Here is a 57,671-nt window from a genome sequence, read left to right as displayed (position 1 = left end):
AAGCTTTAAGCTTTGAACAATAAAAAAACATAAATCACTTAGTTATGCATTTAAAATAAGTTTTAATCTATTGAACTCCTAGAATGAATTTCATAATATTTAAGTTGAGTTAGACATTGTGGAGAAAATATATGATTATTTCTGGTTTAAACTATGAAGAAATTTCTGAATTAGAAAGCTCAAACATTAGTGGAGGTGTTAGAGCACCGGGGTGTGTTGACATAAATACCAGTACTAGCACATTCCGTACAAATGCCAGAATAACTAACAACTGCGGTTATACATTAAATGCAAGAGCAATTTGGAATTTTGCCGTTGATGACTCATGTGAAACGCTTAGTTCTGGCGAAGTACTTAAATCATCGAGAGGTAGACAAGCAACTGTTGAACGAGTTGATCTCTGCTAACTTTGCAGTGATTATTTTACGTCTGTAATAAATATTCATTGCTGTACTTAATAAATTTGCCGAAAACTCCCTGCCCTCAATAAAGCAGGGCGGGGTAGTTCTTTAGTGATTCAAATTCATAGATGGGTTGCCCTTGTTTTAGCGTTCCTTTAGAGCTAATTGGGTTATGTCTATAGGAATGTTTTAGACGTAACCTAATTATCATTTATGGTTTCATACGGGATAGGAAAATAAATGTAATGTCTACCGCTTGAAAAAATGGCGATGGTGATTATTTCATTTCCGATACTCATAAAAGCCTTATTGGGAAAAAAATTGATGCTTTAGAGTTTAATTTATCCGAGATTAATGGACGAGGAGTATATGAAAATTAAGCTAGTTAAATCAGGTTTCTTGGCATTCTGCCTGGTCTGCACGATCACCATAACTTTAGTATTCGGAAATATGCCTGGGAGTTCTCATGAATCTTCCTCACAACCGAGTACCGCGTCAACTTCTAGTTCAATGATGAATTCCATACGAGAGTGGAAGGGCTTAATCGAACCTTTCTTAGTAATGACACTTGAATCACCGTTGCCAAGCTTGTACCCTGGCACAATACTACCAGGAATACGTTTCCCAGACTTGGGGCAACAACACGTGGAAATAGGTACTTCGATCACTTATAATTCAAACCCACCAACCTCCGGGCCGCACTACTCGTACCCAGCAGCGTGGGGTATATACAAAGATCCACCCGCCGATGGATTTTTAGTACATAATTTGGAGCATGGTGGGGTGATCATTAGCTATAACCCTAAGCAAATTAAAGATCAAGAGTTGACCCAGCTACGGCAGCAGGCGCGATCTTTGAGCAACTTTAACGCACGTATTATCCTGACACCACGGTTGAACCTCGACACATCAATTGCACTCACCGCTTGGAATTACTTGCAGGAGCTTGACCGTTACAACTCTACAGCAGTAAAGGTCTTTTATGATACGCATATTGTTCGAGGCCCTGAATGCCAGGAAGGGCTATGTCCGGGCTAATGCTTTGTTCCATGAATGAGGAAGATGCCTTGTTTCAATAGAGTTGATGCTTAATCTGCTAACAATGTGCTGATTTGATTTTTAATTATCCGAGCGTGGTTTTACTTTTTCTGCCACCTTTTCTAGTTTTGCCTAAAGGCATCTTATTATCAATTATCCCTATTGCTTTTTGAAGTCCCTAGAAAATAGCGCTACTAAACTAGTGAACCCACGCTGCTAACGATCAAGCCTGACAACATACGCCGCTTACGCAAATTTTGAGGATAGGGAGTAGCCAATTATCTAGAAATTCCATATCCCTTTGTGATAATTCCCTGTAGCGATCGCTGGACTAAAATCACCACGCGATTTCCAATAACAGCGTTCGTTAACCTACTTGGTATACAGATATAGGGCATTACTTGTGTGGATAGGGAGTTGCTTGAGTGGGAGGGGTAGCAATCACAGTGGTTTAAAAAATTATATGTAAACTTTTGTAATAAATTTGAAACTTCTGCGAAAAATTTGAGTTTTGGGCTGATATCAGAATGTAAGCAGTTCAAGAGGTAAATATGGCAAGCTTATCTAATCCCACACTGCAAATAGATCTTCTTACAGGTTCAGATCCTAATGTTACTGCAACGGTCAATGTCACACTCACTCCGTTTGAAAACTTTGTTGTTAGCCAGGGGCTGGTTAATTTACAACTCGCAGTTAAACTAGTTGGAGAAGATGGCAATTTCTTCAACGGAGGAAATGATGACTTGTACTTCTTTCCAACTAAAAATTTTACCAATGCAGGGATTAACACTTTTCAAGCATTAGTCAGCCTTGGAACGCTGGATGAGGATATTGGAAACGACGAGATATTCGCCAATTTTACCCTCCAAAGCACAGAACAAGCTTTTCCAGTGAATACATCGATTAACAGCAATGTCATTGTAATTTAAACCATAATTTCTCCTAATTTCGTTGGGAGCTTTGGTTAACTGACAAAACTCAAAGAACATAGAACATATAGCAATCCGAATTAAACTGTAAGAAAATCAGATGAGTAAAAGTACGTATTTATAAGCTTTTTAGCCTTTTGATTTCTCACAAATTATTTAGGATTGCTATAGAAAACAGCGCTAACGAGCCTACACCCTAACGGTCAAGCCTAATAACATACGCCAATTACGGCAATTGATGAATAATTATGAGGACTGTTCACAGGATAACGATTAGCCTATTACTCCCAAGCAGCACCAAAATTGCATATTCGTTCTTGAAAATTATTTATGGTGATCGCCTTGGGAGAAATAGGTTTGGAAAAGTACAGTTTCCATAACCCATTTTTCAACCCCATCGTCTACTATGCACAAACTACAGAAGTACGGCAAAAGGATCGACGGTAAGGGAGCGAAAGCGATCGCCAAAAATAACCTTCTTCAGGATGTCGTTTTAGCTGTGTAGTATGGTCTTAATCCTTACTGTGAGACTGTTTAACCCGGATGTAGCAAAAGGCATACTTTCCGACACTTTAGCTTATAGGATAATAAGAAAGGCTCTCTTCCAAACAATTTAAATCTATGGCTAGAGCCTTTCGTATTTAGATGTGAGGTATGCTTGCTTGTTATATTGCTTACAGAGAACGGTAATTACCTATCACTTTACATGCAATTCTACCAGGCGCACCTCCTATTCCCGCTTCACTACGAGCATTCATACTAACTATAACTCTTACGGGTATACCAACTGTTACATTTGATCCTATCTCAGGGAGAAATACAGAGCGCTGTTCGTACTCGAATCTGGGAGAGAAGCAACCTGAACCAGTTCCACGTTCATCTAATGTTACAACTTGAACTGACTCAGGAATAATAGCCCAAGGTACATTAGGTCTTTCTGAAGGGTCATCAGGCCATATAGCATCCTTATAGCATGAATCACGTTCCCCTAACCCTGTACCACTAGTAGTACACGTATTTTGAGCACTAAAAGGTCTTTCTATCTGTTGTGCAAAGACAGGAGAGATGACCATAGTACAAAGAATAGAAATAATGGAAAAAGGAAAGAAAATTCTTTTCATGGTTAATCAGATTCCATTAGCTAACAAAACGGTTCTATTGCATGAAACAATACCTTTTGTTAAAAAGAGGGTTAATCCAACTTTTCCCAAAACAGCCTAAAACAAGTGCAGGCTTAAATATGAAGCAAAATTTTGAACGTGCCCCAGGCTTACAGTAAAGTAAAAATTACTCCTACAAAAACTATACAAAATTTTATCGGCTCAACTTTTTTACCTCATAGCAAAAGCAAGCGGATAAAATTTTATATTTCTCTCTAGATCAATACTTGAGATTGGTAGAGGTATTGATGAAATAGAAAAAGTATATAAGTAATAATATATAGTTGAATATACTAAAAAAGCTAAACAAGATATAAATCTAAATACTTAGAAACCTTTAAAAAATGGAGGTTGAGGTAATCTTCGTTAACTATTCCTTTTTAAATATTGATAAAGCAGTATAGGGATAAACAGACGCGGCGTTGGTGATTGGGTGCGATATGAGTATTGAAAAAATCGTAGAACAAGCTCTCCAAGATGGTTATCTAACACAAGTAATGAAAGCCGAAATAGAGCAAATTTGTGATAATACCTCGCTATTCTCAAATGAAGAGTATATAGCGCTGGATCGGCTGATGGGTGCGCTATTAACTGGTGAGGTCTTGGACGATGATAATACTGGTGGTTCATCCCCAACTCCCAGCCCACGGCGACCAGGCCCAACTCCTGGAAGTTATGATTCAGCAGAATTACTTATTGTGACGGCGGTAGTGAGGAGCGCTATTCCTTGAAACTAGGATGGAAAAGCCAAGGGGGAAGTAGGGGTTAATTGGGTTTGAGAAGTTGGTGATATTCCTTGCGATCGCCTCTCCTCCCCTCTTCCCCAATACCCAATGCCCCATTAAAATCACAAGTAGGGTTAAATTCTTGATGGTTAATGGGATTGTATAATTTAGTTTCTAACTGGTACACTACTACATCAGTATTTTTATGAGCCAGCAAGGGCAACCGAAGTTAAAGCACGTAATGGCAGAACTTGAAAAGAAACGAGAAGGAACAAAAGTGAGAAGGCAAAGATGAATAAATTTCTCAAATGCGTCCTTTTTGGTTCCATAACCGCAGGTTTAGTATTCGCTGGGTTGCCAGGGCTATCATCGCAATCCCCAAAAGAGGCAAAAACGCCAAAAAAACAAACCGAAATTCATCAAATTAATGCCCTGAATAATTCTTCAGAAGCGTTTCTTATTTCTGAACAATATCCAGATGTTTTAATAGAGGTTTTAAGGGCAAGTAATAAACTCAAACTTACACCTTGGGTACAGGAAAGAAGCGATACTCAAATACTAACTATCGCAACTTTACAGCAAGCAGTTTACTTAAGGTCAAACGAGAAGAAACAGTATCGCGCCACAGAGGAGAATAATTTAGCAGGTTATGACGGTGCGATTAATAACATCGCCTACAGCCCGAATGGACAACAGTTAGCTGCTGTTACTGGAGATAACACCATCAAAATCTGGGATGTCAGTAGTGGTAAACTCCTCAAGTCCTTGACTGGTTATAGCAATGGAGTTTTTAGCATCGCTTATAGCCCTAATGGACAACAGTTAGCTGGTGCTAGTGGAGATAGCACCATCAAAATCTGGGATGTCAGCAGTGGTAAACTCCTCAAATCCCTGACTGGTCATAGTAGTGGAGTTTTGAGCGTCGCCTACAGATCGAATGGACAACAGTTAGCTTCTGCTAGTGCCGACAAGACGATCAAAATCTGGGATGTCAGCAGTGGTAAACTCCTCAAATCTCTGACTGGTCATAGCGATCAACTCATAACCATCGTCTACAGCCCGGATGGACAACAGTTAGCTTCTGCTAGTGTTGATAACACCATCAAAATCTGGGATGTTAGCAGTGGTAAACTTCTCAAATCCCTGACTGGTAATGGTTATAGCATGATCTACAGCCCGAATGGACAACAGTTAGCTTTTGTTGGTGCCGACAAGACGATCAAAATCTGGGATGTCAGCAGTGGTAAACTCCTCAAGTCCCTGATCGATTATTGCGATTCTCATCGTAGCATTGCCTACAGCCCGAATGGACAACAGTTAGCTTCTGCTGATTTGAACATCATATTCTGGGATGTCAACAGTGGTCAACCCCTCAAAGCTATATGGAATAAGGAAGGAAGGCAATTTTGTGAGCGGATGAGGCGGAGGAAGCAGAGGAGGCAGCTTTCAAGGGTAGATATTTTAGAATCAAGCAGTTAAGAGGGTGATTTGAGTTTTATCAGTGTCAGTAGACCGAAAAGTGTTGCGAGTCTAAGGGTGCGTATGGTGATGGCTGTGGGATTCTACCCGAAAATTGGTGTAGGCGATTGTGGCGGGGGTGAGAGGTGTATAGCTTGCCGCCGAATTCGTAGCGTCTCGTAGAGAAGGCATCGCCCAATACCCAATGCCTAATAATTGATGCCTAACGTAGTACAAAGGTCTGGTTTTTTGGGGTGAAGCTATCTAAGTATAAAAAGCCAGTAATGTATAGGATTTGCATCACCCCCCTCTTAAATTTAAGTATTCAGGATATATTTAGGGGGGGGATTCGCAATTAGCAACTTTTTTTCGCATTAAGCAAAATGCGGTTTTTGTAGCATAAATGTATTACAAGGGTGAGGATTTATAGCCAGAGAGACGTGGCAGGGGTGGTAAGTGCGATCGCAGGTTTGAGGAGTTAACAAAAGAGTAGGTTTTTGGGTGGCATGAACCACCCGTTTACTTATAAGAAGGTGGTTTCTTATAAGCAAGATTCTGATAAATGAAGAGCAGCGCGTCGCGATAATCATCTTTCCCCCGAATCTTGATACCCTTGTGCTGCTAGTCTTATAGAATATACTGCTGTTTTTCTTTATATTACGAGTAGCTAGCGAGGATCAAATTTTAAATATGGCTTTTGAGCAAATCGAAGCATTTTTAAAGAAAATGCAGTCTGAACCTGAACTTAAAAACGAGGTGCTTGCAGCATCAACCGCAGATGATGTTGCGCGAATAGCACTAAAGCTTGGTTTTGAATTTTCAGGTGATGAATTATTGAGAATGTCAGGTAAGAAAGTTGGCAGCATTACTGTTAGAAAAACTGATCTTCCTGGAGAGTACAACTAGGGGTCACGCGAGAATTTTTGAAAAAGGCAGTTCTTGCTGAGGGCAGAGGGATGAATAGCGATCGCTTTTAACTTCCTCCCAAGATGAGAAATAAGCCGCGTAAATGCGGTGAATGGGCAAATAGCCAAGTTAGGAGATTAAAGGGACTATAGGGGATTGTGGCGGCGGTGGAGAGGAGCGATCGCCCAATGCTCATAAAATAGATTGGAGGTTTTGGGGTTTTGGTAGTCATGTCCTGTAGTCACGAGGATTTTGGTAGTCACGATGATTAATATCTACTTATATAGAGGTCATGACTACGGTATCAAATTCTGATACAAAACGTGGATATTTTCAGTGGTGACTACCAAACTTGTATAAAACTTGGCATTGATAAAGCAGTATAGGGATGAGGAGACGCGGCGGGGGCCGTGGTTGGTGGGGTGATTTTACTCCCGGTCGGAAATTAAATTTTCAAAAGTCACGCTAATTTTTATGGTATTAAAACTGGAGTTGGTAGGCGATCGCTATCTTTGCCAATGTGGTGAAAAATCCATTTCCCGACATCTACCACAGTTACAAGCCTTATGAGAAACTGATTCAACATAAAATATTTTGTGTTGAATGATTACGAGATATAGAGCAACAAATAATTTGTCACTCTATATTTGTATATTCTCAATTTTAGGGCATTTCTATCCTTGAAATTCCAGGACCTTCGGCAGGCTTGTTCAAGTCACCCATGGCGTTACCTTGACGGGTGTCCGCCGAGATACCTGCAAAAAGAGACACGTTGTAAATAAATATTGCAAACAACACCTTGTTAATTTACTAACTTGCCCAAAAATGATAAATAGCGAATCAAACTTTTGCACGGTAAAACCAAGCTTTCACCTCTTTTTGTCCCTTACACTTGCCCATAAATGACCCTTTTAGGGAATGTCTTCATTTGAATAGTCAGGTTTCGGTTGAGGCTGAAACGACGGTAACTCAAGGTTTTTGACAATTGACTTTACAAAACTTTACAACGTGTCCCAATTTGCACGTATCTCGGCGGATACCCTTAAGGTGTTTAATAAAGTTATTACCAAAAGTTTAGTAGAAGCAAAAACATGAAAGGTTTCAAGAAGTTATCTTCAATAGCGCTATTGCTATGTGCCTTTGTGTATCCGCCCTCCTTAGCTGAAGCGAAGGATATTTCTCTAAGTAATGCTCGCAATGAACAGAGCGCTGCACCAGAGGCTAATTTAGTAGGAGATAAAACCGGAGAGCTTTTAATTGCTCAACGGCGACCAGGACGATACCGAATTATTCGACGACGGCAGTTTCTCCGACGTCGGCAGCACTTTGGACGATACCAAAATATTCGACCACGGCGGTCTTTTGGACGATACCAAAATATTCGACCACGGCGGTCTTTTGGACGATACCAAAATATTCGACGTCGGCAGCAGTTTAGACAACGGCAGATTATCCAACGACGGCAGCCTTACGGGCGATACCAGATTATCCGCCGTCGTTATTAATGAGGACTGATGCAACTAACTAATGGTTAGTGGTTGGTGATTCAACCACTAACCACTAACTATCGTTATGTTTTAATGAGCTGCTACTACCTCTGCTTCAAGGCGAACTAGTCGGTCTGCTAAAAGTTTCTCAAGGTCTTCTAGTGCCTTGGTGAAACCTTTGATGCCCTCATCTAGTTTGTCGGTTGCCATGCGGTCTGCGGCGTGCATCTTGTCATAGGTAGCTTTGTCAACGGATATCTTTTCGATTTCCAAGTTTGCTGCCTTGGCGGGATCAAGCTTACGTGGCAGTTCTCCAACAGTTGCTTGCAATTCAGCCAAAAGTGATGGCGAAATAGTTAGCAAATCACTACCTGCGAGTTCAGTAATTTCACCCAGGTTACGGAAGCTAGCTCCCATAACTTCGGTTTTATAGCCGAATTTCTTGTAGTAGTTGTAGATTTTGGTGACTGACAAAACTCCTGGATCTTCGGCTGCTGGGTAGCTATCGCGTCCGGTATCTTTTTTGTACCAGTCAAGAATCCGACCGACGAAGGGAGAAATTAGGGTAATGCCAGCTTCTGCACAGGCGATCGCTTGGTGAAGACCAAACAACAAGGTAAGGTTACAGTGAATACCTTCTTTTTCAAGAATTTCCGCAGCGCGAATACCTTCCCAAGTGCTAGCGATTTTAATTAAAACGCGATCGCAACCAATTCCAGCTGCTTTATACTGAGCAATTAAATCCCGTGCCTTAGTTAGGGTAGCTTCGGTATCGTAGGACAAACGAGCATCGACTTCCGTAGATACGCGACCGGGAATGATTTGCAAAATCTTTAATCCAAAGGCAACTGCCAAACGGTCAAAAGCTAGAGAAACTATCTGTGCTTGGGTGGCTCCGGCTCCAGCATCTTTCTTCGCTTGGAGTAAAGTTTGATCGACAATTCCCTGATATTCTGGCATCTGCGCCGCAGCAGTAATCAGCGAAGGATTGGTGGTAGCGTCTCGGGGTTTGAACTTTTCAATTGCCTGGATATCCCCTGTATCTGCGACCACAACAGTCACTTGTCGCAATTGTTCCAGTAAATTCTTAGACATAAAATACTCCGTGATGAATGTTACAGGATTTACTTATTCCCCAGTTCTTTACACTCTTTACTCTTCCTTCAATTCTGATTCTGGCAATTTTTCTTAAACATTGCCTAATTTTGCTTACTATCTTCAGCCACAGCCCTATTTTAAGTGCCTTATGCAGAAACTGGCTGTCCAATGGAATGCACTTTGATTAAGCTAGTTGTTCCTGATTTACCAATTGGAACACCAGAGGTAATTACTACTTTATCGCCCTTATTCGCTAAACCCATGTCTACAACTGTGTTCACCACATTGGTAAACATCTCTTCGGCATTGTGGACTGGTGGGATCAGTAAAGCTTCCACACCCCAAGAAAGCGCTAGTTGGCGATAAGCGGTGATGTCAGGGGTAAGGGCAATAATGGGAGAAGTAGGGCGGTATTTAGACACCATTCTCGCCGTATTTCCTGATGAAGTGTTACAGAGAATTGCCCGTGAGCCTGTTTCATAAGCGATGCGACACACGGATTCTGCTACAGATTCAGTAACGCTGAGACTGCCTGCTTCATGACACCAGGCGTGTTTGCTACCCTCATCTAAAGCCTGTTCTGTCCGCACAGCGATATTGTGCATCATCTCGACGGCGGCGATGGGATATTGTCCAACAGCTGTTTCACCAGAAAGCATTACTGCATCCGTACCATCTAAGATGGAGTTGGCAACATCGGTTGCTTCGGCACGGGTGGGATCGGGGGCGCTAATCATCGACTCTAGCATTTGGGTGGCTGTAATCACCGGCTTGCCAGCACGATTGCAACGGCGAATAATATCTTTTTGAATTAGGGGGACTTCGTGAATTGGTACTTCTACCCCTAAATCGCCACGAGCAATCATAATCGCGTCGGCAACCTTCAGAATGGAGTCAAAATTTTCTACTGCTTCTGCTCTTTCGATTTTGGCAATTAAGCGGATGGAAGCACCAGCAGCTTCAATCATTCGCTTGGCGGGTTCTAAGTCTTGTGGCGATCGCACAAAGGACACCGCTACCCAGTCTACACCCAACTGAATCCCAAAGCGCAGATCCAGCAAGTCTTTTTCGGTGATCGAACTAACAGGTAAAGGAGTTTGTGGTAGGTTTACTCCTTTGTGTGTAGAAATTAACCCGCCAATTTTCACTTGTGCGCGAATGCGATCGGCATCGCGATCGGTGACAATCAATTTAACGCGACCATCATTAATCAAAATCGGTTCGCCTGGTCGCACCATTGCGAACAAAGTCGGTAATGGTAAGGGTAGTTCGTCGATACTTTCACCCTTTTCTTGCAAAACAAAGGTGACTTCAGTACCAGCTTCTAAATTTAACCCTTCTGGTGGTAAAGTTCCCAAACGAATCTTCGGGCCACATAGGTCTTGCATAATTGCGATCGGCTTTTGCTGCTCATTACTAATTTGCCTTAGATAGTGAGCAGTTTGGGCGTGGAATTCATAAGCCCCGTGGGAAAAATTCAGCCGCGCTACATTCATTCCAGCTTTTACTAAAGCTTGCAGCTTTTCGGGTGCAGATGTAGCCGGGCCAACAGTACAAATGATTTTGGTTCGACGCATAGGGATTAGGGGTGGTTGAGGAGTAACCTGCAAATTTGGATGGTTTGAGCGTAGGCGTAGTCCGTCGTAGACATCGTCCAAGCCATCCAAATTAACATGTGCTTTATATCACTGGTTTTGTAAATAAAGATACTAAATGGCGTTTTGTTTTCACGGTATTTACCATTTAACCCAAATCCCAAAAGTCAAGGGTCAAAAGTCAAAAGTTAATGACCAATGACCAATGACTAATGACAAATGACCAATGACAAATGACCAATCAAACCACAGCAGCTGTCGGTGCGAGTTTTTCCTTCTGTGACATAGACAACATCAGGTCAATCACGCGATTCGAGTAGCCCCACTCGTTGTCATACCAGGCAATTACTTTAAAGAAGTTGGAATTCAACTCAATCCCAGCACCTGCGTCGAAGATACTGGAATGGGTATCGCCTTGAAAATCTGTAGAAACTACTTCTTCATCTGTGTAACCCAAAATACCTGCTAGAGAACCTGCGGCAGCTTCCTTCATGGCAGCACAGATTTCCTTATAACTAGTAGCTTTGGCAGTTTTGAAAGTTAAATCAACTACAGAGACATCGGGAGTCGGAACTCGTAATGCCATACCAGTTAACCTGCCCTTCAATTCTGGTAAAACCAACGCTACAGCTTTAGCTGCGCCTGTGGAGGAGGGAATAATATTCTGGCTTGCACCTCGACCACCCCGCCAGTCTTTCTTGCTGGGGCCGTCTACAGTTGGCTGAGTGGCAGTCATGGCATGAACTGTGGTCATTAACCCTTCGGTCAACCCAAAGTTGTCATTGATGACCTTAGCTATGGGAGCTAGACAGTTTGTAGTGCAGCTAGCATTGGAGACAATGATATCCTTACTGGGGTCAAATAGGTGATGATTGACACCCATTAACAGGGTAGTAACTCTATCTGGATCTTTGGTGGGAGCAGAAATTACCACTCGCTTTGCACCTGCTTTCAGGTGGTTTGCAGCTCCTTCGTGGTCAGTGAACAGTCCGGTAGCTTCCACCACATAATCTGCACCTAATTTTCCCCAAGGTAACTCTGCTGGGTTCCTCACCGACACGCAAGGAATAAAGTGCCCGTCAATGAGGATACCATCTTCCTTGGCTTCAACTTTGTGCTTTAATCTACCGTGAGTTGAGTCGTACTTTAATAGGTAAGCGAGGTTATCTGGTGGTACTAGGTCGTTAATGCCTATAAACTCAATGTTGGGATTATCGATGCCAGCGCGAAGCACAAGTCGCCCGATTCGACCGAAGCCATTGATACCAACCTTCAATTTAGTCAAGATTAAACCTACCCTTGTGGAAAGTTGAACAAAAGGAGAAAGTTAAAAGTCAAAATAGATTGCCTTTTACTCTTTACTATATGATCCTGACAGTCTCAGTCAGCTAAAGCATATTTACTTGGCATATTTTAAGGATTGGACATGGAGCATTGGGATTAAATAATTTTCGGCGTTGCAGAGAAAGCGGGATGATTTGGCAAACTTCTAAAATTCCCCCCCTGCCTCCTCTGCCTCCCCTGCCTCCCCTGCTTGCCTCAATTCATCCCACTGTTCTGCAACGCCAATTTTCCTTTGCAACCCACGATTCGTTAGGAGATAAACGGCAAAAGTACCTACCCAGTGACTAGCTGCATAATGTTCACTTACAATATCTGCTAATCCATGCTGACGATGGTGAAGGGCAGTAAAGCGAAGTGTTTCGATGCGGCGATCGCTATTTGCCAATCCAGAAATGATCCCCTCAAGCATCCAAGCGCGACTAAGATTAAGACCGTAGAAGTGGGATTGCATATAATCTTTAGGATTATCTACTCCGGGTGGTTGTAACCAATTTGCTGAATTATCAATCGGTATTTGTGGAAGAAAATCGGTAAGCCAGTCACTGAAAGCTGTTGTTGGCAGAACTCGCCGCATCAGGTCTGCTTCAGCAAGGCCAGGAGAGAGAAAATCGTAGCCAAGCGGCTCGAATTGTAAGGAGTAATTGCGATCGCTAAGATAAAATTGCCGTGCCTTGTTCTCTACTAACTGAGTGAAATCATTATTTTCGGTAATCCGTGCCCAATCTAAAATCAAACCAAGTGCAAAAGCTGTTTGGCTATGCATCCCTGTACGATTTGGGAGTTTCAGTCCGTTAATCCAGCGCTGTAAGTTATCTGCAATTAACTTTTCTAGCGGTTCCAATACAAGCCGCCATTGTTTCGCTTGAGGATGATTCCACTCGTGAAGTTCCGCAGCCAGTTGCAAAAGCCATGCCACACCATAAGGAAATTCAAAAAAGGGTAGCCGTTGAAAATGGGCAATTTCTCCTTGAATCTTCTCGGGTGTTAGGCTTTGCTCAAGTGCTTGTTTTGACGCTGCATTAAAAGAGGCTTCAGGAAAGTGACGCATCAGACGTACCAGCAACCAGTGACCATGTACGGCTGAATGCCAATCTAAGCAACCATAAAAAGCAGGAGTCAATTCACGCGGTGGTTTTATATCCTCATCGCTATCAGCCCAATATAGGCCACTGTGGGGATACTCCCGCCCGATACAATCCAGCACTAATTGAGCAAACTGTGCTGCGATCGTTTCATTAATCTCTAAATTATCGGGTGGCATAGTCACGTCGCTTCTCTACGAGACGCCAAGGGCGAACGCTCCGAATTCAAAATTCAAAATTCAAAATTCAAAATTAATAATCCCGATAAATAAATTTATTTGGTCATGCGGTCGACGCATTGGCATTGTAAGGGAGCGCATTAACAATGCATCGCGATACATTGGCATTGTAAGGCGACGCATTGGCATTGTATCCCGATGCATTGGCATTGCAAGGGGACGCATTGGCATTGCATCCCGATACATTGGCATTGTAAGAGGACGCATTAACATTGCATCCCGATGCATTGGCATTGCAAGGTATCGCCAAATTTAATTCGCTATCGAATTAACCATTACTTGTGCTTCAGGTTTTACCCTAGCTTCTGCTTCCAGAAATTCAGCCACTTGAGCCTCAATTTGATCCCGGACAATTTGGCGATACTCCAAGAAATGCTCTATTTGGGCACAAACAGCTAAGTAGCTACTCACCCCACCCGGATTATGCCTATACATGTTCCACAAGTTGCGCCAGAATTGCCACCGCGTTTGACGACGTACACCCTGCCGCCAGCAAATGATTAGAAACGCTCGAAGTACTTTCCAGTTCAATGGTTTCTTGGCAGCTTTGCCCTTTTTCGGGTAGGTTGCTTCGCCCAAAAGCCGGAAGTGTTTGTATGTACGCTCCAAAAACCGTTCTGGCTCATACAAATCACAGAACGCCTGCACATATTCACGAGCGATGTCTTCTAAAGGTCGAGTTGGGACAAAGTTCATCAACGTGGTTTGGTTGATGTTAGCTGATTTATTACGGAGTCGTCCTTCCTTTTCTAATCTATGCCAAAGGGCTGTATCTGGAAGCGCTTGCAGCATACTAAATAAGGCGGTGGGTATTGCTGTTTGCTCGACAAACTTGACAATTCGTGCGCCTGCTCCCGCCTTCTCGCCATCAAACCCAATGATAAAGCCTGCCATAACTCGCAACCCTGAGCGGGTAATCCTATTCACCGCATCACTGAGTGAGTCTCTGGTATTCTGGTATTTCTGAGTGAAAGTAAGACTTTCTTCGTCGGGGGTTTCAATTCCCAGAAAAACGGCTCCAAAATTACACGCTACCATTAAATCCATCAGTTCTTGATCTTGGGCTAAATCAACTGAAGCCTCTGTGGCAAAGGAAAATGGATAATTATGTTCTACCATCCACGGCAGAAGGGACTTCAAAAATAATTTGACATTCCGCTTATTACCGATGAAGTTATCATCCACCATAAAAATACTGCGTCGCCAACCCAATTTATAGAGATAATCAAGTTCTGCTAAGAGTTGCTCTGGGCTTTTGGTGCGGGGTTTGCGGCCATATAGCACAATAATGTCGCAGAATTCACACTGGAAGGGACATCCACGCGAAAATTGCACTGACATCTCCGCGTAGGCTTCAAATTCTAGCAAGTCAAAGCGAGGAGTTGGAGTGTTGGTAACATCTGGTTTTTCACCGCCAGAGCGAAAAATGCCTGTGCGATCGCCCCGTGCGATCGCTGCTACAAATAAGGGTAGGGTAATTTCCCCTTCGTCCAATATTAAGTAATCTGCTCCGGCTGATGTCATTTCATCTGGTAGCGCTGTCGGGAAAGGGCCACCCACAGCTACCCGTTTACCTCTACGTTTTGCTTCTACTATCTGAGAAAGCAAATCCTCTTTTTGCACAATCATCGCCGACATAATTACCAAATCTGCCCAAGCCCACTCTTCTTCGGTACAGACGCGGACATTTCGATCTACTAGCTTATACTCCCATTCTTGAGGTAATATCGCGGCTACAGTTACCAAGCCTAAAGGCGGTAGCATTGCTTTACGGTCTAATAAAGCCAGTGTTTTTTCAAAAGACCAAAAACTTTTTGGAAAACGGGGGTATAGAAGTAATACATTCATATTTGACGCTTGTAAATCTTCATCTTAGCTGCTGGTTGAATTTACATACAACTTAGCCACTCTGACAACATATTAGAGCAGCTTTTGTATCCAGTAGCTATAACCTCTACTATGACTGATTTAGACAAAGCAATATTTTTTAAGGGCAATTATTACTGCTTTCAGACTAGAGAGGACTCAAAATTGCTCAATGAGTGCAAGGAGTGCGATACCTTCTCGTAGAGAAGCTTTACGTAGCTTGCTTCCACGTTCGCGTAGCGTCCCGCAGGGAAGTAGTACGGTGGGCTTCGCCTACGCAATTTTCAGAAATCTTCAAATATGTATTGGTAAAGGATTTAGCCAATATATGTTATTTTTATGACCTGGCAAATTGGCAATTCTCAGAAAATTAGCTGTGTTATTTTAAATACTATACAAAGTGTATTTGCACTTTCAAGCTATTTAGACGGGCTGCAACCCGTCTTTATTTATCAATGAAGGCAGGAGGCAGAGGACTGCAAGAAAAAGATTTGGGGGCGTTACATATTTGCGGGATGATTTCGTAACTTCTAAAATTCCCCCCTGCTTCCTCTGCCTCCCCTGCTTGCCCCAGAACTATGGAGTTCTGGGGTTATTCCCAATGGATTGGCAAGCTCAGTCCGTCTATACAGCAGGGTAGTTTACCCTATTACTCCTGAAAGCGGGTGCAGTAGTGTTAAATGAAAGCTATGCTTAGTTTCAGCTTTCAGATACCGTTCTTGTAAGGGTTGCCACTTCTGCCACGACTGGTAGCGATTTTCAGTTAACAAAGCTGCAAGGGTAGGCAGTTCAGTTTGGATTTCTGACTTGAAGACATCTGTAAGCCAGTCAGTTAAGACGGCACTATCTTGCATCGTACCCAAAATTTCTTGGATATTTTTCACTTCTGTAAGATAAGCTGCGTAAGACTCCCCATATAAGTCAGTAAATAACTCCATCTGGTAGCGTAGACGTTTAGCTTCTTTTCGCAAACTGTGAATAATTTCACCTTCTGTTGTCAATTGTTTTTCTATCTTTTGTGGTTTCCAATTTTTCTGGATTATCACTTCTGATTCCACAAATTCAGTGCCAAATAGCCAAGCCGGATGCAGTAAAAAACTACTCACTTCTGGTAAAAGTAAATCTGGTAGTACCTGCTGAATAGTCAAAGATGCCAAAGGTTGATAACTAGGTTTCTCGAACCACTTATCTAATGCATCTTTTAGAGACTTGTATGATTCATCTTTTAACGTTTTTTGTACGCTTGATTCTACATCCTCACGTTGTTTAGCTAATGCTTTGAAAGCTCTTTTTAGAGATTTTTGCTCTTTGCAGGGTAAGTTTGGTTTATAATCGTTTTCCAAACTTTCTTTAAGTACGTCTAAATCTCTCAAACTACCAAGACGACGGGCTATTTTACCAATATTTTTATCGCTAACTGGTTTCGGCAGATCGACCGCTAGCCCAAAGCTAGTTACAGTTGTTCGTAAGCGACGCATTCCCACTCGCATTTGGTGCAACGCTTCTGGATCTTCATCTTTCTTTACTGATTTTTCCCACTTCAAGGTTTTCTTAAAGTGTTTTTCAATCGCTTGATAGGCATAGTCCCCTAAAGTTTTTACCGTGAGTTGTGTGGCTAATTCCATAATTGCTCTTAATAACTACCTCATGAAGTCATTGCATAATAACATTAGATAAAAAGTTGTATCTCTTTTTAATATTTTTATTCCATGAGTACTATTAATTATGCTTACAAAAATTATTACTTGTATCCTCTTATAGAAACATTTAATATCTATCAAAGGTCTAAGGAGCAGTTCACTCTAGCGACCTTATTAAAGATATTTTTTATACTATTATAGTATAAAATAATTTATTGTGATAGCATTATTAATCTTTTGGAATGATAAAATGGTAAACTCAAATTTTCTCAATCAAGTTTTTTTGACTTTTGTAGATAATTTTAAAGATCATAGAGAAGATTTATCAGCAGTGCTGCTAACAAACGATAAATATTTATGGTTGGGGTCAGATGAAACCTCAACTATTGAACGTTTATCTTTGGTTGATACTGATAAATTTACAGGCCATCAACAATTTAGAGTAGCAGAATTTATCGATTTACCTGCGCCAGAAGACCAAGAAATTGATATAGAAGGACTTGCTTATGTAGATAATTACTTGTGGTTTGTTGGTTCTCATAGCTACAAACGTAAAAAAGCTAAACCCGATAAAAGCGATGCACAAAACTTTAAAAGGCTGGCAAAAATTGAATCAGAACCCAACCGTTACCTCTTAGGACGTATTCCTTTGATAGACGGCAAGTTATTCTCATCTTGCTCACATCCCGAAAATCCAGATGTGCAATTAAATGCCGCAAAACTAGAGGTGACGAACCAGGGTAATTTGCTGATGACGGCTTTAGCAGATGACCCCCATTTAGGGTTATTTATCAAGGCAGCAATTGCCGGAAAAGATAACGGCTTTGATATTGAAGGAATAGCCATTAATCAAAACCGTATTTTTTTGGGTTTGCGTGGCCCTGTATTGCGGGGTTGGGCTGTAATGCTAGAAATTGAGTTAGAAGATTCTAGCCCTGGAATTTTAAAACTACGGCAAATTGGAGAAGCAAAGGAGTTATATAAAAAGCATTTTCTCTGGTTGAATGGTTTGGGAATTCGAGATTTGTGTATAGATGGAAAAGATTTGTTGATTTTAGCTGGGCCAACGATGGATTTAGATGGGCCCGTGCAAGTTTATCGCTGGAAAAATGGCGTTAACTTGCCAGAAGATGTTTTCAGTAATCCAGATTTTGTACAAGATATTCCTTATGGAAATCGGGAAGATCATGCTGAGGGAATGACGCTGTTTCAAGAGGTAGATGGCATAGCTTCGCTATTGATAGTTTATGATTCTCCAGCAAAAACTAGGTTGGTGGGTGATAGCAGTGTCATTGCGGATGTGTTTAAGCTGGAATAATATCAATTTTAAATTGTTAAAGGTTAGTGGAGATTGCTTGTACAGGACAGGTAGGGATACACTGTTCGCAGACGATACAACGCGATCGCGTGAATATCAGTTTATATGTCTCTGGGTTGAGGGTGAGGGCTTCGGTAGGACAAACCCCAGTACACAAGCCACAGTGGACACACACATCTTCGTCGATCGCAATTTCGCCTAAAGTATAAGAAACGTTAACATGGCGCGATCGCATCCACTCGATCGCTGCATCTAATTGATCGATATCTCCCGATAGTTCCACTACCAGTTTGCCAATTTGATTTGGCGCAACTTGGGCACGGATAATATTGGCAGCGACATTGAACTCTTTGGCCAGGACGTAAGTGACTGGCATTTGCACAGCGCGTTTCGGGAAGGTGAGTGTTACTCGTTTTTTCACAGGTTTAGTAGAGGCTTTTTTCTGTTGTAGCGTATTGGGAGTTTTATGACTCGAAAGATCATTACTCAGTTTGAGGGTGTAGGGATAGGGAATGGTGTGGTTTAATTATTTAAAAACCCTGTAATTTATTTTGCAATTTATGTTTATTGCTTGTTATCTGTTGTATACATTTTAACTTGTAAAGCTTTTAACATGAAATTTTTAGTTGTAGAGGATGACGAGTTAAATGCCTATGCACTCACCGCTGTTTTGACTAACCAAAACTATGCGGTTGAAGTTGCTACTGATGGTGATGCTGCTTGGGATTTGATTCAAGTTTACGATTATGATCTAATTCTCTTGGATGTAGGTTTGCCCAAGCTGGATGGCATTAGTCTTTGTCGTAAAATTCGGTCTAGTGGTCTGCAAATGCCAATATTGTTATTGACAGGGCGCGATAGTAGTCATGAAAAAGCAACTGGGTTAGATGCAGGCGCAGATGACTATGTAGTTAAACCCTTTGAACAAGAAGAGTTAATTGCTCGGATTAGGGCGCTGTTGCGTCGCAAAGGTGCAATTTCACAACCAGTGTTGGAGTATGGTAAGTTGCAGCTAAACCCTAGTAGCTGTGAAGTTATCTATGCTGGCAATCTGCTAACACTTACCCCAAAAGAGTTTGCTCTGTTAGAACTATTCTTGCGAAATAGTCACCGGGTGTTTAGCTGCGGCATGATATTAGAACATCTTTGGTCTTATGAAGATACTCCACAAGAAGAAGCTGTTCGCACTCACATCAAAGGGTTACGGCAGAAACTCAAAGCTGTAGGAGCGCCCACTGATTTGGTTGAAACAGTTTATGGTATCGGTTATCGTCTCAAACAGATCGAAGAAGGGGAGCAGAGGAGCAAGAAAGCAGAGGAGCAGGGGAGCAGAGGGGAATTAGATCGTGCAAAGTCTCAAGTTACAAATCTCAAATCACAGCAGCAAGCACTAATAGCAGTTGCAGAAATTTGGCAACGATTTCAAGGGCGGGTAGATGAGCAGGTGAAGGTAATAGAGCAAGCGATCGCAACTTTAAATCAAAATAGTTTAAATATTAAATTGCTTTCCCTTGCAGCCAAAGAGGCGCATACCTTAGCGGGATCTTTAGGTACTTTTGGGTTACCTCTTGGCTCAAAATTGGCACGTAATATCGAACTGCTATTGAGTTCTGGTCAAACCTTGAGTAAATCTGAGATTAGCAACCTTGAAAGTTGGGTAAAGTTATTGCGTCGAGAAATTGAGGGAAACGACGAAGCGGCAATATCTGCATCACCATCAATTCCACAGGCATTAAAAACAACGGCGCAACCGTTGCAAAATGATCCTTATACAGAAACTAAAATATTGGTTGTGGATGACGATCCGCAAATTCAGGCATTGTTGCAAACCTTACTTAGCCCTTGGGGACTTAAAGCGATCGCTCTTGAAGATCCGCGTCAGTTATGGGAAACCTTGGAAGCGGTTGCCCCAGATATGCTGATTTTGGATGTAGAATTACCCTATACAAATGGTATAGAACTTTGCAAATTGGTACGTAATGATTCGCCCTGGAATGAGTTACCCATCTTATTCCTCACTGTGCATAGCGATGCCGAAATGGTAAATCAGGTGTTTAGTGTTGGTGCTGATGATTTTGTAAGCAAACCCATTGTTGGGCCAGAATTGGTAACCCGAATCGTTAATCGCTTAGAACGGTTAAAATTGCGGCAGCGTGTGGCCCGCGGGGGAGCAGGGGAAGTAAATTCCTCCTCATCCCTTAATTTGCAAGCGATCAACGAACTGGAATTGAGAGTAGCAGAGCGTACCGCCGAGTTAATTAGCGTGAATCAACAGTTGCAGTCACAACTTGATGAACGTCAGCAGACACAGGAAGAACTACGGTTTTCTCAAGCTCGATTTGCCCGGATTTTAGATATTGCGGATGATGCAATTATTTCCATCAACGGATTCCAAAGTATCACCTTGTTTAATCAAGGAGCAGAGAAGATTTTTGGCTACTCTGCCCAGGAAGTGATTGGACGGGGTCTTGATTTACTCTTACCGCAGCGCTTTTTCCAAGCGCATCGTCAACATGTGGTTGACTTTGGCCAATCTCCTAATGTTGCCCGCCGAATGGGAGAACGGCGTGAAATTTATGGTTGCCGCAAGGATGGTACTGAATTTCCAGCGGAGGCTTCCATCTCTAAAATAGATATGGGTAATGAGATATTTTATACAGTAATATTGCGAGATATAACAGAGCGCAAGCAAATTGAGCGGATGAAAGATGAATTTGTCTCTGTTGTTAGTCATGAACTCCGCACACCTCTAACTTCGATTCACGGCTCTCTAGGAATGCTAGCCAGTGGTTTACTAGCGACAGATTCAGAGCAGGGAAAACGTCTGCTGCAAATTGCTACTGATAGCAGCGAACGCCTAGTACGCTTAATCAACCACATCCTAGACATTGAACGGATCGAGTCGGGTAAGGCGAAGATGGAACCAGAAATCTGCAATATCGTTGATCTGGTCACTCAGGCAGTAAATGTCATGCAGCCTCTGGCTGATAAAGCCGGAATGACGCTATCCATTTCTCCCCTCTCCGGCCAAGTATTGGCAGATTCCGATCGCATTGTCCAAACCTTGACCAATCTATTAAGCAACGCCATTAAATTTTCGTCTCCTGGATCTACAGTTTGGTTGGGGGCGCAACAACAAGGTGATGAAATTTTGTTAACAGTCAAAGACACCGGACGCGGTATCCCAACTGACAAACTTGAGAGTATCTTTGAGCGCTTTCAACAAGTTGACTCCTCAGATTCACGTAACCATGATGGTACTGGCTTGGGTTTGGCAATTTGTAGGAGCATTATGCAACAGCACGGTGGACGCATCTGGGCTGAAAGTACGTTGGGTGAAGGTAGCACTTTTTACGTCACTTTGCCGTTGTTTAGGACTGTCCAAAATACTGATTTAGAAAATTCTTCCGACATTCCTGTAAGTTATAGTCATCACGAGCCAACTATAGATAGCAAACTAAGTTCAGATACTGAATTTTTGACCAAAGGGGATGTTACCACCCAAGAATTTGAACAAAGGGTGATGGAGTTACTTCAGCAAATTTCTTACAACCAACAGGAGGATAGGAGTGATGACAACAAAGCAAATTCTAGTGGTTGATAACGAGCAGTACATCCAAGAAGTTACCAAGATTTGCTTGGAAACAGTCGCAGGCTGGAAAGTTGAGACAGCGAGTTCTGGTCAAGAGGGCATAATGAAAGCTGAGACTTGCCAACCAGATGCGATTTTACTAGATGTGATGATGCCAAATATGGATGGTATCGCTACCTTTGAAAAGTTACAAGAAAATCCCTTAACCAAAGCGATTCCGGTAATTTTGTTAACTGCCAAAATTCAGGCTTCCGATCGCCATCGCTATAAGCAGATGGGAATGATCAGTGCGATCGCTAAACCATTCAATCCTTTAGAATTAGCTACTGAAGTAGCACTAGCGTTGGGCTGGAGTCTGGAAAAGTAAGGGCGCACATCTGTGTGTTTTTAAACCCGAATTTCCTATAACCAGTGCTTTGGATACGTTCTTTCTTCCGCTAAATTATTGAAGATCACAGCGCATAGCACTAGAATCATCGATCCCTCCAAAGCACGTGTTAGCAGAAATTGCCAGTCCGGTTTCGTCATCATGACGACTAATGCAACAGCACCAGAAGGTGGGTGTAGAGTTCCGGTAAGCTGCATGATTCCGATCGCAGTAGAAACAGACATTCCCATTGCCAAGGGAGAAGAACCCAGAAAATGCAGAATTATCAGGCTCACGATCGCAGCTAAAAGATTACCCCCAATGACATTGCGAGGTTGAGCCAAGGGGCTGTCAGGGACACCAAAGATTAAAACACTCGTAGCACCAAAAGGAGCCATCAGCAAAGGAGAATTCGTTTTTATAGCAAGGTAAGACGTTGCAGTAATGGCTAAGAAACTACCGATCCAACTCCAAAAAATATGCCGATGATGAGGTCTGTCTATTGGACAGGTTAGCGGACACGAGCGCCATCTACCAAGGGTTTTAAACCAATAATTTTTCCACTTTAACCGAACTTTTTTACCGTTGATCATGAATGAACCACTCGATAATCATGACTCCCTGAATTGACTAACAAGGCTTTACTAAAGTTACAATAACATGACATTTCTCAAAAAATCCCTAAAAAGTATCTAAATACACAGATTTTTTTATTTTGTTGGAATTTAGGCTAAATAGGTCAATTTAAGTTGCATCAAAATAGGGCTTAAACCCTTGCTGCAAGCTAATTATTCGGTAGAATGGATTACAATTACCTAGTTCAAATTGCTCTTTGTTTGATTTGATCTCTTCTTGCTCACTGACTACAGCGAGGCGGATAAGTTGGCCTCGCCAATGTCGTAATCAGACTTCTTTTTGCGTCATTATAATAAGTTTTTAAGCAGACATAATCTTTATGGGTTAAATGATACCCAGTAACTAAATCGCATCAAATATCTCAGAAATACTACTGAACCATCAAGGCAATAAATGTAACTAAAATATACAGAAATATTGTCAGGATGCTGAATATGTCAGATTTACCGTTTCAATGCAAAAACTTGAAAGAGCAAGTTGAGTCTATATTACAACTTTTACAGCAAGAACCAACGCTACATTTTCAAGATATTACACCTGTACGAACTTCTCTAAATAAAGCGATTTCTCCAAAATTTGAAATTGTGTTTGCAGGTGCGTTTAGCGCTGGTAAATCAATGCTAATTAATGCATTATTAGAGAGAGAACTACTCTACAGTGCAGAGGGACACGCTACAGGTACAGAGTCAAATTAAACAGACAAGCCAACTAGATAGATTTGGTTTAGATTCTGTTTTTGCAGAAAGTATTAAAGGTTTAGATGGTAATGAAGAAACACCACAATTTATCTATGCGTTCAACAACTACTGCGTAAATTCAGGAAAACTTTCTACCACTAAATTCCGTGTATCTGTTAATGGCTTTGAAACCCCAAATCAAAATTATGTGCGGATTCTGGGAGATTGGGGAAATGAATTGATAGAAAAACTAATTCAAGATAGTGGGACTGAAGAATTTCGCACAGCCATTACTCGCTATCTTACAGAAGAAAAGCGCCCCCAATTATTTAAAAATCTTGCTGATGATTTGGAAGATGTTTGTATTAACCTGAAAAAACATTATCAGAGTGTCCAACGCAATTTAGATAGTCAGCCCCAAGAAATTGAGACTATGAAGGCGCAAGAGTTGCAACGCCTAAATCAGCAACTTCAGCAAATTGGTAGAGAATTTAGTCAGCATATTACAGAAGAAGTTAACCAAATAATTAATAATTATTGTGATGCCTTTGAAGCAGATTTTAGGCAACTACAATCACGAATGATTCGCCGATTAGATGAATTGCTAGATACTTTTTCTGTAGCTTCTGCTTATCAACGTGCAACCATCAGCCATCCTCGCAACGCTACCGCGCCTTTAATTGCTATTTTAGTTGAGGCATTTTATTACTTAGCAAATCAATTAGAAGATATTTTAATTGAATCTTCTCAGCAAGTAATTGCAAATTATTTCCAGCGATTGATTGAAAAGATTCGTAAGTCAGAATATTATCGCCAGTTGTATCGTTTGTTAGATAATGATGGTGGGATTGAACAAGAGATTAGACAATTAGAAAAACGAGTTACTCAAGCATTAGTTAGTGCAGCTAGTGTAGAGTGCGATCGCTTTGTGCGAGAAAGTCCCAGATTTTATGATGAAGGCACTTTTTCTATATATCAATTTCGCCAAACTTTATCACAAACTTCTCAAGGTTACGACGCTGAAAGTATCGTGGAAGCGGAACCAGCAATTAGGCAATTATTGAAGTTAGATTTTGAACCAAAAGTTTCCCACACAATTCGTAAATCTTTCCGTCAAACCATTAATCAAACGCTCAAAACTCAGTTGTTGCCAATGGCAGATAAGCAAGCAGATGAAATTTTGCAGCAATATCCACAAGCGCGTGCTTATTTAGAGAAAACATTGGAACAAGAAGCTGAAGAAAAAATTGCGAATAATCGCCGATTATTGAGTACTGTTGAAAAAAATATTGCAGCATATAATTCAGCAGCTTCTAGTATCAATAGTTGTTTACAGGCGATACAATTATATGACAACTTTTTGCCTGTAATTGGCGATTCGGTTGATACTGTTGGTAAGTTTGCTAATAATGGATTTTTGATTTCAGATGTGGTACAAAAGGTTGAATATTAATTTCAAAGATGATTTGAGATAATTATAGCTTTTAGTGAGTGCTTTAGCACTCACTAAATACAGCTTTGTGTAAAGTAGAAAATTTTAATAAATTGAGGTTGATATGGAAGATGGATTTAAGCAAATAGAGTGCAATGATGGTGATATTTTAGACTTCGGAGGTAACACATATAAAATTGCGAAATTTAAACGAGCAATCGATGCTTCCTTTAACGCGACAATAGAATATAAGTTGAATCAAGAATTAAGTAGCAAAGGAATACATATAAAAGAGTCTCCAAAAGGGAATTGGTTTCAGAAGGGCACAGATTGCGAAATTTTAACACTAGGTTCTCAAAGCTGGAAAAAAGGGAAAGTGAAAGTTAAAATAAGTGTTGAATTTTATATTGAAGAGGAAGATATACAAATAACTAACAGCAACAATTCAGAAATCACCGAACCAGAGTCGCCTCTTGACGATCTTCGCCGCATGATTCAGGAGTAAAATTAGTCAATCAGAATTTACATATAGCAATCCTATTTGATTTGTGAAAATCAAAAGGCTTAGATTCCTGGTACTAGGTATTAGGAAAACAGTCCTATTGCTTAGTCCCCAACTGAATGGTTATGACTATCAAACGTCGGCAATTTCTCACAACCTGTGGGCTGGCTACCTTAGCCACCCAAATACCAGCACTTACCGCCCAAGGTAAGCCATCTCCAAACACTATCCGCAAGCCGCCTCGCCTGCAAGTAGGCGATACCGTAGGATTAATCGCCCCTGCGGGTATCGTTGATGCCAAAGACATCGAAGTAGCGCAGAAATCTATTTCACAATTAGGGTTAAAAGTCAAGCTGGGAAAGCATATTTTAGACCGTTACGGCTATTTAGCTGGTAAAGATAGCGATCGCGCCCAGGATGTAAACTTGATGTTTAGCGATCGCACCATCAAAGCAATTATTCCCATGCGTGGTGGTTGGGGTTGTAATCGCATTTTACCCCTACTCAATTACTCGCTAATCCGTTCCCATCCAAAAATTATCATCGGTTATAGCGATATTACAACGCTGTTGTTAGCAATTAATGCCCGTAGTCAAATGATTACTTTTCATGGGCCAGTTGCTACGTCTACCTGGAATCAATTTACAGTGGATTACTTCAAGCGCATCCTATTTAATGCTGAAGCGGTAACTATGCAAAATCTCAACCCTAGCGAAGTGCGGGTGGAGACAATAGCACCGGGAAAGGCGAGAGGTAAACTTGTGGGTGGAAACTTATCAGTCTTATCAGCAATGGTAGGTTCACCTTACCTACCTTCTTGGAACAAAAGCATTCTGTTTGTGGAAGAAGTTGGCGAGGATGTTTATCGTATAGATAGGATGCTGACACAGTTAAAAACTGCTGGAATACTTAATCAAATTGCTGGCTTTATCTTTGGGCAATGCACTAAATGTAGTCTTGGAGATGAACCGTCATTTACATTAATCCAAGTATTGCAACAACACATACTTCCTTTAGATATTCCTGCTTGGTACGGTTCAATGATTGGTCATATTAAGGATAAATTTACTTTGCCAATCGGTGCGGAAGTGGAAATAAATGCCGAACTTGGGACAATACGAATGTTAGAAGCGGCTGTTAGTCTTGTGTGAAGAAGGCAGCAGGTTGGAATAATAAATAGTGGCTCACATTTTATCTAAATTGCAAGCCACTAAATTGGAGATTTTGGTGTTCTTGACTATCTGTGCAAAAACTTGAAAACCCTTTCTCTCCCTGCTCCCTGCCCCCTTGCAGTCTTAATGATAAGTCTTTAACCCAGCATGATATTACTAATGACGACCAAACCATTTAGAGGCGATCGCTCCTAAAGCTGCTCCTACCATTGGATTACTGAGAAACTTCAGAATCGCTGGTTGTTCAGCCATCACTTCGTGGAAGATGTCAGGATGACTATGATATGTGAAAGATGCCACCTTGCTGAGGTCATCTGCACTTATGTGGTTAGGGTTGTGGGTAGAAAGTCCCAAATCTCGCTCTAGATGGCGCTCGTCTAGCCCTCTTTGCTTTAAGTGCTTGAAAAATGCCCGTGCAACATCATCTCGTTCATTAGGCTTAATCTGAGCGATCGCCTTTTGGAGTTCTGGCTCTAGCTGGCTTGGTGGAATGCTGTTATGGTTGAAAGATTTACTAAACAATTGCCGACGTTGATCGTGAGATGAACGCTGGGCAAAATCGTCAAAATTTTGGTATTCCTTGGTTGGGTCAGATGAAACATCATCTAAAGATTCTGTATTACCATGCGCTAAGTCATTCAGAATTTCGCGTTTATACTTGTCACTGCTGCTCATTTTAAATGTCTCCTTTTTATACTTGCAATCAACTGAATTAACTCAAGCTTTCTCCAAAAAATGAGTCCTTATTTATACTCAATTTGCTGAGATTGCTTATCATACTCAGCCGTCAAAATCAGTTTTTTGTCTGGTGCATACATCAAAACTTTTAAGTCTTGATTGGGGAAATTTTTGTGAAAACCTTGGAGTAAGGATTTTGCTAATGGTCGCACTTCGGTCGGACGAACTTGAGGCGCAATCACGATACCTAACTTATTGTTGTCACGTACATAAGCATCTTGGACAATTCCTTTGGCTGTGCTGACAACCCAGTTTCCAAAATCTTGACCCTGTACACTGTTACCGCGTGACAACACGGCATAGTCGGCGCTATGACTGATTCCAGACGGTAATTGAGTTGGTTGTTTAGCTTGAACAGTACCGCTACAGGCGGCAGTTGTTGTTAGTACTAATACCAAGACTAAAGCTGTTAAAACCCGACGAAACTTTTGAATTATTTTCAATTTAACCACCTCATCTAAACTAATGACTTTTCTGCAATATCAATCTACTGAAAGTATTTTTAGTAGAAGTAGGTAGCAAACCCACTCCTACTAACTCAAATGCAATCACCTTTGTAGTTTAAGTAGGTTAACCCCGGTCAGTTTTATTCTCTATTCGAGTTCCATCAGTATCAACATCTAATTCTTCGCGTCGAATGGTTTCTTGAGCTTCAACGGTTTCTTTGTCTACAACTTTCTGCACTTTGACTTCTTCGCGCAAAAAAGCTTCCTTTCGGATGTCTGGAACTTCTTCATAGAGGTCTATATGTGCTACCTCGCCCCCACGGAAGTCAGCCGCTTCCGCAGACACAACTTTGCCTGTGTCTTGAGAAGTCACTCGCTCAATCACGACTCGCTCTTTTTCCACCGGAACAGCAACTCTTGCAGTTTCGGTTTCAACATGCTTACTAATCGATACTTCTCCACTTTTCCGGCGCTGCTTACTAGCAACTAGCCTTTCTTGGTAAAGTTTGAAGGTTTGGTCTTCGTGAGTGCTAACATCATACAGATCCGCGTCGTCTGCGTAGGTGTAGGTGTCAGGACTAGGAGTAGTGCCGCCAGCTGTCGATCCTAGCGTAGCTGAACTTTCTACAGAGCGTGTGCGATATCCTCCACGCACCTGTTCTTCATAGTCGTAGTCAAGCGTTGTATGCTCTTGATATTCAGGTAAATTTTCCGCTTGCTCTCTTGTTATGCCAACGATATATACACGGTTTGCTGTAGAGTCAATACGCGATTTACCTACTGGTAGTAAGATTTTCTTGCCAAAAATCCAAAAGCCTATGTCAACAATTAAGTAGCGGAATGCTCCTTGAGCATCTACTACAGCATCATTTACTGTGCCAATCTTCTCATCAGTTCCTTGAAGATACACACCCATTCCTTTGATGTCGTTACCTTCAATAGTATTAGGGTAATCTGGATCAAATTCACTTATTTTTTGGAGTGACATTATTTTATTCCTTAAAATCTTGCTGTATCTTTTTATAAATTACACAATTTAGTTTATAAACATCTTCTCTCCAAGGATTGAGTTAAATTATCTTGATATTTAATCAATCGAAGTAATTAAATATATTTTCATAACCCACAAGTATGATATAAAACAACTTTTTAGTATTAATGTATTACTATTTATAAAATTTATTTAAACTAATTTTTGTAAATACTGTGACTAGTTTCTAGCATTTATGTGACTAGTTTCTAGCAGTAAGTTTCAAAACTAAAGTTAACTAAATCAATACACAGCATCAAACTTAGCTAGTTTGATCTGCTTATTAACACCTTACAATTAAATCAAATACCCTTACATTGTTAAAGCTTTATTTGGTTAAGTTGTAATACTTGCTCAATAACTCTTCTAGAAGATAAAATCTCTGCCAAAAGATTGATGAGAAAAAAATCTAGAAATGTCTAAATATTATTAAACTCCTAATAAGTTTGCAAATAAATTAGCTGTGCCGCTAAGGAGTTAATAAATCTAGCTAGCTAGTTGCAAAGCAAGCGTTGCCAAAATTGATAATAACAAAGTGTAAACTTTAAAACTGCTCTCATTACAGAAAATCAGGAGATAATTATGGATACAGAATTACAGCAACAGTATGTCGATACTGCCTCCCAAAACCAGATAGAAGTACTTAAAACTTCAGAGCCAGGAAACCTGGCAATGTTGCCACCCGCCTCGGAAAATGAAGAACAATGGCAAAAAGTTGGTAGCCAGATTTCTATATTTTTGGCAAATATACCTGAGTACATAGGTAGATTCTACCAAGAATACAAATCGCTGTTTATCAGCTTTGCATTGCTTGTGATAACAGTTACGGCACTAAGGATTTTTCTAGCGGTACTCAACGCCATAAATGATATTCCCCTACTTTCTCCATCTCTCCAATTAATTGGACTTGGTTACACAATTTGGTTTACTTTCCGCTATTTGCTCAAAGATTCCACTCGGCAAGAATTAGCAGCAGAAATTCGCTTGCTTAAAAAACAAACTCTAGACAGAGAAGAATCACAGACTTTAAGCTAACTAAAGTATGGTGGCGGATACAGTGTATGTGAGCTTTTGGTCAAGTAAAAAACTGAGTTTTGCTTGACCATTGCATAAAACTGTAGACTCTTGGTGTTCCTACGGATGGCGGTTCGATAAATTAAGCTTTTTAGCACTTTTGCGTAAGTCCTATCTTATACCACATCAGCTAAATTAGCCGGAAAAGAAAATGTATGATCAAGACAAATAAATTAGCTTCGCTGACAACAACAGTATTTCTTTCAACATTGCTAACAGTCCCTCTGCTTTCAAGCTGCGGCGGAGGTTCCCAAAATGCTGCGCCACCTCCAATTGACGATACTGTTGGTAGAAATTTAAATAATCGCGCTCCCGTAAATCAACCCCAAGCTAGGAGGGGATTAAGTACAGGGCAGAAAGTGGCAATCTTGGCAGGAGCTGCTGGACTTTACTACCTCTACAATCAGCGAAAGAATGCCCAAGGAGCGGGAGCGCAGGGGAAATACTACCTTTCTAAGAATGGACGTGTTTACTATCGAGATGCTCAAAATCGCCCTGTCTGGGTAACACCGCCACAAGAGGGCATTCGTGTTCCAGAGGAGGAAGCACAACAATACCGTGACTTTCAAGGATATAACAACAGTCCCACAGGGCGAGACTTAAGAAGTTTGGGTGCAGGTACTGTTCCGACATATTAATTTTTGTACAGATTATAAATAGATGGCGTTTAACCGTCATTCTATTTTTTTATACAAACTTTTTCCGGATTTAAAGTTAATAATACTCATAAGTATAATATCAAGCATTATTATATTTTTTCAGAAAAGTCTTTTTTAAGAATTTATACGAGTATATAAAAATCCTATTTAATTGTTGAAAAGATTTTGGACTATAATTTTTGTACAACAGGGTTTTGAGTCTCAGGATGCTTTCAAAATTCAACCCTGAGTTTTATATACTAATAGTTATACTTTTATCAAAGTAAGAGTAACCTTTGATAGATGATTTTGAAAAGATATAACAATTAATATATTGAAAGTAATTACTTTACCGTTGAGAATTTAGTGAAATCACAGTTTAGGAGCCACAAATGAATATATTAGAAAAAATTTTTGGTGGCGGTGAGGTTCCAGAAAATGACTACCGCAATTTTGTCAACCGCTATGAGCAAGGTTTACCTCATGAGGGATACTCAGATGAAGAAGTTTTAAACCGTTATCAGCAAGTATCTAGACAGTTACCTCCAGACCTTTATCATGAATCTGCACAAGAAGCTTTTAGTCGGATGTCACCACAAGAGCGGATGCAGTTCGGTCGCTCTCTTCAACAGCAGACGCGCTCTTCAAACTTGAATTTTCCCGATCTAAACCAAGATGGTATAGACGATCGCTTTCAAGACCCAAATTATCTTGCTCAAGCGACAGGCCGGGTTCACCAGCAACAACCAGATATACTCAGTCAAATTATGAGTGGTGCTGCGGGGAGCTTTATGGGTGGTCAAGGTGGTAACATTATGAGCAATCCATTAGCGAAGGGAGCGATGGCTGGTATCGCCGCTTTAGCTATGAAAAAGTTGATGCAAAGAGGCAACCAAGGAAATTCCGGGCAGTATGGTAACGTCCGCCCAGCTAGCCAAGACCCCTACGGCGATCCGGCGGATTACGGGCAGTATGGTAACGTCCGTCCAGCTAGCGAAGACCCGTATGGAGATCCGGCTGACCAACAGTACCGCTAGTAACCTCAAGCAGCAAAGCTGCAATTCGTAATTACAATCAGTGAAAGCTTGAACTCATCACTGATAATTATGGTCAAGTAAAAAAATTGATTTTTACTTGACCACTTTTTATTAGATTGGTATCACCTAGTAGAAAATCTCTTGCATTGTTGGTAATTGTTTAAAGCGACTACAAGCGGCTGAGAGTTATATTTTAGCGAGGTTAATTAGAATAAACTTAGGCTTTATTTCATTATTGTAAATTACTTGCGTGAGCAGCAGATTGGTAGAAAAATGAAACAGTTAGCAAAAACATTATATAGTAAACTTCTACATCTATTTCACCAGGTAATGGGAATTACCGTTTCCCGTAATCCAAGCGAAACTAATGTTGCTTTTGATAAAGAATCTTTAGAAGATCCAAATACTCAATTAAAAAAGCAAATTCCTCTTCAAGATAGAGCTAATAAATATGAGCAAAACTTAGAATTAAATTACCAAGATTCAGCAAAACCTCGGCGATTCAAAAAAGCTTCTTTATTTCCTGATAGTAAGACCAATGTTGCTGCCTTGTCGCTAGTTTTGTATGGAGTTGCCGAAGTCTTATCTCAAAAAATGAATCTGTCATGGAATCAAGTAAATAATACTTTTAGTTATGAAAGAGAAGCTGAAACTGGAAAAGGAAAAATCTTTTACTATGTAACAGATAATCCCGAAACTCCACAACCAGAAACTCTGGCAGAAGAGGCAGCTTTAGTTGTTATAGACGAATTTGATCCAAGGGCGTGTGCTATTCACCTGATTTACTGTGCCTTAGTAGCTAACTTAGATAAACCTTGGTCAGGCAATTTTGTAATTGATGATAAGCAACTATTTGAATACACAGGGCTTGTGAAACGCAGGGACTTATGCAAGCATGAAAAATTGAGTATTTTGTACCACTTGTTACGGCAACCTGCTCAAGTACTAGCTTGTATTGCATGGCCTAAACAGGAAAAAGCTGGAGCTTTTACTGTTGCTGATTTAAAGATTTGGGACATCAGCATAATCCGAGATTTTGAAACAGATAAAACTGGCAATAACAAGCTAGTGGGTTTAAAGGTGATAGGTCAAGCTGGAGTATGGACAAAATACTTCCTCAACAAATCTAAATACCACTACCACACTGGAATTATTACCAAGAAAACCGTACAGAAACTATTTAGTATTGGTAAACAAAATGCTGGCGCGGCTAGAATGCTAGTTTGGCTAACCTTCCAAATCAAACCGGAATTCCAGGATTGTGTAATGGGCAAGGCTCTGATGGAGATTGCTTACGGCAAAGACAAAGTGTCAACAGCAGAGCAAGATAGACAGCTTAGGCGACAAATGGCTGATGATTTGGAAACTGACTTGAAAGTTGTCAAAGAAGCCGGATGGCAAGCAGAACTGGAAACAGGGCCAGCTTGGTTAACAAGTAGCAAAACTGCTAAAAGACCTATAGGTTACTGGAATCAAATACTCAGCTCTAGATGGCGTTTTCATTTACCAGCAGAAGCACAGGAACGCTTGACCGTGGACTCGAATCAGCTAAGTGCAAACAACATCCAGCCTCTATCAGGTAATGTCATTAGAGAAGCGAGAAAAGCAAAAGGCTGGTCTAGAGCATTTTTCGCTACAACGATGGAGAAAAGCGTTTCCTGGGTTGATGCAGTCGAGACGGGTACACGTCAGGTTTCTCAAAAGGATTTGCCCAAGTTGCTCAATACACTAGAACTACACCTTAACAGGTATTGATTTCAACTAAACTTTTCTTGTTTCTCTAAGGTAGTTTTTGCTACGTATTATCAAAACAATCGGGTCTAAAACCGAACTTCGTGCCGCTACGCTAACGCCTTTGAAGGCCAAAAGTTTTGTCACGGGGTTAAAACCCTGTGATAAAACGTAATTGCGAATTGCGAATTGCGAATTGCGAATTGCGAATTGGTTTATGTAAAGTTTCGGCAAAAGCCAGTAGTCGTCCTGTCTCCTGCCTCTCTTGTTAAGATTTTGATAGACAGTATGCATTTCTCCTCGCTATGTTACGACTAACTGAAGTAAAGCTCCCGCTTGATCATCCTGAAGATGAGATCAAGACTGCCATCCTCAAAAAGCTGCAAATCACGGACGAAGATTTGATCAGCTATTTTATCTTCAAGCGTAGCTACGATGCCCGTAAGAAAGGAGAGATTACCCTTGTTTATATTCTGGATGTAGAAACGACTCAGGAAACTCATCTACTCAAGCGCCTGAAAAAAGATCCTCATGTAATGGTTACGCCAGACATGAGTTATCGCCCAGTGGCACAAGCACCGAGCAATTTGGCGATTCGCCCCATTGTAATTGGTACTGGGCCTTGTGGATTGTTTGCGGGTTTGATGCTGGCGCAAATGGGGTTTCGTCCCATTATTTTAGAACGTGGGAAACAAGTTCGCGATCGCACTGCTGATACTTTTGGCTTTTGGAAGAAAAAATCAGACTTCAACCCCGAATCAAATGCCCAGTTTGGCGAAGGTGGGGCGGGTACATTCTCCGATGGCAAACTCTACAGTCAAGTCAAAGATCCTCAGCATTATGGGCGCAAGGTATTAACCGAACTCGTCAACGCGGGAGCCTCACCAGAAATTCTCTATATCAACAAACCGCACATCGGCACTTTTAAACTGGTGGGAATCGTCCAAAGTATGCGTGCCAAAATCGAATCCCTCGGCGGTGAAATTCGCTTTCAAAGCCGGGTGGAAGATATCAACATCGAAAATGGACAGGTGCGGGGAGTCACCCTCGCCAGTGGGGAATATATCGCCAGCGATCATGTGGTTTTGGCTGTGGGTCACAGCGCCCGCGATACCTTCCAAATGCTATATAATCGCGGGGTTTACATCGAGCCTAAACCATTTTCCATTGGCTTTCGGGTCGAACATCCCCAGTCTCTCATCGACCAATGCCGTTTCGGCGCTCAGGCTGGTCATAAGCTTTTAGGTGCTGCCGATTACAAACTGGTTCACCACTGCCAAAATGGACGTTCCGTCTATAGTTTCTGTATGTGTCCGGGAGGCTTGGTGGTTGCAGCCGCATCAGAGCCAGGGCGACTTGTCACCAATGGGATGAGCCAATATTCTCGCAATGAGCGCAATGCCAACAGTGCGATCGTTGTGGGCATTACACCCGAAGATTATCCAGGCAATGCCTTGGCGGGAATTGACTTCCAACGGCGCTTGGAAGAACGGGCTTTTGAGTTAGGCGGCGGGACTTATGAAGCTCCAGGGCAGTTGGTGGGAGACTTTCTCAACCATCGCCCCTCTACAGCATTGGGCACAGTTAAACCGTCTTATACACCTGGGGTACATTTGGGTGATTTGAGTGAGAGTTTACCAGATTATGCGATCGCAGCCATCCGTGAAGCACTTCCCGCTTTTGACAAACAAATTAAAGGGTTTGCGATGGATGATGCTATTTTGACTGGGGTAGAAACCCGCACCTCATCACCAATTCGGATTAAACGCAAAGAAGATTATCAGAGTTTAAATACAGTCGGTCTTTATCCGGCTGGTGAAGGCGCGGGATACGCAGGAGGAATTCTCTCGGCTGGTATCGATGGCATTAAGGTAGCGGAGGCAGTGGCTTTAAGTATTTTGAAGAATTGTGAGCATCAAATCTGAAATACTAAATGCGATCGCTGATACAGTTCAGTTAAGCATTGACTTCTTCTCTCTGTGTCGCGCCAGTTGCTTCAAGTCGGGGAACCCGCCCAACGCACTGGCTTCTCTGCGCCTCTGTGGTTTGTTAAAAAAACGCAACGTGGTCGAGAAACTGAACCTAAATAAACCAAACCGATTGGTCAATCAATATTGAGGTTCTAATACCAATTTAATGTGAAGTTGTACATATCTTGATCCCCCTAAATCCCCCTTAAAAAGGGGGACTTTGATAAATGTTTTTCCGGTTCCCCCCTTATTAAGCTACGGTGTACACATATCTCTGTACAAACTCAAAGTCCTTGGAGATCCCCCTAAATCCCCCTTAAAAAGGGGGACTTTGAGAAGCTTTTGCCCCCCTTTTTAAGGGGGGTTGGGGGGATCAAAAGCCTACGATGCAACTCTAGAAGACTTGTGTGTACACCGTAGCCTTATTAAGGGGGGCTAGGGGGGATCGAATTCTATGCAGCTTCATAAAAAATTGGTATAAGCATCGCTTCTAAATGACAAGTTTACTGTAAACCGCAAAAAATCCCTCCACCCTTATGACTATAAAAATCCAGAACGAAAAAGACTCTTTTACTGCAAACACTAATATAAATATCAATCAAGAAACAGAACAGGAAAAAGTTCTATGTTCTCATTGCCAGCGCACAGCTACGAACGGTATTAAATGTAAAGGAATTTGTGTAGCTGACAATGACTATTAAGGTATGGATTTTAAACAGTAGTTTCAAAATCTCACTTCCGAAAACTATCAAAGCTTTGCTGTGGCTAGCTTATTGTTAAACATCGCGCAAAGCAAATGTTTTAATTACGAATTAATTTTTTAGCCAATCGCCACAACAGAGAAAACGGTAAAATTAATATTGCTAACAAGATTTGCACAAACTGACCTAACCGACTTTTCCAGATAGCACGGGGAGTAGACTGGCGTTGCAGGATTGCTAGATTTCCTCGAATTGTCTTTGTAGTAGGATGATTAACGCCTAACACCCGTTCGCACATTGCCAGGGCTTTAATGTACAGAGGTTTGGCATCACTGTAGCGTCCTTGGCTCTTGTAGAGACTAGCTAAATTGTTCAAGCTAGTAGCCACATCCGGATGGTCGCCAGCAAACAGGCGCTTTCTCATTGCCAGGGCTTCAATGTACAGAGGTTCGGCATCACTGTAGCGTCCTTGGCTATTGTAGAGACTAGCTAAATTGTTCAAGCTAGTAGCCACATCCGGATGGTCGCCAGCAAACAGGCGCTTTGTCATTGCCAGGGCTTCAATGTACAGAGGTTCAGCATCACTGTAGCGTCCTTGACTCTTGTAGAGCAAAGCTAAATTGTTCAAGCTAGTAGCCACATCCGGATGGTCGCCAGCAAACAGGTGCTTTGTCATTGCCAGGGCTTCAATGTACAGAGGTTCGGCATCACTGTAGCGTCCTTGGCTCTTGTAGAGCAAAGCTAAATTGTTCAAGCTAGTAGCCACATCCGGATGGTCGCCAGCAAACAAGGACTGGCAAACATTTACGCATTCTTCACTCCAAGGTTCTGCTAATTTATATAATCCCTGTCCTTCGTAAAATCTTGTTATCCCCACAAATACCCAAATTACTTCATCGCTGGGAACTGATGCTAAAGAAATTATCTGCGCCTCTGTTGCTTCTTTTATCTCTGCAATTATACGTTTACCCAAGTCTTCGAGATGGGGAACAATATCTCTGATGCTTTCAATCTGCTCAGAAGTGGGTGAATCAGGAAGAATTTGAGCAAAGCCTATCATCGCAGTGGCGAAGGTTGTTTCCAAAACTGATTGTATTTCGCCAGCCTCGGCTAACTGTGCTTGCAAAAACCACCGCACTAAGGCATGAATTTTATAATATCCTTCGCTATCTTCTACTAGTTGCAGCAAGTTGCGCCCGTAGAGTTGCTTTTTAGCTGCGTTTAATTCATCTTCTGACAAAGTTAGCTGTCTTTGTTGCTGATTTTCTGCTTCCCCTCCACCTGTCGCTACCCAAATAACCAAATCCCAAAGAATCTGTACAGGAGAAAATAAACTCAAAAATATTCCTAGTTGTTGCGCTACTAGGTCAAGTTCTGACCAAGTTAAAGCAAAGGCGGCTTTGACTCCTAGTTGAGTTGAGGTGAGAGTTTCCCGGTCTTGTAAAGCTGCTTCTGCTAATTTACGTTCTTGCAATCGCCCAAACATGATATCCAAAGATATATCCGGGTCGCGTACTAAATAGCCACCCACTAACTCTATGCCCAAGGGTAAATATTCTAGAGATTCACATATTGCTGCTGCGGCTTGTGGTTTATTTTCAACTCGCCTATCTGCTTTTCCCAACAGTCGTTTTAACAGTTCCAAGGCTTTGCCTGGTTCTTTTTGCGGCGAGAGAACATCTAAAGAAATCTTTTGAATAAAATTTGAGTCTAAATCCCGCAGTCGAGTAGTAATTAAGACTCGGAAGCGGTTATCCTTGGGAACAACTTGGTGGAGGTTGTCTAAATTAGTTACGTCATCGAAGACGATTAAAATAGGCAAGGGAGAGTCGGGATATTTAGACCAACACCAGGCGACTTGTTCTTTCAGGCTTAAAAGTCTGCCTCCTAATTCTTGGGGAATCTCCAAACCTAACTGCAACCGGAAAAACTCTAAAACTTCGGCGGCGAGATTAGTTTCTCTGTCGTTAAACCAGGCAATTCCGCCATAATCTGGTTGATATCGTCTCGCGTATTGGGTAGCTAATTCAGTTTTGCCCACGCCACCCATTCCCGCTATGGCGACATAATCCCCGCGCTGCAAGTCTTCATGCACTGTTGCCAATTCCGTTTCTCGCCCGACGAAATTAACAGAACCGCGATGAGGAATAGATTTTGTGGGAGTTAACTTTGTCCGTTTCCCGTCAGACGACTCCACTCAAATCTGAAAAGTACTACCTCTTTGGTCAATGTTTTGATTTTGAGCCGCATTAATCACTTTTTGGATATTTTGGCTAAAAGTTGAAGGGTTTGATTGTTGAGATTTTTCCACAGCCGCTTTTATCTCCTTGAGAATTTCAGCCAAGTTCGACGGTGGATTATTTTCTGTTAATAATGCCAATTCTTGTGCAGCTTGAGCCACTTCAGGATTAGCTTTAGCCGCAGATTCCACTTCTAGTACAGCTTTGCCATAATCGAGTGGTTGCTCTGGTGCTTTCTCAATAGCAACTACAGTCTGAGGAGACTGTTTTTTTAGGGTGACGAGAAACTTGCCAGTCTTATCTAATAAGTTTTCTGTGACCTTTTCGGTTGTTTTTTCTAAGGCTTTGGTAGCTATTATAGTGCCAACAGCGATCGCCGCAGTTTCAAGTATCATATCCTGCCTTGGCTATGTGTATCCTATTTACTTATTAATACACTACTTTTGTTCTAAATTCCGCAGCTAAGTTAAAAAACCCATATTTTACTCAGCGTTACGGATTTTGCAGAGTTCAGGATTACTTTCTCAATATATTGCGTGTGATATCTAAGCTTTTTGAATTGAAACCAGTTACCGTTACTAAACATCGCCACCAACATCGCGCTCTAAGTTACTAAAATAACGAGTTTAGTTACCACCACTACGATTTTTGTTACAAACATCATAATTTTCGTTACAATATTACAAATTTGTTACTAAAATAACGAGTGTAGTTACGAACGCTACGATTTTTGTTACAAATATCATAATTTTCGTTACAATGTTACGAGTTTAGTTACCACCACTACAATTTTCGTTACAAACATCATAGTTTTAATGGATATTACTTAAGCTATAGTTATATTCAGCACCAAGTTTGTGGATTTTACTCAACCAAAATTAAGCTTTAATAAGGCAAGCTAGTTCTAGAACACAATAAAAAGAACATAACTATGCCTCGTCAAAAGCGTACATATCGCGCTCTAGAAAAAGCTGAATTGAGAATGTCCGGACTCAAAGCAATTGATCCGAGTATGGATTTTGGCGATGCTCGCAATTTGCAAAATATCACACAAATAATTCAGCAGTACCGTAGCAAAATAGAAGCTTATAATACTACTCTGGCTTTGATTGACTCTTACAAAAATGAGATGAAAGAGTTAGAAACAACTTTGAGCGACTTGACAGAAAAGATGCTTCTTGGAGTTGCCTTTAAATACGGCAAAGATAGCCATGAATATGAGATGGCGGGTGGTGTTCGTAAAAGCGATCGCATCCGTAAAAGCACAGCAGCACGCTTGAGAGCGACTCCAGAGGAACCAATTACTAAGAGTGCTAAAACTGCATAAAGCCAATTCGCAATTCGCAATTCGCAATTCGCAATGGGCTAACGCCCCGCTCCGCTAACGCAATTAATTCAGCCACCCACCAGAAGTCGGGTTTTTACCTACCTTGAGAAACAAGGATTTTTTCGCCCACAAGGGGCGAGGTTTTGAACCTAACTTTTTCTGATAAAAAGCATTCTCATACCATTTTACTTTAATAATGATACAAATACGTTGGGGAAGGGCACGGCATTGCCGTGCCCCTACGAGAAATCTATATGTATCACGGTTTTCGTGAAATGGTATCAGGCTAAAATCTGGGGCTAGTACCGCAAGGCGGAAGTCATAAAAGAAGAATTCAGAAGTCAGAATGGGCTAAACGAGAAGCCATGTCGTAGGCTTTACGCTGCGCTATCCGCCAGGCGTACAAAATACCCAACTGAATTCTGGCTCCTGACTCCTGAATTCTGTTCGATAATATCACTCAAATTGCACAAGCGATCGCCCCGATACAACAATAAAGCCGACAGAATCAAGCCTAATTTGGGGCTGGCGAATTCCTTGGAGAATGGCTGCATTTAAAGCAGTTTCTATCTTTAATTCTTCAGCTAAGGCATTATCCCAGCTTTGTTGGTTCAAACGCAGACGTAATTGTTCTACTCTATTGGCTAATTTCTTTTCAGCGACCTTAGCACAACTTTGACATAAATCAACAAAATCAGGACGATTGGAGAGTAGTTCTGAAGAAGTGTTACGCACTTGATAGCAGAAATTTTGCCATTTATTAGGATCAACAAAATCGTCAATAATTCCTAAGCGCTCTTTTGCCAAATTGTAATCTCGTCCTTGATTGTTGTTTTTATCTTTATATGGACGTTGCAGGATACTTAAGAGCGCTTTATCTTCAACAACACGGATTGGCTCATTACGGCCATCAACATAGATAGTTTCTATAATTGGCGGAAATAGAGCATCAACGCGTCGCTGCAAGTTTTTAAATTGAGAATTATCGAGTTTGTTATCTAGTAAAACTTGTTTGGCAATTCTTAAATTTGCCTCGACTACATAATTGCACTGGAAACCAAACCACTCCTTCCCTTCTTTAGAGTCCCAAGATGCATCAGTGCGCCACAAAGCAAAGGCTTCACCTCGGTCATCCCAGTTTATATAGTTCCAGAGTGCTTCGACAAATCCTTCGCCAACCCGAAAGAGTTTAATACCAGGATTCTGGTTTGCTACCCGACGATTATAAGTGCCAAATTGGTCTAGGTAACTATCAGCAAAACGGTTTTTTAACTCATTTATGGGAACCAATGTCCGCGTTGACGGTTGATAACGTCGCATATCTGATGAATCTGGATTATTTAGTCCTCTGAATCCCAGTGCGTCACAAATCCAACCTTCAATTGCTCGTTTCATTTCTAGATGACAAGCATCGTAATTATCTAACTCTTGAAAATACTCCGTGGCAATTTCATCGTTAGCGTCAATTTCATCTAAAGCATTTTGTTCGCTAATTTTTGCTATTTCGGCTTCAATTTGCTCTTGAATTGGTGAAATCATCTCTAACAATCCAGCAGCACTTGATTTAAACAAAGCTGTTTCTAATTCTGCAAGTTTATCATCTACATAAAACTGTAAACTCGCAATTGATTGTTGGAAAATACCAAACCCATCTTTCAATACTTGATACCAAGCATTGTGGGGGCTATCTTCCAAATAAGGGCCAATCAATACACAAGATTGGACTCCAATTTTGCTGCCAATGCGGTCAAGTCTACCAAGTCTTTGCTCTAATTGATTAGGCGACCAAGGAAGGTCAAAGTGAATTAACCAATCGGCAAATTGGAGGTTAAGTCCTTCTTCTCCAGAGCGATCGCATACTAAAATAAAGCAGTTTGGGTTATTCCTGAACTTACTTAAGCCTTCCTCAACTTTGTCTGGTGATTCCCCAAATTGATGTTTGGCTATTGTCTCTGCACCAAAGGTATCAGACAAATACCGGACTATTTCGCCACAAGTTTGCACAAAACTGGTAAATACAACAAATTTGGGCAGAATATCGCCAGAAATTGGTCTCTTGATTCTCTGCTGTATCCTCGTGATGAATTCTTTTTGATTTTTCCGAACGTTTGCGGGAATTTTGAAGTATGTACCTAACTGATTCAGCAGCACTGTTTTCAAATTTTCCGTCCGTCCTCCATCTTCTTGAGGTTGACGAATAATTTTGAGGAAGGATTGCAGAATCTCTTCTTCCCCTGAGAATTTGGGGGTTGTAGTTAATAGGCGAATATCATCTTCTTTAAACTCTTGGATGAGTTTAGCATGAGGCTTACCAGTTAACCGGGCGGTAATTACTTGCTCTAAAATCCCTAACCAAGTACCAGCAGCTAGGAATAATAACAGAAAAATTCGCTGATATGGCTTTTCACTAGGAGCAACACCGCGCCATTGATTGAGGAGTTCGTGGATATCAGGCGATCGCTCGTCTAAATCATACTCTTCTTTGGGCGTAAAATTGCGGTCAAAGATCACATCTTCCACCGCCGCGCGACGGTTGCGAAGCATTCGGCGGTGTAGTCGATAGATATCGCTAACGTGAGTGCGAATCGCTTGAACGATTTGATCTTGCTCGGTAGAATTTGCTTGTAAATTTTCTAAATCATCCGCCAGCTTTTGTAAATACTCATCCTCAGTCAAGAGGTTTCGTAGTTGCTGCAAGTTGCTTTTAAGTACAGCAGGTTTAGCACCTTCTTTAAAAGAAAGCAGAAGTTTACCAATTTCTTGACGGCTTTCAACTTTGGCGCGAAAACCTGCTAAATCACCAATTTTATAGGTTGCTGGGTCGAGCAAGTGCAACATAGCCAGAAAATCTTGCTCATGATTGAGAACAGGAGTGGCCGATAATAGAAGCAAGCGATCGCTTTTATGAGCCAATTCTTTGCAATTCTGAAAACGCTGGCGCACTGCCGCATCCTTAGAGGTTGCCATTGCTGCGATATGATGGGCTTCATCTAAAATTAAGCAGCCTATCTTCGCTTTCAGGTTGATTTTATGGATATCTTCAACCGCCAGCACCGCTACCCGTTTGCCAAAATGGGAAATGTAAAACTTGTTTTCTAACTCAGTCCGCCATTGTTTGAGTAAATATTGCGGAACTAATACCACCGCATTTTTTTTCGGTTCATCTAGAAGGAATTGACGCAGAATCGCACCCGCTTCGATGGTTTTTCCCAGTCCCACCTCGTCTGCTAGCAAGTAACGCTGAATTGGGTCTTCCAGTACCCGCCGCACAACTTCAACTTGGTGAGGATAAAGATTGATATTTGCCGAAATCAATCCCGTCATCCCGCGACTGACAGCGCGTTGCTTAATCAAGGATTTGACGAAAGCCAATCTTTTATCGTGGAAGTAAGGCGTTTCGTGGCCCTTCATCGCCAGAGTTTCGATGGGGTCTGTGTTTGGGAGATTACAACGAACGTAAATGTCTTCTTCAGATGCGATCGCAGTTTTCTTGTCTGGTAAATCAATTTGATACATTTCTGTATCTTCATCCCAGATGAAAACTCTGCCAACTATCCATTTATCCTGAGTTTGGGACTTAATATAACATCTAGCTTGGGGTTCAAGCCTAACCTCAGAGAGAGAATTTAAAGGTAAAGTTTTTTGGAGACGTTGCCCTATAGAGCAGAAATACTCAACGTTCGCATTGTCATCAGATATTTCTGTAACTTTTCCGATACCCAAAGAGTTATTCTGGGACTGTACCAATAAACCGAGCTTAATCATAGATCCAGTCCCCTGAATACACTAAAAGAACCTTCCAGACTAATTTGTTCACTTATATCTGGAAATTTTGCCGATCAACATTATAGATAATAAACTGGCATCACAGTTTTTGTTATAGCGATCGCCATAGCCTAATCCTTTGCGCTTAAGGGCGAAAGGGTTTAAGTTCGCCTTTACCCCAAGCCCAGTAACCTTTTTTTAGATCAAAAGGCAGATTGTTAGCCTTATCTGAAAAGTATTGCACAACAGCCAATTAGTAAAATCAGTCCAAACGTTGATTTTCGTTCTAAAAGTTTACCTAAGCAGTAGCATTTTTAAATGCAGGGGGACGCATTGGCATTGCATTGCAGGGTATTGCCAGATTTAATTCACTACGAATTAATGAAATACTGTATTTAGCTCATTATGTGGTGCAACAGATTCACCCTTTGGCTTGATAACGGCGCGATAGAATTAAAGTAATGTAGTTTTATTTACTATGAAGAAAATCAGAGACAACACAATTAAGTTAAATCAATATTTAAAGTTGATGGGTATAGTGCCAAGTGGAGGACAAGCCAAGCTGATGATTCAAGGTGGCGATGTCCAAGTCAACGGTATGCTAGAAACCCGACGAGGGCGGCGATTAGTGCCAGGTGATAAAGTGACAATAGAAGGAAAGACTTTAGAGGTGAATTTGGATAACAATGAATACCAAGACGTAGTAATAGATTCTACCGAACAAACTGAGTAAAAGATTTTTATCGCAAATTGAAAAGTTTCTCTTTTGTTTTGTAAGCAATGCTGCAAATTTCCAACAAAGTTATTATCCCACAGAGTGAGATTGAAATTAGTGCAATTCGTTCGCAAGGAGCAGGAGGCCAAAATGTAAATAAGGTTTCCACGGCGATTCACTTGCGCTTTGATATTGCGGCTTCATCATTACCCGATTATTATAAAGAACAGCTATTAAAGCTGAACGATCGACGCATCACCCAGGACGGGGTTGTTGTAATCAAAGCGCAGGAACACCGAAGCCAAGAGAACAATCGGGAGTCAGCTTTGAAACGACTTCAAGAACTTATTCAAAGCGCAGTTGTAGTGAGGATAAAACGCAAACCCACGAAACCAAGTCGCAGTTCTCAAAGAAAGCGCCTTGACTACAAAACTAAGCGCGGACAGGTTAAGTCTAATAGAGCGGAAGTGACAGATTATTGATTTATAAACTTAGACTTTGGCACTCAATTTTGTTGCAAAATCTTACCAGAGAACTAAGACTAATTCCTTCTATTGACTGTAGTTAAGATCATGACTTAACTGGTTAGCTTGAGAGTAGCAACTATTAAAGGTGAAAAAGATGAATAAGACATTACTAACGATTTTGATGCTTGCACTGTTACTCTTATTCATTATCTCTCCCTTTGCTGCCCTTGCTAGTTTAATGCTGCTAGTGTTAGTTTCGGCGTTTTTCTCTTTACTAGGAAATTTGTTCCAAGCAATAATTGGTGGTGACACCGACCCTAAAAGGTCATGAAAGCAAAATTTCAAATGAAGATCAGATTTCAGAACTATTGTGATGTTACATGAAAAGCCGCTTTCAAGGTGCGATCGCTTTGGCGGCTTTCTTATTTACACTCCCTACAATCGATGAGCTTTGAGCTTAAAAGATGCCCCAAAGTCCGCTTTTGTCAAATTTAAGGTAACTTACTCAGTGGTGTTGCTAAACCGTCAATGCTGACGAGATTTTTCTTCTGTTGATATTCTCGAACTCCCTCTTCGCCTTTTTTACTAGCCCAGTTTACTAAAGTCTCGCGCTCACCTTGATATTCATAGAGTGGTACGCCAAAACCACACGAAGTCTGTATTTTGTCAATGTCAGCGACGATAATTTGACGAGTTCCAGGCATCGGCACAAACAAAGAGTACAGAGAGTCCCAATCGGGAGAACCCGGTAAAATTGTCTTTCCTTGACCGTAAAGACGCAGAATAGAGGCAGGTTCCTCAAAAGCACAAAACATAAAGGTTATCCGCCCATTTTCTTGCAAATGGGCTGATGTTTCGTTACCACTGCCTGTAAGGTCTACGTAACCTACTCGGTTTGCAGAGAAGACGCGAAAGCAGCCTAAACCTTTAGGAGACAGGTTAACATGACCTGTAGGACTCAAGGGTGCAGAGCCAACAAAGAAAATGTGTTGGGCAGCAATAAAGCCTTGCAGTTCTTCAGTAATACAGTCAAAAAGTTTAGCCATAGACTATTTGCTAATTTCCCATCTTCTCAGCCTATGTCTTTGCTAAATATCTAGCAAGGCCTAACTGCCAATGTTTAAGGGAGTGGGGAGTGGGTGTTAAAAAGTGTTAACGTTTCATATGCCGACTAGCCATTTGGATGGCATCAGCGATATCGACATCACCATCGCCGTCAGCATCCAAGAAAGAATTCAGTACAGAATTCCCGCCAGCTTGGGGATTCTGAACATTTGCACCTGATTTCAAAAAATTAAGTACCAAAGGTACTGCTAAAGGCAGCAATTGTTGAACTATACCAGCATCCAATCCAGTGCGCCCGGCAGCAACCTGAGCTACCTGTTGTTGTATCTGAGGAGAAAACAGCGAATTGACGGCTTGGGGGTTAGGAGAAGTACCGGCATATTGATTAACTAGAGTTTGTGCAGCTTGATTACCATCTGTGGCTTGCTTTTGTTGTAAAGCAGAACGCACTTGACTACCGACAACAGATAAAACTGATTGGATGGTAGAAGGGTTTGTGCCAGTCTGATCGCTCATCTGCTGTACACTGTTAACAATACCTCCGAGTTGACCTAAGCTGCCCTGTTGATTGGGATTAGCAACTGCACCAAGAATTGTATCGAAAAGTCCCATAAGTTTGTTTCTCTCTTTGTTCTCAAAAGCTTGCCAAAATTGGCATTGATCTACTTAAAAATTAGAACATGCAAGCTTCATAATGAACGAATAAAATTTCAAAAGCTACTAACTTAAGGATGATAAATCGTAAATTTCTTGCAGGGGCACAGCATTGCTGTGCCCTTACGTTTCACCCTCAAAGGTTCAAATTTCACAAAAGTTGCTTCTTGCTACTCTGGTAAAAAATGCTGAAACTATTAAAATCAGAAGCATCTGCATGCTGAATATTCACTAATCTTTCCCAACCATGCCTCTGCCACGCATAGTAACGCTGATTGTTGGTCTGATCGTCATTTTGGGGCTAGCCCTATGGCTAATTGATTCCCTATCGCGCCTCTATTGGCAATTGTCCTATTCGCCGTTGCTGGGCAATTTGCTGCTGTTGCTGCTGATTGTCCTTATAGGAGCGTTGGTTGCCGCTTTTGTCTATTATGTACTGGTGATTCAATCTGGCGAAAAGCGATCGCGCCGCAACCCGAAGCGAGTAACTGCGGCGCAAATTCCTGCTGGCAAATCTGATGCTGCTTCTACAACTCTCCAAGCTGTGCGTCAACAGGTAGCGCAAATTCAAGATGAAGTAGCACGTCAGGCTTTATTAAGTAAATCACGAGAGATTGAAGCTAACTTAGCGCGGGGTGAGATTCAAGTAGTGGTATTTGGTACAGGGAGTGCTGGCAAAACTTCCCTAGTTAATGCGATTATGGGACGCATGGTCGGTCAAGTCGATGCACCGATGGGTACAACCCAGGTTGGAGAAACTTATTGTCTGCGGTTGAAGGGATTAGAACGCAAGATTTTAATTACGGATACGCCAGGAATTTTAGAAGCAGGGGTGGCGGGAACGGAACGCGAACAAATGGCGCGAGAACTGGCGACAGAAGCCGATTTACTGTTGTTTGTGGTAGATAATGACTTACGACGCTCAGAATATGAGCCACTGCGGGGATTAGCAGAAATTGGTAAGCGATCGCTCCTAGTGCTTAACAAAACTGATTTATATACAGATGAAGATAAAGAAGCCATTCTCGCTAGATTGCGTCAACGGGTACGGGGATTTATTTCTACTAATGATGTGGTGGCGATCGCTGCTAATCCCCAATCTGCACAACTAGAAACTGGCGAAACCTTCCAGCCAGAACCGGATATTGTTCCTTTGCTGCGGCGCACAGCTGCTGTTTTACGGGCTGAGGGTGAAGATTTAGTTGCAGATAATATTCTTTTGCAATCTCTGCGATTGGGAGACGAGGCGCGAAAACTTATCGATGGCCAGCGTCGTCGTCAAGCTGACAAAATCGTAGAACGCTTTCAGTGGATTGGCGCTGGTGTGGTATCTGTTACGCCTATTCCAGTCGTAGATTTGCTAGCAACAGCTGCTGTTAATGCTCAAATGGTTGTGGAAATTGGTAGAGTGTATGGCTGTGAATTGAATATGGAACGGGGACGAGAATTAGCCCTTTCTTTAGCAAAAACCCTCGCCAGTTTAGGCATTGTCAAAGGAGCGATTCAATTATTATCTACAGCTTTGCAACTCAATGTCGCTACTTTTATTATTGGTAAAGCAATTCAAGGTGTGACAGCAGCTTATTTAACGCGAATTGCTGGTAAAAGTTTTATTGAATATTTTCGTCATGACCAAGATTGGGGTGATGGTGGAATGACAGAAGTTGTGCAGCGACAGTTTAAAATTAATCGCAGAGATGAATTTATCAAGGCTTTTATTCAAGAAGCGATCGCACGAGTAGTAAAGCCATTACAAGATAAATCTGAAGTAGTTGAACATGATGAAGAAATTAATAGTTAAACGAGCTAAAATTAAAAGAATATGCTTTGTTTTTTTTATTAAATTTAATTAACATACACTTTATAAGTATGCTAGACTGTTGGCCATAGTCAAGAGAAAAGAACAATGCATCAAACAGTAACTCTTGAAGAAGCATTAGAGTTAATAAAACAGCTTTTATTGATAGATAAAATTCGCCTAATCGAGCAAATTGCACCCCAAATTGAACGCGAATTAATAAATATTCAGCCGAAACCGCGAAATTCGTTACGAGGATTATGGCGAGGTAGTAATGTTTCTGAATCAGATATTGCACAAATGCGGCAACAAGTTTGGACAAACTTCCCACGTGAGGATGTTTAATGTCTGATTTGGTAACAGACACTCATGCACTGATTTGGTACTTAGAAGATAGTCCAAACCTTAGTGTTCCTGCAAACGAAGCATTTGACAAATGCGATAGGAGTGAAATTACAATATACATACCAACAATTTGTTTAGTTGAAATAGTTTATTTGCAAGAAAGAAGACGAATATCAGCAGATATGAAATTTCTGCTAGATAATGCATTAGCTAATGAAAGTAGTGGATTAGCTTTAGTTAACTTAACAACTGAAATTGTTGATACATTATCCACGATACTACGTGATACTGTTCCAGATATGCCTGATAGGATTATTGCTGCAACAGCAAAGTATATGAGTTTACCTTTAATTAGTAGAGATGCAAAAATAATACCATCTGGAATAAGTATTATTTGGTAAAAACATCGTGATCGCTAGCCGAATATACTGCTGGTTTACATAATGCAATCTTCTTAGCTAATTTTTCCTGAAATTAACTTTGAGAATTACTAAACGGATATTAATTCTCAACAATTAAGCGTGTGTATGTTCATTTTTTGCTAAAAATACAAATTTTAATAAAATATTATATTTAGTTACGTAAAAATACTTAAAAATTAAACTTGTATTCTAGTATCAAAACTCTAGCAATTTATTTCTAAAGTATTCCGGAAACAGGAGGGAATGTCCGAAAAATAAATAAAAGGACTACTGAGTAACCAGGTCATGACTCACCACATAATCGGTAAATTACTACAAGGGCGTTACCAAATTATCCAAAGCCTCGGTGCAGGGGTGTTTGGACAAACATACATAGCTGTAGATGTAGATTATCCAGAGAATCCCAAATGCGTTGTTAAACAGATTAAGGTTAGCAGTTCCGAATCTGGCTACTTGGATATGTTGAGGTTAATGTTTCTGACTGAAACTGAAACCCTTAAGCTTTTGGGAAGCCATCATCAAATTCCTGAATTTATCGCCTGCTTTGAAGAAAACGAGCGATTTTATTTAGTGCAAGAGCTAATCGAAGGCCATGCGCTGGCTGCGGAATTACCCATTGCTCAACAGTGGGGGGCTTTGTGGAGTGAAAGCGAAGTTGTAGAATTTCTGATAGATGTCTTAGGTATTCTAGAATTTGTTCACTCTCAAGGCGTGATCCATTGCGATATCAAACCGGAAAACTTGATTAGACGTAATAGTGATCCCCTACGCAAGTTAGTTCTGATTGACTTTGGCTCAATCCAGTCTATCGATTTTGGCATAGGTGCGGAATTGCCGATTTATAGAATTCCCGTCACTTCATTAGGATATATACCACCAGAGCAATTTATTGGACAAACACAGCCCAACAGTGATATTTATGCTTTGGGTATGATTGCTATCCAGGCTTTAACCGGGTTAGAACCACTACAATTAAAAGCTGATCCTTATACTAATGAAATTGTTTGGCGTTCTGAAAACACGCCAGTCAACGATTATTTAGCTGCTGTTCTCAGCCAAATGATCCGTTACGATTACCAAAACCGCTTTCAGTCTGCGAGTGAGGTACTGCGGGTACTTAAACAAATAATATGGGAACCTCAGCCATCACAAATATTAGAAGCAGATGAGCAATTTCCTCTAGAGGCGGCGGTTGCAGATGATGATTCTCAAAATTCTACATCTGGACAATCATCCCCGTTATTAACAGGAATGAAAGTAGGACTGGCGGCTAATTCTTTATTAATGGGATTTGGTGTATGTTCTTTAATTAATGCTGCACCTGCATACTCAGAAACAGAAACTTTATCTAAAGCTACAAAAGAATATCAAGCAGGAGATTTGCAAGAAGCGATCGCACTTGTTAAATCAATTCCTTCTCACAGTAATGTTTATCCAGAAGCGCAAGCCACGATTGAAGAATGGCAAGAGCAATGGCAAATAGCTGCACAGCAATACCAAATAGCTCAAACAGCTTTTAATGAGAGTAAATGGTCAGATGTTCTTGATGCTGTTGCTAAAATTCCAAATATTTTATATTGGCAATCTAAAACAGATAAACTAGTTCAGCAAGCATCAGTAAATCTTGAAGTACAGACGCAAGATTTATTAGCAAAAGCTTACGAAAGCGCCGAGATAAAAGATTTTTCTGCTGCTTTACAATATCTGCGTCAAATTCCTAAAGAAAGTCGTGCGGGTGCTTTAGTTCAAGACAAGCTGGCTGAGTACAATCGCAAGCGGCAGATCAGAGCAGCTTACTTTTTACAGAAAGCTTATAAACAAGCATTTGTTGGTGATTTTGATCAGGCTATAAAATTCCTCCAAAATATTCCTAACGATACTTTAGTTTATGCTCAAGCTCAAGTCAAATTGAACGAGTATACTCAAAAGCAACGTCTGCGAACTGATTATCAAAAGATAGTTTCTGCAAAAAGGACAGATTCATTTGTCTCTAAAAACTCAGCTATTAAGATTGAATATCTTCAAGGAGAAAATTATCTGCAAGAGGTAAATATTCGATAGTTGCAGCAATTGTTAAATGCATAGACTTGTTACATACAGTAATTTTAAAATGCGAGTAAGGGCACAATTTATTGTGCCCTTACGCGTGTGGTTTATTCATTTTTGACTTCCGCCTTGCGATACTAGGGTATCGTCTGGGGTGGATTGGTGGAATTAGGAACTGGGATAATTGGCACGATTAGAGGCTTTGGTTTCTCTGATTGCAGTTGAATTTGGGCTTGATTGCGGGCATCTATTGCTTGTTGGTAATTAGGCTTGTATTTTATTGCTTGATCGTAAGATGCGATCGCATCTTGAAACCGATTCAAATTTAGTAGAGCATTGCCTCTGCTATACCAGCTTTCAGAATGGTCTGGTTTATAAGCAACTGCCTTCTTATAAGATGCGATCGCATCTTCGTATTTTTGCAAATTGTATTGTGAATTCCCTAGATTATACCAGACTTGATAGTCTTTTGGCTTAATTGTTGCGGCTTTGTTATAAGCTTTTATTGCTTCTTCATAGCGTTGGTTTTGATGCAGCGACCATCCCAGATTATACCATGCTTGATAGTTGCTAGGATTATATTTAATTACTTGATTAAAAGATTCAACTGCTTCTGGATAACGTTGTAAATTGAGAAGTACATTCCCTCTTGAAAACCAGGCTTGATAGGAATTTGCCTTGTATTGAACAGCTTTATCATAAGCTGTAAACGCGTCCCGGTAACGCCGCAAATTGACTAGAGAATTTCCCCAATTATACCAAGCTTCCTCATAGTCTGGTTTTAAATCAACGGCTTTTTCGTAAGCTGCGATCGCTTCTTCATATCGCTTAGAATTTTGTAAGGCTAATCCTTTCTTGTACCAAGCTTCGTAATTATCTGATTTTAATTCAATCGCTTTTTCATAAGATTTAATTGCTTGGTCATATTGGTTTAAGTTACTGAAAGCTTCACCCTTAGCATTCCAGATTTCTGAGTTTTTATTATCTAATTCTAAGGCTTTGTCAAAAGAAGCGATCGCTTCTTGATATCGCTGTAAGCTTCCTAATACAAAACCTCGCCCACTCCAAGCTTCAAAATAATCTGGTTGAATTTGAATTGCTTTATCATATGCCGCTAGCGCATCTTTGTATTTTTTTAATTTATACAGCGTTTTCCCTTGACCATTCCATCCTTGAGCATAATCTGGTCTAACATTAACGGCTTTTTCATATACTTCTAATGCGTCTTGATAACGTTGCAAATCAAAAAGTGTATTTCCTTGCTTGGATAGTTCTATGGCGTTATTTGAATTAATGTGATTTAAAATTAATATTGATGCTACTCCGCTAACACTAATTAAAAATATCACTAGTAAAACTTTACCCAATATTCCTTTTTTCGGTTGAGGTTTGTTTATATTTTTTGGTGAAGAAATAGGAGTTAATGCAATTGTCTGGGGGGGTGGTTGTGTTAACTCTTTCAGAGCTTGTAATGCTACCGTTGCCGAAGGATAGCGTTGCCGAAAGTCGTAGCACACCATCTTATCTAAGAATTGGGCGAATTCTGGCGTTACCGTAGCTTGCTTGTGCCAGATAATTTCATTAGTATCATCATCTTTTTCTATTTCCTCTGCTGATAATCCAGTGAGAGCTTGAATAGCAATTATTCCCACAGCATAGATATCACTGCTTAATTTTGGCGTACCATGAGCTTGTTCACCAGGAATATATCCAGGCGTACCTATAGCAACAGTAGCTTGTGTTTGACCTTGGGGAGTAATAACTTGAGTAGCTATTTGTTTAACTGCACCAAAATCAATTAAGATTAATTTGCCATCTGGGTAGCGCCTGAGGATATTTCGAGGATTGACATCACGATGAATTACATTCTGTTGATGGACAAATTCTAAGATTGCCAAAAGTTCTTGTAAAAGTGAAATTACTTCGTCTTGACTAAGAGTTTTACCTGGTATTAATTCTTGGCTCAAGTCATGCCCTTCGATCAATTCCTGTACGAGATAGAATTCGGCGTTTTCCTCAAAGTAAGCTAAAAGTTGGGGAATGCGATCGTGAGTTCCTAATTTATACAGAACTTGCGCTTCTGTATCAAATAAACGCCTAGCTGTCTCCAAAGTTACGGGATCACTTGCCTGGGGTTTAAGTTTCTTAACGACACATGGAGGTGAACCGGGTAATTGGGTATCACTTGCCACAAAAGTTTCACCAAAACCCCCACCTCCCAAATGACTAATAATTTGGTATCTTCCTACAAGTGTGTTTCCCAGCATCTCGTTTGCCTAATTAAGTGCGATGCGATCTGATTTCAATCTTGCCACACGTTTAGGGGGAGTAGAGGAGCAGGGGAGGCAGGGGAGGCAGGGGAGGCAAGGGAAGCAGGAGGAGAATAACTAATAACTAATGACCAATGACTAATGACTAATGACAAATCCATATGATTCCTATTAGTGATAATATTCGTTGTCGGAAGAAGCCGATTATTAATTACTGGCTGATTGGTATTAATGTTGGCATATTTTTATGGGAACTTCAACTAGAATTTAGTGGTGGATTAGGTTATTTTGTTAATATTTGGGGTGTAATTCCAGCCCAGATTAGTGGGGCAATTACAAATGCATTCTTATTCAATAACTCTGCTGCTTGGATAATTGTAATTTGGCGAACATTTTCACTACTTGTTGCAATATTTCTGCATGGCAGTTTTAGCCAAATATTGGGAAATCTGCTATTCTTATGGGTTTTTGGGAAAACTGTCGAAAATATTCTAGGACATAGACGCTATTTAGGATTTTATCTAGCTACTGGCGCGATCGCTTCTTGTGTGCAAATTCTAGCTGAACCAAGTTTGACAGTACCATTGATTGGCGGCAATGGCGCGATCGCAGCTGTTTTAGGAGCATATATTATGAAGTTTCCTAAAGCTAAAATTGACACAATTTTGCCGTTAATAATCTTGTATATTCCAATTCAACTTCCAGCTTTTTTCTATCTATTTTGGTGGTTTGTGCAACAATTATTTTATGCCATCGGCAGTTTAAATATTCCTCCTGTTGGCGTAAACCAATTGGGTGGTGTTTTTTGGGGACAGGTTGTGGCATTATTTATTGGTGCAGCTTTTATGCGTTTGAAGAGATAATTTGTTATTAAATTACCACTGGATCGAAAGGGTCTTGTCGTCAGACATCGCTTTTAATCTCAGAGGATATCTGTTGCGTAAAACCCTATACGCCTTTTGATGGATTACATTTTTGAGACTAAGAATCCATACTGTTAAAGCTAGGGGATGCCTACTCTTCAAATCGGTATTGTTTAGTTATAAGCGCAGTGTGCAAGATGTCAAATGTTGATAAAATTAACTTTAAAGTCACTGATGAATTAGTAGCTCTGCGGCAGCGCGTAGCTGAGTTAGAGCAATCAGAAATATTTTATCAGCAAAGGCAAGCAGCGCTTGAAGAGCAAGTAATAGAGTTAGAAAAAAAACTGGCACTTGCACTACAATATCCGCATATTCAAGCTTTTGAATATGAGATAAATTCGCATCTTGAACAAGGAGTATCCACAGGCTTCAATGTACCCACAGATGTAGCAGTCACTTTAGAGCAGATCCAACAAGAAATTGCAGAACGACAGCAGGTAGAAGCGTCGCTGAGGGAGAGTGAAGAACGGCTCAGGCTAGCTCTAGAGTTTTCCCAGATGGGCTTGTGGGATTGGAATATTGTTACCAATAAAGTCATCTGGTCTGAAAACTATGAATTGCTTTTTGGTGTGCTTCCAGGTAGTTTTGATGGCCCTTACGAAACGTTTCAGAAGTGCGTTTATTCTGAAGACAGGCAATCTGTAATGCAAGGGATCGCCCAGGCTTTAGGACAAAAGACTGACTACAATGATGAATTTCGCATAGTTCGATCAGACCAAAGTGTTCATTGGATTTCTGTCAAGGGAAAATTTATCTATGACGATCGCGGACAAGCGGTGCGGATGATCGGCGTTTGTATGGAAACTACTGTCTGCAAGCAAGCAGAAGAAAGCACTCGTGAACTAACAACCCAAGTGCAAGAACAAGCAAATATTTTAAATGCCATCCTCACCGCCTCAGTTGATCACATTTATATCTTTAATCGCAAAGGCCGTTATCAGTATGTCAGTCGGGATGCAGCTACGTTACTAGGCTTCAAGCCCCAGGATCTTGTGGGAAAAACTTTGCAAGACCTGGATGTACCCGCAGAGCTTATGGAACAGGTAGATAATCAACGCCAAGCTGTGATGAAAACTGGGCAGCCAATCAAGGATGAATGTCAATATGTTACTGCTGATGGGGTGCATTATTATGAATACATTCTCACTCCATTACGCAGTTTTGGCCAAGCTATTGAAGGCGTAATTACTGTTTCTCGTGATATTACCGAACATAAACGGGCAGAAAAAACATTACGCGAAAGTGAAGCGCGTTTTCGGCGTTTGTTTGAATCTAACTTGATCGGGGTCGCTTTTTGGAATGTGGATGGCTTTATTATTGATGCCAATGATGCCTTTCTCCAGTCAGCTGGCTACACTCGTGATGAGTTTGCCACTTTGGGTAAAATTAATTGGAGAGAACTTACTCCTATTGAATATAAAGATTTAGACGATCGCGCCCTCTTGGAAGTGCAAACCGCTGGAATTTCCAGAATTTATGAGAAAGAGTATCTCCAGCGCGACGGAAAACGAGTCCCAATTGTTTTGGGGATAGCCTTGCTCAATGACTCCAAGGATAATGGTGTTGCTTTTGTACTGGATATTACCGATCGCAAATCAGTCGAGAAAGAACGCGATCGCCTCCTCGAAGGAGAAATGAAAGCACGCAAAGAAGCAGAAATCGCCAACACAATCAAAGATGAATTTCTGGCGGTTCTCTCTCATGAACTGCGAACCCCACTCAACTCCATTCTGGGGTGGTCGAAATTGCTGCGGACTCGTGATTTAAATGAAAAAACCACTAACCATGCCTTGGAAACCATTGAACGCAACGCCAAGTTACAAACCCAGTTAATTGAAGATTTGTTGGATGTGTCTCGCATCCTCCGAGGAAAATTAAACTTGAATGTCTGTCCAGTGAACTTGGTAATGGTAATTGAAGCAGCACTAGAGACAGTAAAACTAGCAGCACAAGCTAAGTCAATTCAAATTCAGACGATATTTGATTCCACTTTGGGACAACTGATGGGCGACCCAAATCGGCTTGTGCAAGTTGTGTGGAATCTACTTTCTAATGCGGTAAAATTTACACCAATAGGCGGACGGATAGAAATTCGACTGATGAAAGTTGGTAACCAAGCTCAAATTCAGGTCAGCGATACAGGTAAGGGAATTAGTCCAGAGTTTTTGCCTTATGTGTTCGATTACTTTCGCCAAGCTGATAGCACAATTACTAGGGCATTTGGTGGACTAGGTTTAGGATTAGCGATCGTGCGTAAGGTTGTAGAAATGCATGGGGGAAATGTTCAAGCAGAAAGTCCTGGAGAAGGAGCGGGTAGCACTTTCACTGTTGAACTACCGTTTTTAGCCAGAAGTGAACAGGTAATGTCTAACGAAAATGAGCCTTCACCTTGTGAAGCTGATTTCCCAATCCTTTCAGACACTAAAATTTTGGTGGTGGACGATGAACCAGATATCCGCGACTTAGTGACCTTTATTTTACAAGACTACGGTGTAGAAGTAACCGCCGTATCTTCAGCACAAGAGGCATTACAAGCGCTCTCTGAGTCAATACCAGATGTTTTAATTAGCGATATTGGAATGCCAAAGACAGACGGATATATGCTGATGCGTGAAGTAAGAGCGCGATCGCCTCAACAAGGAGGACGCGTACCAGCGATCGCTCTGACGGCTTATGCAGGCGAAATGAATGAACACCAAGCATTAGCAGCAGGGTTTCAAATGCATATTTCTAAACCAGTAGATCCAGATGCTTTGGTGAAAGCGATCACCGATTTGATTGAGCCAAAATGATCTAGGTAAGCGTCCGAAAGGCTTTCCATAACTTCACTGTTCAGGTCTGCTACTTTCCTGCTAAACTCTGGATAGTCCCTATGCTTTTAGTGATTATGGCATCTGTTGAGCAAGTTATGAAAGAAGCCTTAGCTTTGCCCAGTGCAGCGAGAGCATTGTTGGCAGAAAAGCTCGTTGAAAGTCTTGAATTTGACGTAGACGAAACACTTCAAACACTGTGGACAGATGAAGCCAAGAAGCGTAGAGATGAAGTTCGCAGTGGTACAATCGAACCCATTCCTGGAGAGGAAGCCTTAGCCAGGGTGAGACAAATTTTGGAGCAATGAAATACGTCTTTCATCCAGCAGCATTAATTGAATACAGTGAAGCTGTCAAGTTTTATACAGAGTATAGAGTTGAATTAGCACAAGCATTTATTAATGCAGTTGAGGATGCAATTTTCCGAATTATCAAGTCACCGACTCGCTGGGCTGTTGTTGACGAAGACATTCGTCGATGTCTAACGCGTAAATTCCCCTATGGAATTTTATACACCATTGAGGAAGATTACGTTTTAATTTTGGCAGTGATGCACTGTAGCCGCGAACCGGGATACTGGAAAAAGCGCCTCACAGACTAGCAGCAGGATTTAAAATGCATATTTCTAAATCGGTAGATCCAGATATATTGGCGAAGGCAATCGCTGATTTGATTGAACCAAGCTTATAGCTTATATAGAACCCATTTGACATCTTATGAGGTTTTGAATTAAGGTACTCCTCAGCATCTAAAATCTAATACTAATGGCGTACTCCAGCAACCTCACTGATGCAG

49 protein-coding genes and 2 pseudogenes are annotated in these 57,671 nt (G+C 41.1%); 31 read left to right on the top strand and 20 right to left on the bottom strand.

Going from position 1 to position 57,671, the window contains the following annotated elements:
• Positions 1-131: 131 nt before the first annotated feature.
• From H6G26_RS22610 to H6G26_RS22600, 3 genes are all read left to right on the top strand, one after another.
• Positions 132-407, top strand: a complete 276-nt coding sequence (locus H6G26_RS22610; protein ID WP_190731396.1) for a hypothetical protein — start codon at positions 132-134, stop codon at positions 405-407.
• Positions 408-851: 444 nt separating this feature from the next.
• Positions 852-1,439, top strand: coding sequence for a DUF3105 domain-containing protein (locus H6G26_RS22605; protein WP_190731395.1), 588 nt, complete (start codon positions 852-854; stop codon positions 1,437-1,439).
• Between the two features lie 551 nt (positions 1,440-1,990).
• Positions 1,991-2,368: a hypothetical protein gene (locus H6G26_RS22600; RefSeq protein WP_190731394.1), complete on the top strand. Its 378-nt coding sequence runs from the start codon at positions 1,991-1,993 to the stop codon at positions 2,366-2,368.
• A gap of 674 nt (positions 2,369-3,042) precedes the next feature.
• On the opposite strand, the gene H6G26_RS22595 is transcribed toward H6G26_RS22600, so the two are convergent.
• A complete protein-coding gene (locus H6G26_RS22595; RefSeq protein WP_190731393.1) occupies positions 3,043-3,441 on the bottom strand; it encodes a hypothetical protein in 399 nt (132 codons plus the stop codon).
• 527 nt (positions 3,442-3,968) lie between these two features.
• Here H6G26_RS22595 and H6G26_RS22590 point away from each other — a divergent pair.
• Positions 3,969-4,133: pseudogene (locus H6G26_RS22590) on the top strand (competence protein ComFB); the annotation flags it as partial.
• Between the two features lie 160 nt (positions 4,134-4,293).
• Here H6G26_RS22590 and H6G26_RS22585 read toward each other — a convergent pair.
• Complete coding sequence (locus H6G26_RS22585) at positions 4,294-4,470, bottom strand: hypothetical protein (RefSeq protein WP_190731392.1); 177 nt, start codon at positions 4,468-4,470, stop codon at positions 4,294-4,296.
• Positions 4,471-4,544: 74 nt separating this feature from the next.
• Here H6G26_RS22585 and H6G26_RS22580 point away from each other — a divergent pair, with 74 nt between their 5' ends.
• The gene (locus H6G26_RS22580; protein ID WP_190731391.1) at positions 4,545-5,732 is read left to right on the top strand and encodes a WD40 repeat domain-containing protein; all 1,188 of its coding nucleotides are present in this window, start codon (positions 4,545-4,547) and stop codon (positions 5,730-5,732) included.
• A 669-nt stretch (positions 5,733-6,401) separates the two neighbouring features.
• Entirely contained in the window at positions 6,402-6,617 is a 216-nt protein-coding gene (locus tag H6G26_RS22575) for a Nif11-like leader peptide family natural product precursor (RefSeq protein WP_190731390.1), read from the top strand.
• Positions 6,618-6,684: 67 nt separating this feature from the next.
• Here H6G26_RS22575 and H6G26_RS22570 read toward each other — a convergent pair whose 3' ends face one another.
• Complete coding sequence (locus tag H6G26_RS22570; RefSeq protein WP_190731389.1) at positions 6,685-6,849, bottom strand: hypothetical protein; 165 nt, start codon at positions 6,847-6,849, stop codon at positions 6,685-6,687.
• Positions 6,850-7,708: 859 nt separating this feature from the next.
• Here H6G26_RS22570 and H6G26_RS22565 point away from each other — a divergent pair.
• Complete coding sequence (locus H6G26_RS22565) at positions 7,709-8,122, top strand: hypothetical protein (RefSeq protein ID WP_190731388.1); 414 nt, start codon at positions 7,709-7,711, stop codon at positions 8,120-8,122.
• A 72-nt stretch (positions 8,123-8,194) separates the two neighbouring features.
• Here the strand turns inward: H6G26_RS22565 and H6G26_RS22560 are convergent, their stop codons facing one another.
• The 6 genes from H6G26_RS22560 to H6G26_RS22535 all read right to left on the bottom strand — a co-directional run bounded on the left by H6G26_RS22560 (position 8,195) and on the right by H6G26_RS22535 (position 16,953).
• The gene (locus H6G26_RS22560) at positions 8,195-9,199 is read right to left on the bottom strand and encodes a transaldolase (RefSeq protein WP_190731387.1); all 1,005 of its coding nucleotides are present in this window, start codon (positions 9,197-9,199) and stop codon (positions 8,195-8,197) included.
• A 149-nt stretch (positions 9,200-9,348) separates the two neighbouring features.
• Complete coding sequence (gene pyk / locus H6G26_RS22555; protein ID WP_190731400.1) at positions 9,349-10,779, bottom strand: pyruvate kinase; 1,431 nt, start codon at positions 10,777-10,779, stop codon at positions 9,349-9,351.
• Between the two features lie 259 nt (positions 10,780-11,038).
• Positions 11,039-12,082, bottom strand: a complete 1,044-nt coding sequence (gene gap / locus H6G26_RS22550; RefSeq protein ID WP_190731386.1) for a type I glyceraldehyde-3-phosphate dehydrogenase — start codon at positions 12,080-12,082, stop codon at positions 11,039-11,041.
• Between the two features lie 204 nt (positions 12,083-12,286).
• Positions 12,287-13,402 carry a DUF2891 domain-containing protein gene (locus tag H6G26_RS22545; protein ID WP_190731399.1) on the bottom strand — a complete coding sequence of 372 codons (1,116 nt, stop codon included), beginning with the start codon at positions 13,400-13,402 and terminating at the stop codon, positions 12,287-12,289.
• 312 nt (positions 13,403-13,714) lie between these two features.
• Positions 13,715-15,310 (bottom strand): B12-binding domain-containing radical SAM protein, encoded by a 1,596-nt coding sequence (locus tag H6G26_RS22540; RefSeq protein ID WP_190731385.1) that lies wholly within the window; start codon positions 15,308-15,310, stop codon positions 13,715-13,717.
• A 659-nt stretch (positions 15,311-15,969) separates the two neighbouring features.
• Entirely contained in the window at positions 15,970-16,953 is a 984-nt protein-coding gene (locus H6G26_RS22535; RefSeq protein ID WP_190731384.1) for a CHAD domain-containing protein, read from the bottom strand.
• 265 nt (positions 16,954-17,218) lie between these two features.
• On the opposite strand from H6G26_RS22535, the gene H6G26_RS22530 reads away from it, so the two are divergent.
• Positions 17,219-18,286 carry a DUF3616 domain-containing protein gene (locus tag H6G26_RS22530; RefSeq protein WP_190731383.1) on the top strand — a complete coding sequence of 356 codons (1,068 nt, stop codon included), beginning with the start codon at positions 17,219-17,221 and terminating at the stop codon, positions 18,284-18,286.
• A 16-nt stretch (positions 18,287-18,302) separates the two neighbouring features.
• Here H6G26_RS22530 and H6G26_RS22525 read toward each other — a convergent pair whose 3' ends face one another.
• A complete protein-coding gene (locus H6G26_RS22525) occupies positions 18,303-18,707 on the bottom strand; it encodes an NIL domain-containing protein (RefSeq protein ID WP_190731382.1) in 405 nt (134 codons plus the stop codon).
• A 192-nt stretch (positions 18,708-18,899) separates the two neighbouring features.
• On the opposite strand from H6G26_RS22525, the gene H6G26_RS22520 reads away from it, so the two are divergent.
• Positions 18,900-21,887 (top strand): response regulator, encoded by a 2,988-nt coding sequence (locus tag H6G26_RS22520; RefSeq protein WP_190731381.1) that lies wholly within the window; start codon positions 18,900-18,902, stop codon positions 21,885-21,887.
• Positions 21,859-22,245 carry a response regulator gene (locus tag H6G26_RS22515; RefSeq protein ID WP_190731380.1) on the top strand — a complete coding sequence of 129 codons (387 nt, stop codon included), beginning with the start codon at positions 21,859-21,861 and terminating at the stop codon, positions 22,243-22,245. The genes H6G26_RS22520 and H6G26_RS22515 overlap by 29 nt, the downstream gene beginning before the upstream one ends.
• Before the next feature lie 35 nt (positions 22,246-22,280).
• Here H6G26_RS22515 and H6G26_RS22510 read toward each other — a convergent pair whose 3' ends face one another.
• Entirely contained in the window at positions 22,281-22,838 is a 558-nt protein-coding gene (locus tag H6G26_RS22510) for an HPP family protein (RefSeq protein ID WP_190731379.1), read from the bottom strand.
• Positions 22,839-23,315: 477 nt separating this feature from the next.
• Here H6G26_RS22510 and H6G26_RS22505 point away from each other — a divergent pair.
• The 3 genes and pseudogenes from H6G26_RS22505 (at position 23,316) to H6G26_RS22495 (ending at position 26,643) form a co-directional block, all read left to right on the top strand.
• Positions 23,316-25,011: pseudogene (locus H6G26_RS22505) on the top strand (hypothetical protein).
• A 103-nt stretch (positions 25,012-25,114) separates the two neighbouring features.
• A complete protein-coding gene (locus tag H6G26_RS22500; protein WP_190731378.1) occupies positions 25,115-25,495 on the top strand; it encodes a KGK domain-containing protein in 381 nt (126 codons plus the stop codon).
• A gap of 122 nt (positions 25,496-25,617) precedes the next feature.
• Positions 25,618-26,643, top strand: a complete 1,026-nt coding sequence (locus H6G26_RS22495; protein WP_190731377.1) for an LD-carboxypeptidase — start codon at positions 25,618-25,620, stop codon at positions 26,641-26,643.
• 177 nt (positions 26,644-26,820) lie between these two features.
• Here the strand turns inward: H6G26_RS22495 and H6G26_RS22490 are convergent, their stop codons facing one another.
• The 3 genes from H6G26_RS22490 to H6G26_RS22480 form a co-directional block, all read right to left on the bottom strand.
• Positions 26,821-27,339, bottom strand: coding sequence for a hypothetical protein (locus H6G26_RS22490; protein ID WP_190731376.1), 519 nt, complete (start codon positions 27,337-27,339; stop codon positions 26,821-26,823).
• Positions 27,340-27,407: 68 nt separating this feature from the next.
• Positions 27,408-27,845 carry a hypothetical protein gene (locus H6G26_RS22485; protein WP_190731375.1) on the bottom strand — a complete coding sequence of 146 codons (438 nt, stop codon included), beginning with the start codon at positions 27,843-27,845 and terminating at the stop codon, positions 27,408-27,410.
• 127 nt (positions 27,846-27,972) lie between these two features.
• The gene (locus H6G26_RS22480) at positions 27,973-28,836 is read right to left on the bottom strand and encodes a DUF2382 domain-containing protein (RefSeq protein WP_190731374.1); all 864 of its coding nucleotides are present in this window, start codon (positions 28,834-28,836) and stop codon (positions 27,973-27,975) included.
• Between the two features lie 624 nt (positions 28,837-29,460).
• On the opposite strand from H6G26_RS22480, the gene H6G26_RS22475 reads away from it, so the two are divergent.
• The 6 genes from H6G26_RS22475 (at position 29,461) to H6G26_RS22450 (ending at position 35,476) form a co-directional block, all read left to right on the top strand.
• Positions 29,461-29,913 (top strand): CAAD domain-containing protein, encoded by a 453-nt coding sequence (locus H6G26_RS22475; protein WP_190731373.1) that lies wholly within the window; start codon positions 29,461-29,463, stop codon positions 29,911-29,913.
• Between the two features lie 194 nt (positions 29,914-30,107).
• Positions 30,108-30,590 carry a hypothetical protein gene (locus H6G26_RS22470; RefSeq protein ID WP_190731372.1) on the top strand — a complete coding sequence of 161 codons (483 nt, stop codon included), beginning with the start codon at positions 30,108-30,110 and terminating at the stop codon, positions 30,588-30,590.
• 392 nt (positions 30,591-30,982) lie between these two features.
• Positions 30,983-31,627: a hypothetical protein gene (locus tag H6G26_RS22465; RefSeq protein WP_190731371.1), complete on the top strand. Its 645-nt coding sequence runs from the start codon at positions 30,983-30,985 to the stop codon at positions 31,625-31,627.
• A gap of 273 nt (positions 31,628-31,900) precedes the next feature.
• On the top strand, positions 31,901-33,382 hold the full coding sequence (locus tag H6G26_RS22460; RefSeq protein ID WP_242053829.1) for a helix-turn-helix transcriptional regulator: 1,482 nt from the start codon (positions 31,901-31,903) through the stop codon (positions 33,380-33,382).
• A gap of 281 nt (positions 33,383-33,663) precedes the next feature.
• Positions 33,664-35,283 carry an NAD(P)/FAD-dependent oxidoreductase gene (locus H6G26_RS22455; protein ID WP_190731370.1) on the top strand — a complete coding sequence of 540 codons (1,620 nt, stop codon included), beginning with the start codon at positions 33,664-33,666 and terminating at the stop codon, positions 35,281-35,283.
• On the top strand, positions 35,267-35,476 hold the full coding sequence (locus H6G26_RS22450; RefSeq protein ID WP_190731369.1) for a hypothetical protein: 210 nt from the start codon (positions 35,267-35,269) through the stop codon (positions 35,474-35,476). Before H6G26_RS22455 ends, H6G26_RS22450 begins: the two co-directional genes overlap by 17 nt.
• Positions 35,477-36,129: 653 nt before the next feature.
• Here the strand turns inward: H6G26_RS22450 and H6G26_RS22445 are convergent.
• Positions 36,130-38,226 (bottom strand): tetratricopeptide repeat protein, encoded by a 2,097-nt coding sequence (locus H6G26_RS22445; RefSeq protein ID WP_190731368.1) that lies wholly within the window; start codon positions 38,224-38,226, stop codon positions 36,130-36,132.
• A complete protein-coding gene (locus tag H6G26_RS22440) occupies positions 38,227-38,664 on the bottom strand; it encodes a hypothetical protein (protein ID WP_190731367.1) in 438 nt (145 codons plus the stop codon). It lies immediately after the preceding gene.
• 536 nt (positions 38,665-39,200) lie between these two features.
• Between H6G26_RS22440 and H6G26_RS22435 the strand changes: the two genes are divergently transcribed.
• Entirely contained in the window at positions 39,201-39,596 is a 396-nt protein-coding gene (locus tag H6G26_RS22435) for a hypothetical protein (RefSeq protein WP_190731366.1), read from the top strand.
• Positions 39,597-40,052: 456 nt separating this feature from the next.
• Here the strand turns inward: H6G26_RS22435 and dpdE are convergent, their stop codons facing one another.
• Entirely contained in the window at positions 40,053-43,361 is a 3,309-nt protein-coding gene (dpdE, locus tag H6G26_RS22430; RefSeq protein ID WP_190731365.1) for a protein DpdE, read from the bottom strand.
• A 478-nt stretch (positions 43,362-43,839) separates the two neighbouring features.
• Here dpdE and H6G26_RS22425 point away from each other — a divergent pair, with 478 nt between their 5' ends.
• From H6G26_RS22425 to H6G26_RS22415, 3 genes are all read left to right on the top strand, one after another.
• The gene (locus tag H6G26_RS22425; RefSeq protein WP_190731364.1) at positions 43,840-44,094 is read left to right on the top strand and encodes an RNA-binding S4 domain-containing protein; all 255 of its coding nucleotides are present in this window, start codon (positions 43,840-43,842) and stop codon (positions 44,092-44,094) included.
• A 47-nt stretch (positions 44,095-44,141) separates the two neighbouring features.
• Complete coding sequence (arfB, locus tag H6G26_RS22420) at positions 44,142-44,558, top strand: alternative ribosome rescue aminoacyl-tRNA hydrolase ArfB (RefSeq protein ID WP_190731363.1); 417 nt, start codon at positions 44,142-44,144, stop codon at positions 44,556-44,558.
• 139 nt (positions 44,559-44,697) lie between these two features.
• Positions 44,698-44,874, top strand: a complete 177-nt coding sequence (locus H6G26_RS22415; protein WP_190731362.1) for a hypothetical protein — start codon at positions 44,698-44,700, stop codon at positions 44,872-44,874.
• Between the two features lie 160 nt (positions 44,875-45,034).
• On the opposite strand, the gene H6G26_RS22410 is transcribed toward H6G26_RS22415, so the two are convergent.
• On the bottom strand, positions 45,035-45,589 hold the full coding sequence (locus H6G26_RS22410; RefSeq protein ID WP_190731361.1) for a pyridoxamine 5'-phosphate oxidase family protein: 555 nt from the start codon (positions 45,587-45,589) through the stop codon (positions 45,035-45,037).
• Between the two features lie 106 nt (positions 45,590-45,695).
• Positions 45,696-46,220: a DUF937 domain-containing protein gene (locus tag H6G26_RS22405; RefSeq protein ID WP_190731360.1), complete on the bottom strand. Its 525-nt coding sequence runs from the start codon at positions 46,218-46,220 to the stop codon at positions 45,696-45,698.
• Between the two features lie 289 nt (positions 46,221-46,509).
• Between H6G26_RS22405 and H6G26_RS22400 the strand changes: the two genes are divergently transcribed.
• The 4 genes from H6G26_RS22400 (at position 46,510) to H6G26_RS22385 (ending at position 50,888) form a co-directional block, all read left to right on the top strand.
• The gene (locus tag H6G26_RS22400; RefSeq protein WP_190731359.1) at positions 46,510-48,063 is read left to right on the top strand and encodes a GTP-binding protein; all 1,554 of its coding nucleotides are present in this window, start codon (positions 46,510-46,512) and stop codon (positions 48,061-48,063) included.
• A gap of 105 nt (positions 48,064-48,168) precedes the next feature.
• Positions 48,169-48,405: a hypothetical protein gene (locus H6G26_RS22395; protein ID WP_190731358.1), complete on the top strand. Its 237-nt coding sequence runs from the start codon at positions 48,169-48,171 to the stop codon at positions 48,403-48,405.
• On the top strand, positions 48,405-48,806 hold the full coding sequence (locus H6G26_RS22390) for a type II toxin-antitoxin system VapC family toxin (protein ID WP_190731357.1): 402 nt from the start codon (positions 48,405-48,407) through the stop codon (positions 48,804-48,806). Before H6G26_RS22395 ends, H6G26_RS22390 begins: the two co-directional genes overlap by 1 nt.
• Before the next feature lie 306 nt (positions 48,807-49,112).
• Complete coding sequence (locus H6G26_RS22385) at positions 49,113-50,888, top strand: serine/threonine-protein kinase (RefSeq protein WP_190731356.1); 1,776 nt, start codon at positions 49,113-49,115, stop codon at positions 50,886-50,888.
• A 122-nt stretch (positions 50,889-51,010) separates the two neighbouring features.
• Here the strand turns inward: H6G26_RS22385 and H6G26_RS22380 are convergent, their stop codons facing one another.
• The gene (locus tag H6G26_RS22380; RefSeq protein WP_190731355.1) at positions 51,011-53,140 is read right to left on the bottom strand and encodes a serine/threonine-protein kinase; all 2,130 of its coding nucleotides are present in this window, start codon (positions 53,138-53,140) and stop codon (positions 51,011-51,013) included.
• Positions 53,141-53,304: 164 nt separating this feature from the next.
• Here H6G26_RS22380 and H6G26_RS22375 point away from each other — a divergent pair, with 164 nt between their 5' ends.
• The 4 genes from H6G26_RS22375 (at position 53,305) to H6G26_RS22360 (ending at position 57,477) form a co-directional block, all read left to right on the top strand.
• Complete coding sequence (locus H6G26_RS22375) at positions 53,305-54,006, top strand: rhomboid family intramembrane serine protease (RefSeq protein WP_190731354.1); 702 nt, start codon at positions 53,305-53,307, stop codon at positions 54,004-54,006.
• Between the two features lie 197 nt (positions 54,007-54,203).
• On the top strand, positions 54,204-56,858 hold the full coding sequence (locus H6G26_RS22370; RefSeq protein WP_190731353.1) for a PAS domain S-box protein: 2,655 nt from the start codon (positions 54,204-54,206) through the stop codon (positions 56,856-56,858).
• Between the two features lie 95 nt (positions 56,859-56,953).
• Positions 56,954-57,184 (top strand): addiction module protein, encoded by a 231-nt coding sequence (locus H6G26_RS22365; RefSeq protein WP_190731397.1) that lies wholly within the window; start codon positions 56,954-56,956, stop codon positions 57,182-57,184.
• Entirely contained in the window at positions 57,181-57,477 is a 297-nt protein-coding gene (locus H6G26_RS22360) for a type II toxin-antitoxin system RelE/ParE family toxin (RefSeq protein WP_190731352.1), read from the top strand. The genes H6G26_RS22365 and H6G26_RS22360 overlap by 4 nt, the downstream gene beginning before the upstream one ends.
• Positions 57,478-57,671 lie beyond the last annotated feature (194 nt).

Origin of the sequence: Nostoc sp. FACHB-888, from assembly GCF_014696655.1 — a bacterium.
In the GTDB taxonomy this organism is placed as follows: domain Bacteria; phylum Cyanobacteriota; class Cyanobacteriia; order Cyanobacteriales; family Nostocaceae; genus Nostoc.
The sequence above is the reverse complement of the archived record's forward strand: the minus strand, read 5'-3'. Positions and strand labels throughout refer to the sequence as shown.

Coding starts and splice junctions, on each gene's coding strand:
- H6G26_RS22610 (WP_190731396.1), top strand. CDS start 132: ATGATTATTTCTGGTTTAAACTATGAAGAAATTTCTGAATTAGAAAGC.
- H6G26_RS22605 (WP_190731395.1), top strand. CDS start 852: ATGCCTGGGAGTTCTCATGAATCTTCCTCACAACCGAGTACCGCGTCA.
- H6G26_RS22600 (WP_190731394.1), top strand. CDS start 1,991: ATGGCAAGCTTATCTAATCCCACACTGCAAATAGATCTTCTTACAGGT.
- H6G26_RS22595 (WP_190731393.1), bottom strand. CDS start 3,441: ATGGTCATCTCTCCTGTCTTTGCACAACAGATAGAAAGACCTTTTAGT.
- H6G26_RS22580 (WP_190731391.1), top strand. CDS start 4,545: ATGAATAAATTTCTCAAATGCGTCCTTTTTGGTTCCATAACCGCAGGT.
- H6G26_RS22575 (WP_190731390.1), top strand. CDS start 6,402: ATGGCTTTTGAGCAAATCGAAGCATTTTTAAAGAAAATGCAGTCTGAA.
- H6G26_RS22570 (WP_190731389.1), bottom strand. CDS start 6,849: ATGACTACCAAAACCCCAAAACCTCCAATCTATTTTATGAGCATTGGG.
- H6G26_RS22565 (WP_190731388.1), top strand. CDS start 7,709: ATGAAAGGTTTCAAGAAGTTATCTTCAATAGCGCTATTGCTATGTGCC.
- H6G26_RS22560 (WP_190731387.1), bottom strand. CDS start 9,199: ATGTCTAAGAATTTACTGGAACAATTGCGACAAGTGACTGTTGTGGTC.
- pyk (WP_190731400.1), bottom strand. CDS start 10,779: ATGCGTCGAACCAAAATCATTTGTACTGTTGGCCCGGCTACATCTGCA.
- H6G26_RS22545 (WP_190731399.1), bottom strand. CDS start 13,402: ATGCCACCCGATAATTTAGAGATTAATGAAACGATCGCAGCACAGTTT.
- H6G26_RS22540 (WP_190731385.1), bottom strand. CDS start 15,310: ATGAATGTATTACTTCTATACCCCCGTTTTCCAAAAAGTTTTTGGTCT.
- H6G26_RS22535 (WP_190731384.1), bottom strand. CDS start 16,953: ATGGAATTAGCCACACAACTCACGGTAAAAACTTTAGGGGACTATGCC.
- H6G26_RS22530 (WP_190731383.1), top strand. CDS start 17,219: ATGGTAAACTCAAATTTTCTCAATCAAGTTTTTTTGACTTTTGTAGAT.
- H6G26_RS22520 (WP_190731381.1), top strand. CDS start 18,900: ATGAAATTTTTAGTTGTAGAGGATGACGAGTTAAATGCCTATGCACTC.
- H6G26_RS22515 (WP_190731380.1), top strand. CDS start 21,859: ATGACAACAAAGCAAATTCTAGTGGTTGATAACGAGCAGTACATCCAA.
- H6G26_RS22510 (WP_190731379.1), bottom strand. CDS start 22,838: ATGATCAACGGTAAAAAAGTTCGGTTAAAGTGGAAAAATTATTGGTTT.
- H6G26_RS22500 (WP_190731378.1), top strand. CDS start 25,115: ATGGAAGATGGATTTAAGCAAATAGAGTGCAATGATGGTGATATTTTA.
- H6G26_RS22495 (WP_190731377.1), top strand. CDS start 25,618: ATGACTATCAAACGTCGGCAATTTCTCACAACCTGTGGGCTGGCTACC.
- H6G26_RS22490 (WP_190731376.1), bottom strand. CDS start 27,339: ATGAGCAGCAGTGACAAGTATAAACGCGAAATTCTGAATGACTTAGCG.
- H6G26_RS22480 (WP_190731374.1), bottom strand. CDS start 28,836: ATGTCACTCCAAAAAATAAGTGAATTTGATCCAGATTACCCTAATACT.
- H6G26_RS22475 (WP_190731373.1), top strand. CDS start 29,461: ATGGATACAGAATTACAGCAACAGTATGTCGATACTGCCTCCCAAAAC.
- H6G26_RS22470 (WP_190731372.1), top strand. CDS start 30,108: ATGATCAAGACAAATAAATTAGCTTCGCTGACAACAACAGTATTTCTT.
- H6G26_RS22465 (WP_190731371.1), top strand. CDS start 30,983: ATGAATATATTAGAAAAAATTTTTGGTGGCGGTGAGGTTCCAGAAAAT.
- H6G26_RS22460 (WP_242053829.1), top strand. CDS start 31,901: ATGAAACAGTTAGCAAAAACATTATATAGTAAACTTCTACATCTATTT.
- H6G26_RS22455 (WP_190731370.1), top strand. CDS start 33,664: ATGTTACGACTAACTGAAGTAAAGCTCCCGCTTGATCATCCTGAAGAT.
- H6G26_RS22440 (WP_190731367.1), bottom strand. CDS start 38,664: ATGATACTTGAAACTGCGGCGATCGCTGTTGGCACTATAATAGCTACC.
- H6G26_RS22435 (WP_190731366.1), top strand. CDS start 39,201: ATGCCTCGTCAAAAGCGTACATATCGCGCTCTAGAAAAAGCTGAATTG.
- dpdE (WP_190731365.1), bottom strand. CDS start 43,361: ATGATTAAGCTCGGTTTATTGGTACAGTCCCAGAATAACTCTTTGGGT.
- H6G26_RS22425 (WP_190731364.1), top strand. CDS start 43,840: ATGAAGAAAATCAGAGACAACACAATTAAGTTAAATCAATATTTAAAG.
- arfB (WP_190731363.1), top strand. CDS start 44,142: ATGCTGCAAATTTCCAACAAAGTTATTATCCCACAGAGTGAGATTGAA.
- H6G26_RS22415 (WP_190731362.1), top strand. CDS start 44,698: ATGAATAAGACATTACTAACGATTTTGATGCTTGCACTGTTACTCTTA.
- H6G26_RS22410 (WP_190731361.1), bottom strand. CDS start 45,589: ATGGCTAAACTTTTTGACTGTATTACTGAAGAACTGCAAGGCTTTATT.
- H6G26_RS22405 (WP_190731360.1), bottom strand. CDS start 46,220: ATGGGACTTTTCGATACAATTCTTGGTGCAGTTGCTAATCCCAATCAA.
- H6G26_RS22400 (WP_190731359.1), top strand. CDS start 46,510: ATGCCTCTGCCACGCATAGTAACGCTGATTGTTGGTCTGATCGTCATT.
- H6G26_RS22395 (WP_190731358.1), top strand. CDS start 48,169: ATGCATCAAACAGTAACTCTTGAAGAAGCATTAGAGTTAATAAAACAG.
- H6G26_RS22390 (WP_190731357.1), top strand. CDS start 48,405: ATGTCTGATTTGGTAACAGACACTCATGCACTGATTTGGTACTTAGAA.
- H6G26_RS22385 (WP_190731356.1), top strand. CDS start 49,113: ATGACTCACCACATAATCGGTAAATTACTACAAGGGCGTTACCAAATT.
- H6G26_RS22380 (WP_190731355.1), bottom strand. CDS start 53,140: ATGCTGGGAAACACACTTGTAGGAAGATACCAAATTATTAGTCATTTG.
- H6G26_RS22375 (WP_190731354.1), top strand. CDS start 53,305: ATGATTCCTATTAGTGATAATATTCGTTGTCGGAAGAAGCCGATTATT.
- H6G26_RS22370 (WP_190731353.1), top strand. CDS start 54,204: ATGTCAAATGTTGATAAAATTAACTTTAAAGTCACTGATGAATTAGTA.
- H6G26_RS22365 (WP_190731397.1), top strand. CDS start 56,954: ATGGCATCTGTTGAGCAAGTTATGAAAGAAGCCTTAGCTTTGCCCAGT.
- H6G26_RS22360 (WP_190731352.1), top strand. CDS start 57,181: ATGAAATACGTCTTTCATCCAGCAGCATTAATTGAATACAGTGAAGCT.